This is a genomic window from Aurantimonas sp. 22II-16-19i, from assembly GCF_002088275.1.
In the GTDB taxonomy this organism is placed as follows: Bacteria; Pseudomonadota; Alphaproteobacteria; order Rhizobiales; family Rhizobiaceae; genus Jiella.
Genome location: NZ_AQQS01000004.1, coordinates 1 through 55,683, shown reverse-complemented (window position 1 = coordinate 55,683; position 55,683 = coordinate 1). Strand labels below are relative to the sequence as shown.

Sequence of the window (55,683 nt, the reverse complement as noted above, 5' to 3'; positions counted from 1 at the left end):
CGATTGCACTCGCTTTGAGCCTGTGCGATCCTTGCGCAGCTTCGGTGCCCGAGGTCCGCCATGTCGCAGCTTCTTCGTCGGGTCGGCTTTCGCCATGTCGCCATCGGTCTCGTCGCGCTGGCGCTCGTCCTGTTCGGCGTCGGGCTGCTCACCCGCGAGGACGTCGCCGACAAGCCCTATCTGAAGATCGCCGGCGCCGGCTTCATCTTCAATTACCGGATCGCCGACGCCTATTACGGCTTCACCGCCCTCGTCCAGAAGCCGGTGAGGAACTACTCCCGCATCGAGGCCGATTTCGAGGATCCCGCCGGCGGCCCGCCCCACCGTGTCACCGCCAGGCTGACGCCGCGCTCGAGCCGCTACGGCCTCCGGTCGCCGCCGCTGCATGGCATCCAGGCGAACACGCCCTATCGTGTGTCGGTGCGCCTCGTGCAGAACGGCGACGGCGCCGTGCTGTTTCGCGAGACCTTCACCGTATCCTCGAAGATCTCCGATCGTATCGTGCCGCCGGAACCGCTGACCGTCGGCCCCGGCTACGCCCGTAATCCGAACCTGCCGCACGGGTGGCAGGCCCCGATGTCGGATCGGGGCTTAGATCAACCGGGATGAATTATTTGCGACAAAGTCGTGGCGGGCTGTTGCGCCCGACCGCAGCACGGGGTGATATTGCGCCGGCGCTGCCGTCACCTTGGCGGCATGACCCGGCTTTTCCCGCCATCTTTCGACCATCTATCTCAAGGAGACCCGTATGAAACGGAATCTGAAGGCTCTCGGCCTCGTCGTCGGAGCGTCCTTCATGATGCTGCCGGCCTTCGGGACGGCTGCTTTTGCGGCGGACGCGGAAAGCTGCAAGACGGTTCGGCTCTCCGACGTCGGCTGGACCGACATCACCTCGACGACGGCGGTGATGTCGAAGCTCCTGGACGGCATGGGCTACGATCCCGACGTCAAGATCCTCTCCGTTCCGGTCACCTTCGCCTCGCTGGCCGACGACAATCTCGACGTCTTCCTCGGCAACTGGATGCCGGCCCAGAACGAGCCCATCAAGAAATACATCGACGCGGGCACGATCGAACGGGTCCAGACCAATCTCGAGGGCGCGAAATACACCCTCGCCGTGCCGAAATACCTCTATGACGAGGGGCTGCACGACTTCGCCGACATCCACAAGTTCGCCGATGGGCTGGGCAGCAAGATCTACGGCATCGAGCCCGGCAACGACGGCAACAGCCTCGTCCTCGGCATGATCGAGAAGAACGAGTTCGACCTCAAGGGCTTCGATCTCGTCGCCTCCTCCGAACAGGGCATGCTCTCCCAGGTCGCCCGCGCCACCCGCTCCAATCAGCCGATCGTCTTCCTCGGCTGGGCGCCGCATCCGATGAACACCAACTACGAGATCGAGTATCTGACCGGCGGCGACGCCACCTTCGGCCCGAACTACGGCGGCGCCACGGTCTACACCGTCACCCGCAAGGGCTACTCGGAGGCCTGCCCGAACATCGGCAAGCTCCTGCAGAACCTGACCTTCGATCTGGACCTCGAGAACCAGATCATGGGCAAGATCCTCGACGACGGCGACGAGCCCGAGGCGGCCGCCACCGAGTGGCTGAAGGCCAATCCGGACCGGCTGACCAAGTGGCTCGACGGCGTCGAGACGATGGACGGCAAGCCCGCCCTGCCGGCGGTCAAAGAATCCCTCGGCATCACGTCCTGAGGATTCTCCGCCGAGGATGGCCCGGCCCTTCGGGCCATCCGACCGGCCAACGCGAAGGGGCCGGCCCCGGGCCGGCCCCGGCCACTGCGCAGACCTGCGGCGGCGCCGCAAACTCCCTGAAAATCCGAGAGGAAGTCGAAGCCCGTGGAATGGCTTGAAGCCCACCCCTTGCCGATCGGCGACGTCGCCGAGGATTTCGTCGACTGGCTGACGGCGAACTTCACCCCCGTCTTCGACGGCCTGACCGCGTTTCTCCAGGCAGTGATCGACGCCATCCTGTTCGTCCTCACCTGGCCGCACCCGTTCGTCGTCATCGCCGCCTTCTGCCTGATCGCCTGGCTCGCCCGGCGCTCGATCTTCCCGGTGCTCTTCACGCTCCTCGGCTTCCTCCTCATCATCAATCTCGGCTTCTGGGAGGCGACCACCCAGACGCTGGCCCTCGTCATCGCGGCGACGGTCACCTGCATGGTCATCGGCGTGCCGCTCGGCATCGCGGCGGCGCGCCGGGATTGGGTCTACATGATCCTGCGGCCGATCCTCGACCTGATGCAGACGATCCCGACCTTCGTCTATCTGATCCCGGCGCTGATCCTCTTCGGCCTCGGCATGGTGCCCGGCCTCGTCGCGACGGTGATCTTCTCGCTGCCCGCCTCGATCCGCCTGACCAGGCTGGGCATCGCCTCGACTCCGACGCAGCTGCTCGAAGCCGGCGACGCCTTCGGGGCGACGCCGATGCAGCGGCTGTTCAAGGTCGAGATCCCCTACGCCCTGCCGCAGATCATGGCCGGCCTCACCCAGACGATCATGCTGTCGCTCTCGATGGTGGTCATCGCCGCCCTCGTCGGCGCCCCCGGCCTCGGCGTTCCGGTGCTGCGGGCGCTCAACGCCATCAACGTCGGCAACGGCTTCGAATCCGGCCTTGCCATCGTGCTTCTGGCGATCATCCTCGATCGCTTCTTCCGGGTCGAGGAGAAGGGGCGATGACCAGGACCGTCGTATCGTTCGAGAACGTCTCGATCATCTTCGGCCGCGGCAAGGACAAGGCGCTGGAGCTCGCCGACGCCGGCAGGAACCGCGCCGAGATCCGCGAGGAAACCGGCGCGACCCTCGGCGTCACCAATGCCAGCCTCGACGTCAAGGAGGGCGAGATCGCCGTCCTGATGGGGCTGTCCGGCTCCGGCAAGTCGACCCTCATCCGCGCCGTCAACGGCCTCGCCCCGGTGGCGAGAGGCCGCGTCGTCATCGACACCGGCCGCCAGCCCGTCGACCCCAAGGACTGCGGCGCCGCCCGCCTGCGCGAGCTGCGTCGCCACGAGGTGGCGATGGTGTTCCAGCAGTTCGCGCTCTTGCCCTGGCGCTCGGTGGTCGACAACGTCGCGCTCGGCCTCGAATTTGCCGGCGAATCGAAGGCCGCCCGGCGCAAGCGCGCACTGGAGCAGCTGGAGCTCGTCGGCCTGTCGGACTGGGCGCATTCGCGCGTCTCGGAACTGTCCGGCGGCATGCAGCAGCGCGTCGGCCTTGCCCGCGCCTTCGCCACCGACGCGCCGATCCTCCTGATGGACGAGCCGTTCTCCGCCCTCGACCCGCTGATCCGCACCCGGCTGCAGGACGAGCTGATCGACCTCCAGCAGAAGCTGAAGAAGACCATCATCTTCGTCAGCCACGATCTCGACGAGGCCTTCAAGATCGGCAACCGCATCGCCATCATGGAAGGCGGGCGCATCGTCCAGATCGGCACCGCGCAGGACATCGTGCTGCGCCCCGCCGACGACTACGTCGCCGACTTCGTCGCCCACATGAACCCGCTCAACGTCCTGACCGCCGGCGACGTGATGAAGCCGATCGACCGCGACGACGCGACGCCCGCCAATGTCGCGGCCATGGCCGAGCCGACGACGCCGCTGAAGCGCATCATGGATTCGGTGTGCGGTTCGAAGGGCGCGGTCGTCGTCAGCCACAAGGGCAGGATCCTCGGCCAGATCGGGCCGCAGGAGATCGTCGACGCCCTGCAGAGGCACCAGAGCGCGGGGTGATGCGAGCGGCCTTGGGCGAAGGCGCGTTTTGCGTCGAGCGGCTGACGATTCCGGTGCCGGGCGACGACATCGGTGTCCGCCGGATCGCGACTTTCGTGCATATCCTCAAGCATGTCGCCGCCCCGCAGACGCGGACATTGGTCGATCTCGGCGCCGGGCATTGCAAATTCAGCGTCTGGGCAACGAAGCTCGGCTTCGACGTCACCGCCGTCGACGGCCGGACCGTGCGTCTGCCGGAGGACCTCGGGACCATCCGCTTCGTCGAGGCGGATGTGCGCGACTACGATCCCCGCGGCCATGGCGTCGTGGCGATCCTCGGCCTCCTCTATCATCTGGAACTTGCCGATCAGGAGAGCCTCCTGAAGCGCTGCTGCTACGGCGCGCCGGTGATCGTCGAGACGCAGGTCCACGTCGCCGAGATGGTGGCGGATGCGCCGAAGGACTGGCACCGGCTGGTCGAGCGGGACGGCTACTGCGGCGTGGACTTTCCCGAAGGCGACAATCCGATGGCCTCGATCGGCAACGCCACCTCGTTCTGGCACACCGAGCCCTCGATGCTGCGGCTGTTCGAACGCGCCGGCTATGCGAAGGTGATCGTGATCGATCCGGTCTTTTCGTCCGGTTACGGTGCGAGGCGCTTCTACGTCGCCTGGCCCTGATGCGGCCCGCCGCAGCCTGACACGGCTCCGTGCTTCGACAGGCGCCAGACACCGGACGATGACCCCATGCGCGGGGGCGGTCGCCGCCTTCGAGCAGGGCCCGGCCTTGCCGCTCCCTCGAAAATGATTCCGATTTGCGGCCCGATGCTGTAAACGGCGGGCAAAACCAGCCCCGACCGTCGCCACCGCCGCAGGCCATTCGCCGCCACCGGCGACGATTGGGAAAAGCACCAGAAAGTCGTCCCATGGATCGTCTCGCCGAGGAAGTCGCACCGCGCAGCCAGGCCAACGGAGCAACGCCGGCGGCCAAGGCCGCCCAGCGCCCCTACGAGACGCGTCGCACCTTCGCGATCATCTCCCACCCGGACGCCGGCAAGACGACGCTGACGGAGAAGCTGCTGCTCTCCGGCGGCGCCATCGAGATGGCCGGCGCCGTGCGCTCCAAGGGCAATGGCCGCCGGGCCAAGTCCGACTGGATGGACATCGAGAAGAACCGCGGCATCTCGGTCACCTCCTCGGTGATGACCTTCGAGAAGGAAGGCATCAACTTCAACCTCCTCGACACGCCCGGCCACAGCGACTTCTCCGAGGACACCTATCGCACGCTCACCGCGGTCGACAGCGCCATCATGGTCATCGACGCCGCCAAGGGCATCGAGGCGCAGACGCGCAAGCTGTTCGAGATCTGCCGCCTGCGCGACATCCCGATCATCACCTTCGTCAACAAGGTCGACCGCGAGGGGCGCGATCCGTTCGAGCTGCTCGACGAGATCGAGGAGCAGCTCGCCCTCTCCGTCGCGCCGATGATCTGGCCGGTCGGCCAGGGCGGCCTGTTCAAGGGCTGCTACGACCTCGTCAAGAACGACTTCCTCTTCGCCGGCCTCGACAAGACCGAGCATTATGCCGGCGGCCTCGACGACCCGGCGCTGCAGGCGGCCCTCGGCGCCGACGCCTATGCCGGCTTCCGCGATGCGGCCGAACTCGCCTCCGAGGGCTATGCGGACTTCGACCCCGCCGCCTACCGCCAGGGCCACCTCACGCCCGTGGTGTTCGGCTCGGCGCTGCAGAACTTCGCCGTCGACCGGCTGATGGACTTCATCGCCGAACACGCGCCCGGTCCGCGGCCGCAGCCCTCCGACAAGGGTCCCGTCGACCCGTCCAGCGACAAGGTCTCCGGCTTCGTCTTCAAGGTCCAGGCCAATATGGACCCCAAGCACCGCGACCGCGTCGCCTTCGTCCGCTTCTGCTCGGGCCATTTCAAGCGCGGCATGAAGCTCGATCACGTGCGCTCCGGCAAGCCGATCGCCGTCTCCAATCCGATCTACTTCGTCGCCCAGGAGCGGGCGCTGACCGAGGAGGCCTATGCCGGCGACGTCATCGGCATCCCGAACCACGGCACGCTGCAGGTCGGCGACACGCTGACCGAGGGCGAGACCTTCCGCTTCACCGGCCTGCCGGCCTTCGCGCCGGAGGTGCTGCGCCGGGTGCGGCTCGAAGACTCCATGAAGATGAAGCAGATGCGCCGGGGCCTCGAGGATCTCGCCCAGGAGGGCCTCGTCCAGGTCTTCCGCCCGACCATCGGCTCGGACTGGATCGTCGGCGTCGTCGGCCCGCTGCAGCTCGACGTCCTCGCCTCGCGCATCTCCGGCGAATACAAGGCCGACGTCTCCTTCGAGCCGGTGCAGTTCAACGTCGCCCGCTGGATCCGCTCGGACAACGAGCCGGCGATGAAGGAATTCATCCGCCAGAACACCATGAACGTCGTGCGCGACCGCGACGGCTGGCCGGTCTATCTGTGCCGCGACGACTGGGACCTGCGCTACATCATGAGCCGCAACAAGGACATCGTCTTCGACGCGACGCGCGAGATCGTCGGCCAGCAGGCCGCCGGCAAGTAGCATCCGCCGTCCCCGCATCCGCCCTTCAGGCAGGATCGCGGACACAGGGGCGCAAGAACTGGACGTCCAGACATACCGACGCGCCCGGCCTGCCCCTAGTCTCTGCCGCGATCGATCGAAATCCGCGCCTTCACAGCGCTTCCGGCCCTGGCCGGATGCGCCGATGCGTGCGCCGGGTCGGTCGGCGCTCGTCGCTCCGCCTCCGGTCCCGGCCCGGATAAGCCCCTTTCGGAGACGGGCCGGAGGGGGAGGATGAGCTTTTCAGGGTGCGAACGAAAGAGCGTGACGATGAGACTGATACTGGGTGCCGCGTTGCTCGCGGCCGGCCTGTCGCTTGCCTCTCCCGCCGCCGCGCAAGGGGTCGTCGACGAATATTGCGCGCAGATCAGCGCCCACGACAAGGTCGCGTCCGACGGCTTCGAGCTGACCGACGCCGCCTCCATCCTGCGCCAGGACCGCGCCAACTACCACAAGTTCCAGGATGCGGACCGTGCCGACCAGGGCGACCGCACCTTCGGATCGTCCGGCGCACGGGCGAGGATCCCGGCGCTTCTCGACAACGGCCAGACCGAGCAGAGCACCTTGCGGCAGATCGTCCGCGGCAACCCCTCTGTCTGCGTCGAGATCTATCCCAGCTACCTCTACGTCTATGTGAACTGAGACCAGCTTCTGGGGTGCCGAGCGGCAGATCGTCCGGTCGGCACTCCTGGGTTTCTCGCCGCGCTCTCAGTCGGCGGGAACGAAGCCCAACACGAAGGCCACGACCTTCTCCTCCGGCATCTCGCAGGGCTTCAACAGCACCCGCGCGCCATCGAGCATGAAGACGTTGGCGCTGACGAACTCCGTGCCGCCGAGCTCTTCCGCATAGAGCCAGCGGCGCCGCCCGTCGGCCGAGACCTTCAGGGTCGCGCCGTAGCGGCGGCCGTCATAGAGCCCTTCGCGATAGCCGGGACGCATTGCGGCGAGCTGCGCTGCGAATGTTGCCTCGTCCGGCGCGGCATCGGCTGCGGGATCCTCGATGGGTCGGTGCATGGGGCTCTCGCCGGATCGACCGGGATTTCACTGATTGCGGCAGCCCGGCTCCCTGCCGCCTTGCTCGTCGCTCCACTCCCGGACCGAGCGGCGAGGGGCAGCCCTCGAGGGCCCCCTTCATATAAGCGCCGAGCCGGCAGACGTCATCCGTCCCCGGCTCGGTGTAGGCTGTCTCTCGTGCCGCGTCGCGGCTGGACCGTTACTGGGCCGGCTGCGTCGACTGCGTGTCGTCGCTGTCCGCATCGGACGCCGTCCCGCTCGCCGCGCCGGTGCCGGCACCGCTCGCATCCGAGGCTCCGTCCGGCGAGGACATCGCGGGCTGCGTCGCGGAGGTTTCCTCCTGGATCGCCGACTGCGCCTCGGCCAGCACGGCGTCGACGTCGACGCCGACATCCCGTGCCGCCCCGGCGACGGCCTGGCTTGCCTCGCGGATGTTTTCGCGCAGCGGATCGAGCGAGACGCCTTGGTAGCCCTCTGCGGTCAGGGCTGCGGAAAACTGGTTCAGCTGCTGCTCGGTCTCGCCGAGGGCGGTGAAGGCGGTCGTCAGCGGTTCGCGCAGCGTCGCGGGATCGAGCTGGCCCGACGCCGGCTGCTGGGCGGCCTCGAGTTCAGTGACCTGTCCCCGCAATGTCTCGTTCTCCGTCTGCGCGGTTTCCAGCTGCCCCTGCAGCTCGGTGAGCTGGGCCTCGTTGTTGTCGCCGCAGGCTGCGAGCGTGAGAACCATGGCAGCAGAGGCGGCTAGGTAAAGATGCTTCATGATGGCGCGTCCTTCTATCGATCACTGAATAGCGCGCCGCTCCGATCGTGCCGGACAGCGCACTGCTTAGTAGACCCAAGAACGTCAGCGCGATTTCGTTCCGAAGAAACTCGGTGCGTGGCGAAGAAGCGAGGTCCAGCTTCAACCGTTGCATGAGCATCAGCCGCGCCCCGGCGCGTCTTCGGAGCGATCCACGCAAGACACTGGTGCTGATCAGGCCGCCGCCATCTCGATCCGCCCCTCCTCCACCGCAAAGCACGCCACCCGCGTCGGCCCGTGCGGCGTCAGTTCCGGCCGCTCATTGCGGCAGCGCTCGTTCGCATAGGGGCAGCGCGGGTTGAACGAGCAGCCGGGCGGCGGGCTGATCGGCGAGGGCAGTTCGCCCGTCAGCCGGATGCGCTGGCCCTTCGATTTCGGATCGGTCGCCGGCGTCGCCGACAGGAGGGCTCTGGTGTAGGGATGCAAGGGATTGGCGTAGAGCGCCTCCACCGGCGCGATCTCCACCGGCCGGCCGAGATACATCACCATCACCCGGTCGGCGACGTGTTTGACCACCGAGAGATCGTGGCTGATGAAGATGTAGGTGAGGCCGAGCCGCTCCTGCAGGTCGGCGAGGAGGTTGAGGATCTGCGCCTGGATCGACACGTCGAGCGCCGACACCGGCTCGTCGAGGACGAGGATCTTCGGCTCGAGGATGATCGCCCGGGCGATCGCGATGCGCTGGCGCTGGCCGCCGGAGAACATGTGCGGATAGCGGCCGTAATGCTCGGGCCGCAGCCCGACTTCGGCCAGCGCCCGCTCGGCCTTCTGCCGGCGCTCGGCGGAGGAGAGCTTCGTGTTGATCTTCAGCGGCTCCTCGAGGATGGAGCCGACCTTCTGGCGCGGGTTGAGCGCGCCATAGGGGTTCTGGAAGACGATCTGCACCGTCGAGCGCAGCTTCTTCACGTCGCCGGGATGGTCGCCGGTGATGGTGATGCCGTCGATGGTGAGCGAGCCTTCCGACGGCGTCTCGATCATCGTCAGCATGCGGGCAAGCGTCGACTTGCCACAGCCGCTCTCGCCGACGATCGCCAGCGTCTCGCCCTCCTCGACGGAAAAGCTCGCATCCTTGACGGCCTTGAGGCCGAGGGGCTTGGCGAACATGCCGCGGCGCACCTCGTAGACCTGGCTCACGTCCTTGGCGGTGACGATGGCGTTCATCAGGCGGCACTCACTTGGGCGAGATGATGGAGAGGATAGTGGCAGAGCGCCTCGCCGAGGGCGGCGGGCTGGCGTGGCGGCACGATCGTGCGGCAGCGGTCGTCCGCCTTCGGGCAGCGCGGGTTGAACAGGCAGCCGTCCGGCCGGTCCCCCTGCCCCGGCACGACGCCGGGGATCGTCGGCAGCCGGGCGCCCGACGAGCGCTCGGGAATCGCGGCGAGCAGCGCCGAGGTATAGGGATGATGCGGCTGGTCGAACAGCGTCGCCACCGGCTGGCGCTCCACCTGCTGGCCGGCATATTGCACCACGACCCGCTCGGCCGTCTCGGCGATCACCCCCATGTCATGGGTGATCAGGATCATCGCCATGCCCCGCTGCTTCTGGAGATCCAGCAGGAGGTCGAGGATCTGCGCCTGGATCGTCACGTCGAGGGCCGTCGTCGGCTCGTCGGCGATCAGCAGCTTGGGGCGGCAGGCGGTCGCCATGGCGATCATCACCCGCTGGCTCATCCCGCCGGACAGCTGGTGCGGAAAGGCCGACAGCCGTCGCTCGGGCTCGGGAATGCCGACGGCGTTCATCAGCTCGATCGCCCTCGCCTGCCGCGCCTTGCGGTCGAGATCGGTGTGCGCCTTCAGCGCCTCCTTGATCTGGAAGCCGACGGTGAAGCACGGATTGAGGCTCGACATCGGCTCCTGGAAGATCATCGCGACCTCGTTGCCGATGATCGTGCGCCGCTCGCGGCCGGACATCTGCCGCATGTCGCGGCCCTCGAAGGCGATCTCGTCGGCGGTCACCGTGGCGGACGGAGGCAGAAGCCCCATCAGGCCGAGCATCGCCACCGACTTGCCGGAGCCGGATTCCCCGACGATGCCGAGGACTTCGCCCGGCTCGACGGTGATGTCGACGCCGTCGACGGCCTTGAACGGGCCGGAGGCGGTGTCGAAGGTGACGGAGAGGTTGCGAAGGGAGAGAAGGGGCATGATCTTACTTCAGCCGGTAAATGAGGCTATATGGGTCATGTTGGAACATGAGATGGCGTGTGATGATTGGACCGATCAGACCGTTCGTTTGACGCAAGTCTGTAGGCGGGCCGTCGGGCCCGGCGATTGCTCGCATCGCAGGAAGGCGAAGATGGCTAAACTCTACGTGCGCTTTCTCGATTGGATCCTGGACCGCATCATTGGCCCGCAGGAGAAGGGGCCGCTGCCGCCTCCCCAGCCGATCGACGGCCCTACGGGCCCGCGCCCCTTCTACTGAAGCGCCCTCTATAGTTAGTCCGTCCGGCTCAGGATTGCGACGACGTCCTCCGCCAGTGATTTCAAACCTTTGCGAAGCTTCAAGTAGTCGTCGAACAGGCTCTGGATCCGCACCTGCGATGCCTCGCCGGCCGCCAGCCGCCTCAGATCCTCGCCCAGCCCCTCCAGGATATCTCGCTGCCGCGCATAGCGAACCAGCGGCTCGATGACGGGCTCCGGCAGGATGTAGATTTCCCCGACGACCGCCTCGAAGATCCGGTTCCTGCTGCCGGTCGGAATGAACGGTACTGGCTGAGCGCCTGCGGACGCCTCGGCTGCCGGTTGATCGAGGGAGATCCGATCGTAGGCTTCCAGATTGGCGAGTTCGCTCATGATCTCGGCGCGAAGCGCGATACGAAAGTCCCTCGCCTTCTCCCGGCGTCGCCGTTGCTCCGCCCGCAATGCCAGGCTCGCCGTCACGAACCAACCCGCGACGGTGAAGATGCCGACGATGACCGCTGCGACGATCGCCGGGCCGATCCAGCTTCCCATCCATCTCAGCTCCGCTTCATCTTCGGGTCGAGCGCATCCCTCAGGCCGTCGCCGACGAGGTTGATGGCGAGCACCGTGACGAGGATGGCAAGACCCGGGAAGGTCACCACCCACCAGGCTCTGAGGATGAACTCCCGCGCCTCGGCGAGCATCGTGCCCCATTCCGGCGTCGGCGGCTGGGCGCCCATGCCGAGGAAGCCGAGCGCCGCGGCATCGAGGATGGCGTTGGAGAAGGACAGGGTCGCCTGGACGATCAGCGGCCCGAGGCAGTTCGGCAGGATCGTCACCACCATCAGCCGGAACGGGCCCGCGCCGACGACCTTGGCCGCCGTCACGTATTCCCGTCGCTTCTCGGCCATCACCGAGGCCCGCGTCAGCCGGACGAAATGCGGCTGCAGAACCAGCGCGATGGCGATCATCGCATTGGTGAGGCCGGGACCGAGGACGGCGACGAGGACGAGGGCAAGCAGCAGCGAGGGGAAGGCGAGGATGACGTCCATCACCCGCATGATGACGGTATCCAGCCAGCCGCCGTAATAGCCGGCGACGAGACCGACCGAGATGCCGACCGTCACCGCCACGAAGACGACGACGACGCCGATGAACAGCGAATATTGCGCCCCGAACAGGAGCCGCGAGAGCATGTCGCGGCCGATCGCGTCGGTGCCGAGGAGGTAGGTCCAGCTGCCCCCCTCCGCCCAGACCGGCGGCACCAGCTGGGCCTGGCTGTTGGTGGCGATCGGCGAATGCGGCGCGATCAGCGGCGCGGCGATGGCGGTCGCGACGATCAGGGCGAAGACCACGAGGCCGAGGACCGCGCCCTTGTTTTCGGAGAAGTAGTACCAGAACTCCTGCAGCATCTGCCGCCGGACGCTTTTCTTCGGACGGCGGTCCGGGATGTCGGTGCCGACGCCCTCTTCGGCTTCCTGGGCTGAAATATGGCTCATGACGGTCTCCTCACCCGGCCCTGACGCGCGGATTGATGACCCCGTAGAGGAGGTCGACCGCCAGATTGACGAACATGATGATCATCGCGATCAACAGCAGCCCACCCTGGACCACCGGGTAGTCCCGGCGAAACACGCTGTCGACCATCCACTTGCCGATGCCCGGCCAGGAGAAGATCGACTCGGTCAGGATCGCGCCGGCCATCAGCACGCCGACCTGCAGGCCGATGGTGGTGACGACGGGGATCAGCGCGTTCCTGAGGGCGTGAACGCCGACGACGCGGGATTTCGCCAGCCCCTTGGCCTTGGCGGTGCGCACATAGTCTTCGCCGAGGACCTCGAGCATCGCCGAGCGGGTCTGCCGGGCGATGACGGCGAGCGGGATGGTCGCCAGCACGATCGACGGCAGGATCAGATGCGACACCGCCGATGAAAACGCCCCCTTCTGGCCGGAGAGCAGCGAGTCGATCAGCATGAAGCCGGTGACCTGGGGAAAATAGAACAGCAGCGAGATGCGCCCGGAGACCGGCGTCCACTGCAGGATGCCGGAAAAGAAGATGATCAGGAGCAGGCCCCACCAGAAGATCGGCATCGAGTAGCCGACGAGGGCCGCGCCCATCACCGACTGGTCGAACCACGAGCCGCGCTGCACCGCGGCGAAGACGCCGGCCGGCACGCCCAGGAAGACGGCGATGAAGATCGCGCAGAGCGACAGTTCCAGCGTCGCCGGAAACAGGGTGAAGAACTCGCCCGCGACGCCCCGCTTGGTGACGATCGAGGTGCCGAAATCGCCCTGCAGCAACCCCCAGAGATAGGAGAGATACTGCATCACCAGCGGCCGGTCGAAGCCCAGCTGCTGCATGAGCGCGGCGTGGCGCTCGGGCGAGACGACCCGCTCGCCGGCGAGCATCTGGACGGGATCGCCGGGCAGGAGCCGGATGAAGGCGAAGGCCACGATCGAGACGCCGATGAAGGTCGGAATCAGGACCGCGATGCGCGAGAGGAGGAAGCGCTGCATGGTGCCCCTATGGTCAGGTCGTTCTTGTCTTTTTCTGCAAGGCCGGTCTTCGCCGACCTCTGGATGGGGTCTTACCGTCGGCTCCGGTCTTCGACCGGTGCCGAGGATAACGCTTGAGCCCTCGCGGGCTCGACGCCAGCGCCCCGGGAACCACCGTCTCTCGGGCCTCCGGCATCAGATGCCCGACAGCCCCTGGGATCGTCGCCGAGAGCGTCCGCCGCCTCGGCGACGATCGCAAGGGCGGCAACACCGTCCGCCGCGCCGGGCGCCGCCGGTCAGTCCGGCTGCCGCGATAGCAACATTCTGTTCCCGTTGCAAAATGCCCGCGCCACGGGCGGCCACGATCACCTCTCCCAGCCCCGTCCGGCTGGCGGCGCTGGCGCCTTTGCGCCGCCGTCTCGCCATCGCTGCGGCGTCGCCGGGTCCTGCCGTCGTCCGATCCGCGACAACGACCCGCGTCATCGTGCCAGCGCCCGGCATCGCCGGAAATTCGTCCGCGTTCACCGCATCGCGGCCCCGTCACCCGGTCCCATCGCCGCGACCGGCTTTGGCAGGCCCGTCCGCCCGGTCCGGCAACCATCATCACCGGAGCAGATCGAAGCCGAAGGGCTGGCCGGCCCCGTCGGCACACGCCCCAGCAAACTGGAAAAGGGCGGCCGAGGCCGCCCCTTCCCCTCGATCAGAGACCGGAGCCCGAGATCACTCGGCGATGTCGACGTCGTCGAAGCGGTGATAGCCGAGCGGATCCTGGTAGAAGTTCTTCACCGACTTCTGCATCGGCATGAACACCGTCGAATGGTCGATGGTCAGCCAGGGCGCCTCGCGCTTGAAGACGACCTGCGCCTCTTCGTAGAGCTTGGTGCGCTCGGCCTGGTCCGAAGTCGTCTTGGCCTTCTTGACCAGGGCGTCGAACTCCTCGTTGCACCACTGGGCGCGGTTGTTGCCGCCGACGGCTTCACAGCCGAGCAGCGTGTCGAGGAAGTTGTCCGGATCGCCGTTGTCGCCGGTCCAGCCGAGCATCGCCGCGCCGTCGCGGTCCTTGGCCTTCGACTTCTCCAGATACTCGCCCCACTCGTAGGAGACGATTTCGGCGGAGACGCCGACCTTCTCGAGATCCGCCTGCATCAGCTCCGCCGCCCGTCGGGCGTTGAGCATGTAGGGCCGCGAGACCGGCATCGCCCAGATCTTCATGGAGAGGTTCTCGACGCCGGCGTCCTTCAGCATCTGCTGGGACTTCTCCGGATCGTACGGATCGTCTTCAACCGCATCGTTGTAGGACCACATCGTCGGCGGGATCGGGTTCTTGGCCGGCACGGCCGCGCCCTGGAACACCGCGTCGATGATCGCCTGCTTGTTGATCGCCATGTTGAGGGCCTTGCGGACCTCGACCTTGTCGAAGGGGGCCTGGGTGGTGTTGTAGGCCATGTAGGCGACGTTCAGCCCTTCCTGGCTCGGCACTTCGAGGTTCGGATCGCTCTTCAGCGATTCGACGTCGGCCGCGTTCGGATAGGGGAAGATCTGGCACTCGTTGGCCTTGAGCTTCTGCGCCCGCACCGAGGCATCGGTGGTGATCGCGAAGATCAGGTCGTCGATCGGCTGCTGGCCCTTGAAGTAGTCCGGATTGGCCTTGTAGCGGATGACCGCGTCCGGCTGGTAGGCGACGAACTGGAAGGGGCCGGTGCCGAGCGGCTGCTGGTTCAGCGTCGCCTCGTTGCCCGCCTCGGCGAGGCTGTCGGCATATTCCTTCGACATGATCGAGGCGAAGTCCATCGCCAGATCGGCGAGGAACGGCGCCTCCGGCCGGTTCAGCGTGAACTTGACGGTCAGGTCGTCGACTTTCTCGATCGACTTGATCAGGTCCGGAAAGCCCATGCCGCTGGCATATTCCCAGCTGGCGCCGGGGACATACTGGTTCCAGGGATTGTCGCTCTTCAGCTGGCGCTCGAACGAATAGATCACGTCGTCGGCGTTCAGCGTGCGGGTCGGCGTGAAGAAGTCCGTGGTCTGGAACTTCACGTCGGGCCGGAGCTTGAAGGTGTAGACCGTGCCGTCCTCGGAGATCTCCCAGGATTCGGCGAGACCCGGCTCGGTCTCGGTGGAGCCGTGCTTGAACTCGACGAGACGGTTATAGACCGTGCGCGAGGACGCATCGAAGGTGGTGCCGGCAGTGTAGAGGGCCGGGTCGAAGCCTTCCGGCGAAGCCTCGGAGCAATAGACGAGCGTCTTGGCCGACGCCGCCGAACCGAGGGCCAGGGTCAGGGCCGTCGCGGCGAGAAGCCGGGTCAGGGAATTCATTCAGCATGCCTCCTGTCAGGATGGGGCGGATCTTTTCGTCCGCTCACTGAGTCACCATCCGACAGCTTTTGGCTGCCGATGGCAAGCCCCGTTCTTTGACCATTCAATCAAAAACGATGCTCGGCGCCCGCGACTTTGGTCGCGCATTCTCGAGCTCGGCGAGAACTTTCGCGGCGATGTCGCGATAGGCCGCCGCATGCGGCCCATCCGGATCGGCGGCGACCACGGGACGTCCCGCGTCGGAGCTCTCGCGGATCGCCATCTCGAGCGGCACCTCGCCGAGGAACGGCACGCCGAGACGCGTCGCCTCCGTCCGCGCCCCGCCATGGCCGAAGATGTCGTAGCGGTTGCCGGTGTCGGGAGCGACGAAGTAGCTCATGTTCTCGACGATGCCGAGGAGCGGCACCTCGACCTTCTGGAACATGGCGAGGCCCTTGCGCGCATCGATCAGCGCCAGATCCTGGGGCGTCGAGACGATCACCGCGCCGGCGAGCGGCACCTGCTGGGCCATGGTCAGCTGGGCGTCGCCGGTGCCGGGGGGCATGTCGACGACGAGGATGTCGAGCTCGCCCCATTCGACCTCCCGCAGCATCTGCGTCAGCGCCGACATCACCATCGGCCCGCGCCAGATCATCGGCGTTTCCTCGTCGACCATCAGCCCCATCGACATCGCCTTCAGCCCGAAGGCCTCCGGCGGCACGATGGTGCGCCCGCCGCTGGTCTTCGGCTTGTCCTTGAGGCCGAGGAGCCGCGGGATCGAGGGGCCGTAGACATCGGCATCGAGGATGCCGACCCTGAGGCCGAAGGTGGCGAGGCCGAGGGCAAGATTGACGGCCGTCGTCGACTTGCCGACGCCGCCCTTGCCGGAGGCAACCGCGATGATCCGGTCGATGCCGGGAATGCCGGGTTTGGCGGCGCCGGGCCGTCGCCCGGCGGCAGGCGCCGGTGCCTGTGCCGGCGCCTGCCGCGGCTGCGGCGGGGCGGATGCCCGAGCGCCGGCGCTGCCTGCCGTCTTTTCCGCCGTCAGCGCGACCATCGCCTTCGAGATGCCGTCGAGCCTGGCCACCTCGGCCTCGATCGCCCGGCAGAACGGCTCGAAGCGCTGGGCGTCGGCCGCCGGCACGGTCAAGGAGAAGAACGCCTTGCCGTCGGCGATGAAGATGTCCGACACGAGCGACCGCGTCACCACGTCCGCCCCGCCGTCCGGCGGCGTCATCTGCCGCAGGATGTCGAGGATGCGGGCCTTGAGTTCGTCAGCCAAATCGAGAATCTCCCAGGAAAACCTGACCATTGGCATCGCAGATATCGCGGCGCCCCCCGAACGTCCAAGAAAAACCCGTCGGCGGACCGGCGGCGGCGGCTCCAGAAGTCGGTTTCCCCTCCGCCGATCGCCGCCGGAGCCGTCTTGCCGGAACCGACCGAGGATGGCATCCACGGCAGGTCCAGATTTCCTTCGCGACCTGCCGGATCCCGCCATGACCTCAGACGAAACGCCTTCCCCGACCGGCACCGATCCGCAGCCGGAGCCTCGCCCCGCCGCGACCAGCCCCAGCGCCGGGACCGCCTCCGGCGAAAGCGGCGGGACGCCGTTGCTGCAGCCGGTGGACGAGGCGGCGCGGCATCTGGCGCGGATGCTGCTGCGCTCCGCCCGCGAGGGCGCGCTCGGCGTCTTGCGGCCGGGCGACGGCTTTCCCGCCGTCAGCCGCACGCTTCTCGCCACCGACTTTTCCGGTCGTCCGATCATTCTCGTCTCCGCCCTGTCGCTGCACGCCAGGGCCCTTGCCGCCGACCCCCGCTGCTCGCTCCTCGTCGCACGCAGCGGCAAGGGCGATCCCCTCGCCCATCCGCGCATGACGATCTTCGCCGAGGCCGTTCCGATTGCGCCCGGCGGCGATGCCGCCCTGGCTGATCCGGGCAGCGATGCCGCCCTGGCTGATCCCGGCGGCGGCGATGCCGCCGCAGTGCGCGAGCGTTTCCTGTCGCGCCATCCGAAGGCGAAGCTCTACGTCGACTTCCCCGATTTCCGCTTCCTGCGGCTTATGCCCCTTGGTGCTTCGCTGAACGGCGGTTTCGCCCGCGCCTTCGAACTCGGCGCCACAGACATCGTCGACGCGCCCGCGGGCGACCTCGCCGCCGGGGCGATCCGGGCCCGCGACCACATGAACGAGGACCACGGCGATGCGATCGACACGCTGGCGGCGATGCATGGAGAGGACGGCACGGGCTGGCAGATCGTCACGGTGGACGTCCGCGGCTTCGAGATCGCGCGGGGCGACAGGCTGGCGCGGATCGAGTTCGGCACCAGCCCGACCGGCGAAGGCGGCTACCGCAAGGCCTTCGTCCATCTCCTGCGCCCGCCGCAGCCGGATGTCGGCGCGGCCGGATGACCAGCCTCGCAAGGCGAAGTCTCGATACGAACACACGCTACGGACAGGCGACCGCGATCAGGCGTCGCAGCCAAAGCGGCCGTGCGTCAGACGTCGTAGCCCTCGGGGCAGTTGGCGATGAACCGCTGCCTGCCATTGGCGCGCAGATAGATGCATTGTCCGGGGGCGTTGGCCGCAAGGCCGAGGACCCGGTCGCCGGGCTGCGGCGCGGGCTCGGGAACCTGGCCGGAGCGGAACGGGATGGTCTCGGCATTCTCCAGGCCGAACACCGCCCCGAAGACGGGCGAGCGCGGGCCGCTGGAGCAGGCGGAGAGGAGCAGGCAGATCGCCCCGAGGGCCGCGATGGTGCGACGCGTCCGGTGCGAGGCTCCGGACCTCGGGCATCCCGCCGCCACGACTCCGCCCCTGCTGCATGGCCGCAGCCGATCGCTTCCGGCCATCACCGGCATTCTCCAGTCTTCCACCGGGTCTGTTCGCATGAAATCCCGCCACGAGGGCGGGATCTCGTCATGTCCGCGACAGCGCGCCTCGGCAGATGCTGCCGGGCGCCCCGCCGCCTTTGCGGTGCGCGGGATCAGTAGCCGTCCGGGCAGCGATAGACGTTGCCGTCGGAATAGCGGCAATAGCCCGGGTTTTCCCTGGACCGGCCGATGACGTTGCCGGCCACGGCACCGACGCCGGCACCGATCGCCGCGCCCGCCAGGGTCGAGCCGGTATCGCGCCCGATGGCCTGGCCAGCGAGAGCGCCGACGGCACCACCGGCGAGCGCGCCGCCCGACGTGTAACGGTCCTCGGTGGTGCAGCCTGCCGTCAGCATGGCGGCAACCGCGAGCGTCGCGAAAGAAATCTTGCGAAACATGTCTCGTCTCTCACTCTTCACTGTGATGTCCCCAGTCGTCACTGTTATAGCGGGATCGGCGGCGACGTCACCTCCCCCCGCTCAATTGGCAGCGTGGATGTCTCCCGACGCTCCCGGCGGAAATCGCGCCGAGATCCGAACGGCTCGGCCGCCGCGTGGGTGGAGTGAGGGTCCTGGCCTGTCGGATGAACGGCCGCCGCTTGCGCAGTCGACATTCCGAACTCAGCCGGAATCCTCGGGGAATGGCGGTTGATGGCGGGCAGACCGGGTATGGGAAGCTCACGTCGATCAGGCGGCCCGAAGACCAGCCGCGGTAATCCGGGACAATTCGCCGCGCAAGCAGAACTCAGGGTGGCTGACGAATTCAGGAAATCTCTGGCCCTGTGCCGGACCTCGCCGCGATCTGCAGCAAACGTTCGGCCGTAGCTGAAACACGCCCTCAGGCCCCCGGACCGGCGAAATGGGAAACGCCGGCGACTTCTGTCCCGGGAAACCCGGGCCCGATGCCGTCAGCGCGAGGCGACGAGGCTCGGCTCGGCGTCGAAGGTGATCGACAACTGGCCGTCACGGGACACGGACCAGTCGATGGTCGCCGACTGCTGGAAAACATCCTCGGACACTTCCTTGCACGCGCCATAGACGCGCTTGTCGGTCGTTCCGCTCAGGCGGATCTGCAGCGGCAGTTCCTGGCGACATTCGGCGACGGTCTCGTATGCGGGCACGGGAACGGGAATTTCCTTGCAGACCGAAAGATCCCCCGAGCAACCCACCAGAAGCATGAATGCAGCGACGTGTTCCATCTCCAGCTCTCCTTTGGGAAGAATAATACACGGGCTGTGGCCTCGGTTCCGCACGCAAGCGGAATGTGGTCTCACGATGGCGTGAAACAGGCTGGTCCAACGCCGGCAAGCGTCCCGTCATGGCTCCCGCTGCAGCCCTCGTTTCACACAGGAATGGAAGGATCAGAGCCGCTTGCGCCCGTCGGCATCGCAGACGTCGAGAATTTACCATAAGTCAGGAAAGTCGGCGGGCGACCGCCATCCGGGGGGCGGCTCGGCCGGGCGGCCACGGGAAACCGGGTCGTTCCGGCTCCATCGGCAGGTGTGGGCGGACGCGCCGCGGCCTGCCTCAAGGCCTGCATCAGGCACACCCGTGGCCCATGTGGATCACAAGCGGGAAGGGCTCTGGCTCACTCGCCTGCGCCGCCCTGCATCACCTCGTATTGCGCTTCCGGAACCGTCAGGGTGTAGCGGATCCCCTCCGCCAGATAGTCCAGACGGGCCGAACCGCCGACGGCGTTCGGTACGATGCGTTCGAGGGTGGAGGTGCCGAAGCGGGCGTCGCGTTCCGGCCTGACGCGGGGGCCGCCGCGCTCCTGCCACACGATCACCAGCCCCGTCTCTTCCCCGTAATCCTCGATCCGGGCATCGATCGACACCTTGCCGCCCGGCACCGACAGGGAGCCATACGACGCCGCATTGACCGCCAGTTCGTGCAGGGCGAGGCCCACATGCAGGGATGCGGTGGGGGACAGATAGACGTCGACGGGGCTGAACTCGATCTGGTCCATTCCGTCGGGCGCATAGCGCTCGACCTGCGTGGTGACGAGGCTTTGCAGATCGGCGCCCCGCCAGTCGGCGTCGGTGACGATGTCCTGGGAGTAGGAGAGCGACTGGATCCGCCCGCGAAACCGGACGAGGAATTCCGGCACCGTCAGCGAATGCCGCGCCGTCTGGCTGGCAAGGCTCTGGATGATGGCGAGGAGGTTCTTCGAGCGATGCGAAAGCTCGCGAAGGAGGGTCTTCAGCGTCTCTTCGCGGCGTTTTTGGTCGGTGATGTCGAAGGAGGTGCCGATGATGCCGCAGGCGACACCCGCCTCGTCGCGGTCGATATCGACGCAGATGTCGTACCATCGGGCCTGGTTGCCCTGGTTGATCGACATCTCGTAGCGCAGCGGCTGGCCGGTGGTCAGAACCTCGCGCTTCATCTCGGTGGAACGCCGGGCCGCAACCTCGCCGAGGATGTCGGCGTCGCTGGTGCCTTCCATCGCCCCGGCGAGCCAGGAGCGTCCAGCGTTCGAAACCCACGAGTAACGCAAATCCAAATCTTGGGCGAATACGGACATCTCCGTATTCTCGATCGCTCTCAAGATTTTCTTTGCCAACATTAATCGACGCTCACAACGATCCGGCGCAACACCGTGTCCCCGCCTGTGAAACCTGCGAATGCGACACACGGTTCCACGGCATTTCCCTTCCAGTCCCACACGGTGAAGATCCCGTTGCGCCGCGCAGACGACGTTCGATAGCCACGACTACACAGGGCCCGGTGAGGCCGAGGTCAACCCCGGCGATGCGATTGCGTTCCTTCCGGCCGAAGATTTCCGGGTGCGAACGGATCGTCAAGACGAACCGCACCCGCCGTAGCGGCACCCGCCCCCGGAAGAGGAACGCCTGACCGCCAAAGGCAGCCTTGCGACGATCCATCGCCGGGAAACGCATCCCTGCCTTCCCCGGCAACCCCGACGTCGCGACCCGCCGCCTGCGGGCCGCATCCGGTGACGACGCAACGCCAGACGCCGCCGGCCCATCTCCCGCGGCCACCGGCCCCTCGGATCCGCCGCCCGATCGCATCGGAAGGCGGATTGATCCCGCTCGACCCGGCGCCGCGCGAGCGTGCTCGAAGCCCCGGACCCCGCAGGGATCCGAGGCTATGCATCAGGCGGCGGCGCGATCGCCGCTGTCGAAGAACAGCGCCTGGCTGATCAGGGCCTTCACCATGTCCGGATTGAAGGGCTTGGTCACGAGGAAGGTCGGCTCCGGCCGCTCGCCGGTCAGGAGCCGCTCCGGGAACGCGGTGATGAAGATCACCGGCACCGAAACCTTGGCCAGGATGTCGTTGACGGCGTCGATGCCCGAGCTGCCGTCGGCGAGCTGGATGTCGGCGAGCACCATGCCCGGATTGTGGCTCTCGAAGAGCGTCATCGCCTCCTTGTGGGTGCGGGCGATGCCCGTCACCTTGTGGCCGAGGCTCTCGACCATCTGCTCGATGTCCATCGCGATCAGCGGTTCGTCCTCGATGATCATGATCTTGGTCGATACCTGCCGACCGATGTCGGATCCCGCCTGATCGATCATCTCGGAGAAGCGCGGCTGGTCGACGCCGAGGATCAGCCCCGCCTCCTCGCTGGTGAAGCCTTCGACGGCGACGAGCAGGAAGGCCTGGCGCGGCAGCGGCGCGATCGCCTTCAGGTTCTTCGCCGCGCGCTCCTCCCAGGCCGAGGTCGGCGCATCCTCACGAATATTCACCTCCAGCGACTGCCAGAGCGACGAGAACAGCTTGTAGAGCGAGATGCGGGGAGACTGGTCTTCCGGAAACAGCGAGGGATCGGCGATCAGCGCCTCGAGAACCGCAGCGACATACGCATCGCCGCTGGCCTGCGAACCGGTAAGGGCCCGGGAATAGCGGCGCAGATAAGGAATGTGCGGCGCTATGCGGGATGACATCGACATTTAGACTCCCCTCGTGTCCCTTGGACAAGACGTTCAAATATTGGCGAATTCGGCACGGGCCGTGTCTTCGAGGCCGGGAACAAGGCCGCATGCCGTGAGTTCTCGCCTAAATGGGACAGTGGGCGCGCGGTGTGAAGAGCTGGCCGAAAATTGCATCCATATCCATCTGATGGCTTGAGGGATGCGGTTGCCGATTTATCTCTCGGCGGAGGAATTGGAAGCGCGCAGGAACCAGATGAGACGTTTGAAAATCAATTGCCGTCGAACGAACGGCCGGTGCCAGTATCGAGATGGTCGATGAGCGATCGCGAGAATGAGGATGACAAGTTGCAGACGGGACAGACTCCAAAAGCCCAGCCACCTGCCGAGTTCGGCATCAACACGGCGATCGGCAAGCAGTTGAAGGCCTATTACGACGACGTCGCGAGCGAGCCGGTCCCGGACCGTTTCCTCAGCCTTCTCGATGCGCTGGATCAGGCGGAGTCGGCAACGAAGAAGAAAAATCGGGAGTGAGGGCACCCATGAGCGTAGAGTTCGATTTCCGTAAGGAACTCATCACGATCATCCCGAATCTGCGTGCCTTCGCAACGTCGCTGACGGGGTCTTTCGATCGTGCCGACGATCTCGTTCAGGAGACGCTTGTCAAGGCGTGGGACAAGCAGCACACCTTCCAGCCCGGCACCAATCTCAAGGCCTGGCTGTTCACGATCCTGCGCAACGAGTTCTACACCCAGATGCGCAAGAAGGGCCGCGAGGTTCAGGACGTCGACGGCATTCACGCCATGCAGCTCGCCGGTCACCCGGAACAGCAGGGCCATCTCGACCTGCAGGACTTCCGCAAGGCGCTCGAACTTCTGCCCGACGACCAGCGCGAGGCCCTCATCCTCATCGGCGCATCCGGCTTCTCCTACGAGGAAGCGGCCGAAATCTGCAAATGCGCCGTCGGCACGATCAAGAGCCGGGTGTCGCGGGCGCGCACGCGGATCGCCGAGATTCTCGGCGTCGAGGGCGACGGCGACTACGGGCCGGATTCGATCTCCAGCCAGATCATCGGCGTCGCGCCGGCCGCCTGACCGGCGGGGAGCCCGGACGCCAGCGGGAGCCCCCGCGGGAACCGGAGCGCCCTCGCCTTGTTATTCACGAAGATGCGACCCGGTCGGCGCGGTGCGTCCCGGTTCTCCGCATTCCCGGCTTTCCAGCAACGCCTTCTCCAGCAACGCACAGACGACGAACGGACCGATCAATGAGCGACAACATGGCCAACGACCCCAACCTGTCCGGCGGCGGCGCCCACACCCCGGGCTCCGATCCGAAGACCCAGGCCGATCGGGCCAATGTCGAGGAGCAGCTGGGACGGCTGCGCGAGGACGTCGCGGCGCTGTCCGACGCGGTGCGGTCGATGGCGAGCCATGGCGCCGACGACGTCCGGCGTCAGGCTTCCGCCCTGCGCGAGGACGTGCGCCAGCGCGGCGAGCAGTATCTGCGCCAGGCCCAGGACGCGGCGTCCGATCTCGAGGAAGAAGTGACCGAGCGGATCCGCGCCGAGCCGATCAAGGCGGTGCTGATCGCGGCCGGCATCGGCTATCTCTACGCTCGCCTGTTCCGGTAAGGCCCGATGATCTGGCAACTCGTCGCCAAGCTGGTGACCGGCGAGGCGGGCGTCTATGTCGCCCGCATGCGCAGGCTGGCGGTGCTCTATGCGGCGATGGCGCTGTTTGCCATCCTCATGCTCGCCTATCTGATAAGCGCCCTCTATGTCTGGATCGCCTGGCTCTACGGGCCGCTGGCGGCGTCTCTCGGCTTTGCCGCGGGCTTCTTCGTGCTGATCGTCGCGACCTGGATCGCGACGATCATCGTCAGGCGTCCGCCCCGCAAGCGGGCCGACGACAGGCTGCAGCGCGACATCGCCTCGATCGCCGGGGTCGCGGCGCTGTCCAACGCGCCGTTGCTCTTCCAGTCGGCCAAGCGGAACAAGAAGCTTCTGCTGGTGCCGGTCGTGGGCGCCGTCGGCTGGGCCGTCTGGCGGGCAATCACCTCCTATCGCAGGGGCGGCGACGTCTGAGCCTCTTCGGATAGACCCGCGCGGGTCTCGTCCTCTCTGCGAGGACGATGCCGCCTTTGCGCGTGTCCGGCGCCGGCCGGGGCTGGAGCCCAGGCGGCCCGGTGTGTGCCGGCGCGACCCGGCGGCTGCCCGGAACGGCTTTGCGCCGAGGGCGTTTTCATCTCGAGACGATTGTCGGCGCGCCCGGGCAGGGCAGCCGGACCACGGTGCCGAAGTCGGCCGTCGGAGAACCCGATGCCGCTGGGGCCGAAATCCATGAAATCCAACAGAGGGACTATTCGGTGACCAAGTTCGACGACGAAAAGACCAGGCAGGGCCGACGCGGAACGCCCGTGCTGATGATCCTCATCGCCGCACTGGCCCTGTGCGTGGTGGTGTTCATCGGGGTGCAGATCTATGGCGCCAGCCAGCCGGACTCCTCGATCGAGGCCGGACCCGAGACCACCGGCGAGCCGCCGGTCGCCGGCACTGCAGGCGGCGCGGCCGAGGACGACGATGCCACCGTCGTCGCACCGAGCGACGGCGACGGGCCGGCTGCCGGCACCGGGTCCAACTGAGCCGCCAGGCTCGACCGGACAGGAACCCGGCACGGCCCCGCGGCGGCACCCGTCCCGCGGCCGAACGCCGATGGAAACGTCAGACGGGCGTCGTCGTCCCTAACTCTCAGGGTCGGCGCCCTTCAACCAGGGAGACATGTCATGGCCAAGTCATCCTCCGCAAGCAGCGGCAACCCTGCGCTGAAGGACCCGGATCTCTACGAGACCCTGCGCGAGGAAGGAAATTCCAAGGAAAAGGCCGCGCGGATCTCCAACGCCAAGGCGAACCCGCACATGCACCCGTCCAAGAAGGGCGGCAAGACGCCGGCCTATGAGGACTGGACGAAGGACGACCTCTACGGCCGGGCCCAGGAAATCGGGATCGAGGGCCGCTCGGACATGTCCAAGGCGGAGCTCATCGAGGCCCTGCGCAACCACTGACGCCGGGGTTTGACGCGAGAGATCGACGCGAGGACCGGCTGATGCGAGGCGATGCGAGGCGCGCCGCCGCTGGCCCGCCTCCCCGGCGAGCCGCTGCCAGCCGCGCCCCGGTCAGCGTGCCGCCGCTTCGACCCGCGGCGCGCGTCCGGCTTCCACTTCCTGCTCGAGATAGGTCGCCTCCGCCGGCACCAGCACGGTGAGCGCCAGCGGATGGATCTCCACCCGCGACAGGTCGTCGAGCACTTCCAATTCGCCATCGCGCACCGCCCGGTTCGACCGCGGCTTGCCGCGATGGGCGAGATCCACCCGCGTCGCCGACTTCACCACCAGATCCGGATTCTTGCGCCACTGGCCGGCAAAGATGTCGGCCGTCAGCTTGGCGACGCGCGCCAGGCGGCGCTCGGTGCAGATGTAGACGCCGAGTTGGCCGCCCTTCGGATTGTCGGCGAAGGGCAGGTGGCGGTCGCCGTAGAGATTGTTCGAGATCGCCAGCGCCGAGCATTTCAGCCGCTCGCTGCGACCGTCGACGTCGATCACCAGCTCCACCTTGGGCAGTCTGCGGAACGCCAGCCCGATCGCCCGCGTCGTCGCCCACATCTTGCCGAGCCGCGAGCGATAGGTGATCCGCTCGCGGAACCGCACCATCCGGGCATGCAGCCCGGTGGCGAACTGATGCACGAAGGGCTTGCCGTTGACGGTGGCGACGTCGACCTTCGTGGTCCGGCCGCCGGCGAGCGCCTTCACCGCCTCTTCGAGACCGAGCGGGATCTGCAGCGTGCGGGCGAACAGGTTCATCGTCCCCGCGGGCAGGATGGCAAGCGCCGTATCGCTCTCGTACAAGGCTCCCACGGCCGCCGACACCGTGCCGTCGCCGCCCCCGACCAGGAGGACGTCGAGGGCGTCGGTCGCGGCCGCCTTCTCGATCGCCGGAACGATGTCCGACCCGGCACAGAGTTCCACGGTGACCTCGTGGCCGTGGACGGCGAACTCGTCGCGGATCAGCGCCGACAGCCAGTCGAGATCCGTGGTCTTCAACGTGCCGCCGTCGCGGTTGAGGAGCGCCAGTATTCGCATCGGGTCAAACCATTCGAAATGAAAGTCCGCCCGCTTCGGGCGGGCCGAACCGCATCAGCTAGGGAGTCGCCGCGGCTTGTCGACGGGCGAGCGCCCGCCCTCGCCCTATTCCCTGCGGCCGGCGCGTCCCTCCATCCAACTTTCGCGCGCGCACCCTAGATGCCCCGTGCGGGAACGGCCGGACGGCCGCTCCGCCAAGCACCGGGTCGAAGGAGTTCAGCATGCTCGAATGGATCATCATTCTCTTGATTGTTGCGGCGATTGCCAGCCTGCTGGGCTTTCGCGGCATTGCCGGGGTGTCTGCGGGCATCGCCAAGATCCTTATCTTCATTGTGCTTGCCGGACTGCTCTTGCTGATCCTCTTCGGCGTTCTGGTCCTCGGTTAGAACGTCGCGCCCCGCGCCGCGCGGTTTCACGCTAAGGCGCGGTTTTATCGGGAACCGAAAGGCCCGGACGATGGTTGTCCAGGCATCCAATGTCGCGTGCTCCGGCCCGCCAAGGCCGGACACGTGACTGGTCTATCAATAATATAGACAAAGGTTTCCATCATGATCCGCAAGCTACTCGCAACGACGGCGATCGCCGCTCTTCTCACCGCGCCGGCCATGGCCCAGGACGCGGCCACGTCCGGCCAGCAGATGCAGCAGCCGGCAGCAACCCAGTCCGACAGCACGATGTCTGGTAGCGCGATGTCGGGTGATGCCACCCGGGCGGCTGCTTCGGGCAACTACCTGACCAACCTGTCGAGCGACCAGTATCTGGCCTCCAACCTCACCGGCAAGTCGCTCTATGACGGCGAAGGCGAGGACGCACAGTCGGTCGGCGACATCCAGAACTTCCTCGTCGGCAGCGACGGCAAGGTCGTCGCGGCGGTGGTCAACGCGACCGTCAACGACGAGTCCAAGGTCGTCGCCATCCCCTTCCAGCAGATCGGCTGGACGATGGGCGAGAACCGGGAGCCGCGCGCCGTGCTGAAGGCCAGCATGGACGAATTGTCCAGCGCGCCGACCTTCCAGACGATGGAAGAGCAGCAGGCGGCCCAGCAGCAGGCCTCGACCGACGCCTCTTCGGCTGGCGGCACCACCGCACCGGCCGGTAACGAGATGGCGGCGTCCCAGCCGGCCACCGGCACCGACCAGTCGATGGCCTCGAGCGACGCCGGCAACATGGCGGCCGGCAAGACCGATCGCGAAGCCTCGACCGGTACGGCCGGCGCAGGCTCCTATCCGGCCACCGTCGGCTCGGACCAGTACCTGACCGAAAACCTCATCGGCACCAACGTCTATTCGGGCGCGGGTGACGACGCCAGCGACCTCGGCGGCATAAACGATCTCGTCCTCGCCTCCTCCGGCCAGATCGACGCGGCCGTCGTCGGCGTCGGTGGCTTCCTCGGTATCGGCGAGAAGGACGTCGCCGTCCCGTTCGGCGAGCTGCAGATGACCCGCGACGACGATGCCGAGCCGCGCATCACCGCCGCCCTCGACAAGGACACCCTCGAGCAGGCGCCGTCCTTCGATGCCGACGGCGACAGCGACCAGATGGCGGCGAACACCGCGCAGTCGGCCGACCAGCAGACTGCGAACCAGCAGTCGGGCGACCAGTCGGCCTCCGCCATTCCCGGCGTCGCGGCCGGTGGTGCGGCCGCGGGTGGTGCGGCGGCAGGCTCTGCCATGAGCGGCACCGCCAGCGACACGGAGCAGGCCGCCAATTCGGCTGGCCAGGCCATGGACAATGCCGGCGATCAGGTCGAGCAGACCGCCGAGAACACCGGCCAGGCCATCGGCAACGCGGCTGACCGGACGCAGCAGGCCGCCCAGAACACCATGGACACAGAGGGCGACGCCACGACCACGGCTTCGACCGGCGGCGACCAGCGCCAGGGCATGACCCGGGTCAGCGACGACGAGCAGCTGACGGCGGACGACCTGATGGGCACGACGGTCTACGGGCCGAACGACCAGAGCGTCGGCGACATCGGCGACATCGCCCTCAACGCCGACGGCCAGGTCGATGCGGTCATCGTCGACGTCGGCGGCTTCCTCGGCATCGGCGAGAAGCCGGTTGCGGTCGGCATGGACAACCTGACCTTCATGCGGGACCAGAGCGGCACGATGTATCTCTACACGCAGTTCACCGAGGACCAGCTGGACAACGCGCCGGAATACAACAAGGACACCTACGCCGAGAACCGCGACACCATGCGGCTCCAGGGTGGGGCGACCACCGGCTCGAACATGTCGGGCCAGACCGGCCAGACCGGCACCCAGCCGGCCAACTGACGCGGCCATCGCGTGAAAATGATCGGGGGCCCGCCGCAAGGCGGGCCCTTTTTCGTGCGCGAACCGCTAATGTCGCGGCGCCGGGGTCGCGGCCGGGACGCCGCGGACCGATGGCCGCGCGGCGACCCGTCGCGGCAGGCCTCGCGCTTTCGCTCATGCTTCGGACCAATTACAATTCGTTACAGAATGAGAGTAAAAGGGCCCGATTGTCGAATATGCTGGTGAGCCTGTGAGAGAGAACGGCCACGGGCGGTCCGGTGTCGCTCCGCCCGATGTCATCGTTTCAGCATGGAGCTTCGGAGAGGCCGCTCGCGGTTTTCCGGGCCATGCGCCAAGAGTATTGGAGAATCGCGCCGTATGGCCATGCTTCGGCAGATCCTCGTCACCCTGATCCTCCTGATCGTGGTCGGTGCCGTCTACGTGAAGATCGAGCCCGCCGCCGGGCGCGCGCTGCTGTCGGCCGGGCTGCCGCTGCCGGGGCCGGTGCGCGAGGCGATCGCCTGGCTCGCGCCGCCCGAAGGCGAGGCTCCGGTGGCCGGGACGCCCGAGGGCCGCTCGCGCGGCGGCCGCTCCGGCGGAGCCCAGCTCGTCGTCGCCAACCCGGTCGAGGTCGGCCGCACCCAGACCGAGATGCGGGCCATCGGCACCGGCGAGGCGGCCCGCTCGGTCACCGTCTATCCCGACAACACCACCGGCATCATCGAGACCGTCGCGGTGAAGTCCGGCGACGCCGTCGAGGCCGGGGCGCCGCTGATCGTCCTCGAACACTCCTCGGAGGAGCTCGCGGTCAGCCGCGCCCGCATCGCGGTCGACGCGGCGGAGGAGAAGCTCACCCGCTACGCCCGGCTGTCCCAGTCGCGCACGATCTCCAGCGTCGAGGTCAACGACGTCGTTCGCGAACGCGACAACGCCAAGCTCGACCTGCGCGCCGCCCAGATCGCCCTCGACAAGCGCACCGTGAAGGCCCCGATCGCCGGACGGGTCGGCATCATCGCCGTCGACGAGGGCGACCTCGTCGGCGCGACGACGGCGATCGCCAAGGTCGACGACCGCCGGGAGATCAAGGTGGTGTTCTACACCCCCGAGAGCTTCGTCGCCGATCTCACGATCGACGCGCCCGTCGAAGCCGTCCCCACCGCCCAGCCGGACAGGGTGTTCAAGGGCCACATCAGCGCCATCGACAGCCGCCTCGACGAGGCGAGCCGGACGCTGAGGACCGAGGCGCTCATCGACAACGAGGGCGACACGCTGCGCCCGGGCATGTCCTTCACCGTCTCGCTCTCCCTCGACGGCCAGGAATATCTCTCGGTCGATCCGCTCTCGGTGGTCTGGGAACGCACCGGGCCGATCGTCTGGAAGGTCGTCGGCGACGAGGCGGTCAAGGCGCCGGTCTCGATCGTCGAGCGCAACATCGACCGCGTCCTCGTCTCCTCGGCCGATCTGAAGGCCGGCGACCGCGTGGTGATCGAGGGGCTGCAGTCGATGCGGCCGGGCATCAAGGTGCGCCTCGAAGGCGAGGAGCCGCGCTCGCCGGTCGCCGGGGCCTCGGCCTCCGGCAGAGGCGACGGCGCGGCCGCCGCCGATGGCCGCCGCTCGTCCTCGGCTGCCGCGAGCAACACCTCGGCCAGTTTCGTCCCCGCCGCCGTCGCCGCCGAGCTGCCGGCTCCGCCGCCGGCAGGTCTCTCCGGCACGCCGGCGCTTGCGGCCCGCGCCGCGCCCTCTTCCGCCACCGCCACGGACCAGCGCCCGTGAAGCCGGAGCAGCAGATCGACGGCCTGACGGCCTTCACCAGCCTGTTCATCCGCAGGCCGGTCCTCACCATCGTCCTCAACCTCCTCATCGTCGTCGCCGGCCTCGCCGCGCTCAACGCCGTCGAGATCCGCGAATTACCGAATGTCGACCGGCCGGTGATCACCGTCTCGGTGGATTTCGAGGGCGCCAGCCCGGAGACCATCGACCGCCAGATCACCAGCCAGATCGAGAGCGCCGTCGCCCGCGTCACCGGCATCGAGTCGATGTCCTCGCAGTCGGAATTCGGCGATGCGCGGGTGACGATCGAATTCTCCGACGCGACCGATCTCAACGTCGCGGCGAGCGACGTGCGCGACGCCGTCAGCCGCATCTCCAACCAGCTTCCCGAGGGCGCCGACGAGCCGCGCATCGTCAAGGCCGACGCCGACGCCCAGGCGATCATGCGCCTCGCGGTGACGTCGACGTCGATGAAGATCGAGGACCTGACGACCCTCGTCGAGGACCGGGTCGCCGACCAGCTCGCCGCCGTCGAAGGCGTCGCCGACCTGCAGATCTATGGCGAGCGCGAGAAGCTCATCTATGTCGACATCGATCCCGACAAGCTCGCGACCCGGGGCCTCACCCTCGGCAACGTCGCGACGTCGCTGCAGAACGCCGCGATGGACGTGCCCGCCGGCTCGCTCGCCTCGCCGAGCCAGCAGCTGATCGTCCGGGCCGACGCGAACGTCAATTCGCCGGAAGCCTTCGAGGCGATCTATCTCGACGATCGCACCCGGCTCGGCGACGTCGCCTCCGTGCGCTTCGGCCCGGACGAAGCCGCCTCGCAGCTGCGGCGCAACGGCGAGACCGGCATCGGCCTCGGTGTCGTGCGCCAGGCCGGCTCCTCCACCCTCGACATCTCCGACGGCGTGCGCCGCGAGGTGGCGAATCTCAACCGCACCCTGCCCGGGGGCGTCCATGTCGAGGTGACCAGCGACGACGCCACCTTCATCAACGGCGCGCTGCACGAGGTCGAGCTCGCCATCGTCCTCGCCGTCGTCATCGTCATCGCCGTCATCTTCCTGTTCCTGCTCAATCTGCGCGCGACCTTCATTCCGGCCGTCACCATGCCGATCGCGCTGATCGGCGTCGTCTCGTTCATCTATCTCACCGGCTTCTCGATCAACATCCTGACGCTCCTCGCCCTCGTGCTCGCGACGGGCATGGTGGTCGACGACGCCATCATCGTTCTGGAAAACATCGTGCGCTGGCGCGACATGGGCGCCAAGCCCCGCGCCGCGGCCGTGATCGGGGCGCGCGAGATGTTCTTCGCGGTGATCTCGACGACCGCGACGCTCGCCGCCGTCTTCGTGCCGATCTCCTTCCTGCCCGGCCAGGCGGGCGGTCTGTTCAAGGAATTCGGCTACGTCCTCGCCGCCGCCGTCGTCATCTCGTCCTTCATCGCGCTCACCCTGTGCCCGATGCTCGCCGCGACCTTCCTGAAGGCCCGCGAGGACGAGCGCAAACCCGGCCTCTTCGCCCGCGCCGTCGGCTGGATCGGCGCCCGCCTCGCCGGTTTCTACGCGGTGACGCTGCGGCTCTGCCTCGCCTTTCCGCTGATCGTCGTCGTCGCGGCGGGGCTGTTCTCCTTCAGCGCCTACACCGTCTTCAAGACCATGCCCCAGGAACTCACCCCGTCGGAGGACCGCGCCGTCGTCCTGATGCGGGTCAGCGGTCCGCAGGGGGCGAGCCTCGACTACACCAACGCCCAGACGCGCCGGGTCGAGGACATCCTGATGCCCTATGTCGGCAGCGGCGAGGCCCGGAACGTCTTCGCCATCACCGGCCGCGGCGGCGCCAACCAGGCCTTCATGGTGGTCAGCCTCGCCGACTGGGCCGACCGGGCCCGCAGCCAGCAGGAGATCGTCGCCGAGATCAACGGCAAGCTCAGGAACATCGCCGGCGTCAGGGCCTTCGCCATCCAGCCGAACTCCCTCGGCATCCGCGGCGGCGGGCAGGGCCTGCAATTTGCCATCGCCGGACAGAACTTCGACGAGCTCGCGACGAGCGCCGACAAGCTGGTCCAGGCGATGCAGGCCGACGGGCGCTGGGGCACCGTGCGGCTCTCCAACGACGCCACCCAGCCGCAGCTCTCGGTGGTGATCGACCGCGCCCGCGCCTCCGATCTCGGCATCGACATCGACGGCCTCGCCACCGCCATGCAGGCGCTGCTCGACGGGCGCGAGATCGGCCAGACCTATATCGGCGACAAGGAAGTGCCGATCCGGCTGATCACCACCAGCGATCCGGTCAACGATCCGGGCGATCTGCGCAACGTCTTCCTCAAGGCCTCCGACGGGCGCATCGTGCCGATGTCGACGGTGGCGACCATCGAGGAAAAGCCGATCGCGCCGAGCCTCGAGCGGGAAAACCGCAGCCGCGCCGTCGCGGTCACCGCGCAGCTGCCGGACGACTACGCGATCCAGGACGCCTGGAACGACGTGCAGGCCTTTTCCCGGGATCTCCTGCCCCAGACCCAGCGCCTCATTCCCCTGGCGGAAGCCGCGACGCTGAGCGAGACCAACAACGGCCTCGCCCTCGTCTTCGGCTTCGCCATCGTCATCATCCTGCTCGTGCTCGCCGCCCAGTTCGAGAGCTTCGTCTCGGCGCTGATCATCATCGCCACGGTGCCGATGGGCGTCGCCTGCGCGATCTTCGCCCTCGCCTTCTTCGGCATGAGCCTCAATCTCTACAGCCAGATCGGCCTCGTCCTCCTCGTCGGCATCATGGCGAAGAACGGCATCCTCATCGTCGAATTCGCCAACCAGCTGCGCGAGCGCGGCGTGCCGCTCCGCCAGGCGGTGGAGGATGCCTGCCTGATCCGCCTGAGGCCGGTGATGATGACCATGGTCGCCACCGTCGTCGGCGGCCTGCCGCTGGTCTTCGCCTCCGGCGCCGGCGCCGAGGCCCGCGTCGCCCTCGGCTACGTCATCGTCGGCGGCCTCGGCCTCGCCACCTTCTCGACCCTCTACATCACCCCGGTCGCCTATCTGATTCTCGGCCGCTTCTCGACGCCGATCTCCGAGCGCACCGCCGAACTCCACCGCGACGTCGCGGCGGCGGAGCGTCGCCATGCGCTGGAGGAGGACGAAGAGGCGGACCACGGCAAGGGGCAGGGCAAGGGTCACGGCGGCCACCCGGCACCGGCGGAGTAGCAAGGCTCCCTCCGATGGTGGCGTGCGGTTCATTGGATTGAATTGTGCGTCACCGTGACGTACAGTTCCCGTCGCACTCCAAGCGAGAGGCGGCGACCATGCGTTCGGTGAGAGGCACAAAGCCAGAGACTGGCGAAGATCGGGCCAGCGAGCGGATGAACTTCCGCACGAAGCCGCGGATCAAGCAGACGATCCAGCGCGCGGCCGCACTGAACGGTGTCGACGACTCCGTCTTCACCATGACGGCTGCCTACGAGGCCGCCTTGCGGACGATCGCCGCCCACGAGCGGACGACGCTGATGCCGGCCGATCACGCCGCATTCTTCTCGGCGCTCGACAATCCGCCCGAGCCGACCGATGCGTTGCGTGCGGCCTTCTCTCGATATCGAGCGACCGTCGATTCTGGAAAGTGACGCGGTCGCGGACGATCATTGAAACGTTCGATCCCGCCAGACACGATCGGACGGCCTTTTCCTGCGGCATCGCGCAGGTCGACAACTTTTTCAGGAAGACGGCGAACAAGCTTCAGAAGGCCGACAATATCCGGGTCCGGGTGATGTCGACAGAGGGCGGAGATCTTGTCGGCTTTTATGCCGTCAATGCCCACGCGGTCGCATATGACGAACTGCCGGGCCGCTTTGCCCGAAATCGACCCGGCCATGGCCTCATCCCGGCCGCCTATATCTCGATGATCGGTGTCGACCGGCGCTTCCAGGGCTCGGGATATGGCGGGGATCTGCTCGTCGATTGCCTCGTCCGGCTGACCCATGTGGCAGAGACGCTGGGAACCGCCGTCGTCATGCTGGACATCCTCGACTGCGGCAACCCGGAACTGGTCGAGAGGCAGCGCCTGCTCTACCGGCGTTACGGCTTCGAGCCGCTGCCCTCGGCCCCGATGAGGATGGCTCTTCCGATGGCGACGATCCGGGAGCTGTTCAGGAGCTAAACGTTGGACACGCTTCCCGGCAGGGGATCGCTCCTGCCGCGCGGCGCTCTTCAAGCCGCTTGCCGACCCATCGGCAAGCAGGTCCGTCGATCCCCCTTCCCGCGTCGCCCGGCAATCGTTAGAAGCGCGCCATGGCACTTCCTCCCCTTCTGCGCCTCGATGGCGTCGCGCTCACCTTCGGCGGCACGCCGCTCCTGTCCGGCGTCGAGCTGAACGTCCTGCCGGGCGATCGCATCGCGCTGGTCGGCCGCAACGGCTCCGGCAAGTCCACCCTCCTGAAGATCGCCGCCCGGCAGGTCGAGCCGGACCGCGGCGAGGTCTTCCTGAAGCCCGGCACGACCCTGCGCTATCTCGCCCAGGAGCCGGACTTCGGCGACTTCCGGACGGTGGGCGAGTACGTCGCCGACGGCCTCGGGCCGGCCGACGATCCCTACCGCGTCACCTTCCTGATCGAATCGCTCGGCCTGACGGAGACGATGTCGCCGGCCCATCTCTCCGGCGGCGAGGCGCGCCGCGCGGCGCTCGCCAAGACGCTCGCCCCCGAGCCGGACATCATCCTCCTCGACGAGCCGACCAACCATCTCGATCTTCCGACCATCGAATGGCTGGAGGGCGAGATCCGCCAGATCAAGAGCGCCCTCGTCGTCATCAGCCATGACCGGCGCTTCCTGCAGACCGTCACCCGGGCGACGGTGTGGCTCGACCGCGGCGGGGTGAAGCGCATCGACGAAGGCTTCGGCGCCTTCGAGGCCTGGCGCGACAAGGTGCTGGAGGAGGAAGAGCGCGACCTCCAGAAGCTCGACCGCAAGATCGTCCGCGAGGAGCACTGGCTGCGCTACGGCGTCACCGCACGCCGCACCCGCAACATGCGCCGCCTCGGTGAGCTCCACTCGATGCGCCAGCAGCGCCGCGACACGCGGCGTGCCGTCGGCCAGGCGGTGATGCAGGCCGGCGAGACCCGCGAGAGCGGCAAGCTGGTGATCGAGGCGGAAGGCATCTCGAAGGCCTATGACGGCCGCACGCTGGTCAGGGACTTCTCCACCCGCATCGCGCGGGGCGACCGCATCGGCCTCGTCGGGCCGAACGGCGCCGGCAAGACGACGCTGTTGAAGATGCTCATCGGCGAGTTGAAGCCGGATTCCGGCAAGATCCGCCTCGGCACCAATCTCGACCTCGCCTTCCTCGACCAGAAGCGCGCCAGCCTGAAGGACGACGTCGGCGTCGCCGAGGCGCTGACCGACGGGCGCGGCGACCAGGTGATGGTCAATGGCGAGCCGCGCCACGTCGCCGGTTACCTGAAGGACTTCCTGTTCTCGCCCGAGCAGATCCGCACCCCCGTCGGCCAGCTCTCCGGCGGCGAGCGGGCCAGGCTGCTGCTCGCCAAGACGCTGGCAACGCCCGCCAATCTCCTCGTCCTCGACGAGCCCACCAACGATCTCGACATGGAGACGCTGGATCTCCTTGAAGAGCTGATCGCCGGCTATCCGGGCACCGTCCTCTTGGTCAGCCACGACCGCGACTTTCTCGACCGCACGGTGACCGGGGTGATCTCGCCCCAGGACGACGGCGTCTGGCTGGAATATGCCGGCGGCTATTCCGACATGCTCGCCCAGAAGCGCGACACCGCCGCCGCCGCGAAGAAGCCGGCGAAACCCGCCTCGCCCGCCCGCCCGAACGCCGGCAAGACGCCGGCCGCGTCGGGGTCGGGGAGCGGCGGTGGATCGTCGGCCACCGGCTCCGCCAGCTCGGCGAAGCTCTCCTACAAGCAGAAATTCGCCCTCGAGACGCTGCCGAAGACCATCGCCGAACTGGAAGCGGCGATCGCCACGGCCGAGACCGAAATGGCCGACCCGCAGCTCTTCTCGAAGAAGCCCGACCGCTTCCAGCAGCTGGCCAAGACGGTCGAGGACAAGCGCGCGGCGCTCGCCAAGGCCGAAGACGAATGGCTGGAGCTGGAAATGCTGAAGGCCGAGATGGAAGGGTGACGCGGGTCCTGTTCGTCTGCGGCAAGGCGCGGCGGCGCAGCCCAACGGCAGCCGCCCTTGCCGCCGAGATGCCCGGCGTCGAGCCGGACTATGCCGGCCTCAGCGCCGATGCCGACGAGCGCGTCACCGCCGAGCATCTGGAATGGGCGGATACGATCGTCTTGATGGAAAAGCGCCAGCAGGCGCGGCTGACCCGGCTTCTCGGCCCCACCCCGCCCGGCAAGCGGGTGGTCTGCCTGAATATTCCCGACCGCTACGACTTCATGGAGCCGGCGCTGATCGAGCGGCTTCGCCCTGCTCTGAAACGCATGTTCGGTTGATGCCAGGGCGGGTTGCCACCGCCCTTCCGTCGTGAGCAACCGTCGATCCTCGGAACGGGCCGAGGGCGGCGAAGCTGCAAGGGCATCGCCGCTTTCTGCCGCTGCGGACGAGCGCGGCGACAGCGCACGGCTGTGGCCGTGACGCCTCAGCCCCCCCGGCGAGCCCCCCGCCCTACTTCATCTGCATCGCGCCGTGCCCCGCATGGTCCTCGCCGGCAGACCCCGCGCCTTCCGGTCCCCGGGCATTCGGCTTGTCGACGACGAGCTCGACCTCGACCGTCCCCGCCGTCTCGAAGCGCAGCGTCAGCGGCACCCGGTCGCCCTCGATCAGGCGCCTGACCGGCTTCGTCAGCATCAGGTGATAGCCGCCGGGCGCCAGCGTCACCGTCTCGCCGGCGGGGATCTCCAGGCCACCCTCGATCTGGCGCATCTTCATCACGTCGCCATCCATCGTCATCTCGTGGACTTGCACCTCCGCCGCCGCCGCCGGCGTCGCGCCGCCGGTCAGCCGGTCGGCGGCCGTGCCGGTATTGGTGATGGTCAGGTAGCCGCCGGCGACCGGCGCGTTCGGCAGGGTCGCCCGGCTCCAGGGGTGGCCGATCTCGAGATCGCCGACCGCGTAGTCGTGGGCGTTCGCCGCAACGACGGCAGACAGCAGCGCTGCGGCCGCAACGGCCGTGGTGATCAGACGCATGAATATTCTCCGGAAAAGTCTGGAATGGGCCGCGCGCCGTCCTGCGGCCGCGCGTTCGGGGATGAGGATGTCAGGCGGCGAAGGCCGGCGGGCCGCGCAGTCTTACCCGCCCGGACGGCGGCAGGCGCGCGATCGCGGCATCGGCGTGGATCGGCCGGCCCGGCTCCGCGGCGGGAGCGGCGAAAGCCTCTCCGGCATCGGCGAACGGCACGGCGAGCGGCGCCGATCCCCCGCAGGCCGTGGCGCAGGGGCAATCGGCGCAATGGGATCCAGCGCCGGTCCGGTCGGCACCCGACGCCGCCTCTTTTGCGGACAGGGGCTCGCCGGAGCACAGGATCTGCGGGTCGCCGCCGGACATTGCGGCGAGGCAGCCCTGCGCGCCGACCAGCGCCTGCAGCAGCATGAGCTGCGCCAGGACCACGGCGAAGGCCGCAGCCGAAACCCTGTCGCGAAGGAAACGCCGGAATCCGCCCATGCCGGGTTTCTGGCAGAGAACACCGCGCTTGTCATGCCCGATCGCCTCGCGATCCGCCCGGCGATCCGGAAGGCCACAGGATCCCTGCCGGGGGACCATCTCCGGCTGCCGCCCTCCGGATGCCTCGCGCGCGGCGTGTCCCGCGCCAAACTTTCGTGAAGCGCTTGAAGCCCTCCCGACTGGCGGCTACGCAAGGACCATGTGGACCCCTCGCGCTCTTTCCCGTCGCCTTTTCCCCCGTCGCGGCGTCGCCGGTTTTGTCCGGCTTGCCCGGCTTGCCGGCTTCCTCTTCCTCGCGGTGGTCGTCGCCGGCCCGGCGGTCGCCTTCGAGACCAGGGCGCCGACGGCGATCCTCGTCGACGTCGGCACGGGGCGCGTCCTCTACGAGAAGAATGCCGACGATCCGATCCCGCCGGCGAGCCTCGCCAAGCTGATGACCGCCACCGTCGTCTTCGACATGCTGAAGACCGGCGAGACGACCCGGGACGCGACCTTCGAGGTCTCTGAAAAGGCCTGGCGCGAGGGCGGCGCCAATTCCGGCGGCTCGACGATGTTCCTGCCGGTCAACGAGGCTGTCAGTCTCGACGATCTGATCAAGGGCCTGATCATCCAGTCCGGCAACGACGCGGCCATCGTCATCGCCGAGGGCCTGGCCGGCAGCGTCGAGACATTCGCCGACCGGATGAACGCCGAGGCGACGGCCCTCGGCCTGTCGCGCTCGCATTTCGTCAATCCGCATGGCCTGCCCGCCCCCGGCCAGAAGGTGACGATGCGCGATCTCGCGGTGCTCGCGGAGCATATGATCAAGTCGTTTCCCGAGGATTATGCGCTGTTCTCGCAGGAGAAATTCACCTTCAACGGCATCACCCAGAGAAACCGCAACCCGCTCCTGGCGCTCGGCGCCGACGGGCTGAAGACCGGCCACACCAGCGCCTCGGGCTACGGCCTCGTCGCCTCGGCGACCCGCGACGGGCGGCGCATCGTCCTTGCCATGTCCGGCATGCAGTCCTCGGAGGAACGCGCCCGCGAGGCCCGCCGCCTGATGGATTTCGGCCTGCAGGACTTCGAGGAGGTGACGCTGGTCGAGGCCGGCCAGCCGGTCGGCGAGGCGGCGGTTTCGGCGGGAGCGGCGGCGAGCGTGCCGCTGGTTCCCGCACAGACGCTGACGGTGCTGGTCCCGCGCGGCAGCCTCGCCGACGTGACCCGCCGCATCGAGAGCAACGGCCCCCTCCCCGCCCCGGTGCAGAAAGGCCAGCGCGCCGGCTGGGCGATCTTCACCCGCGGCGGCGAGACGCTGCGCCAGGTGCCGCTCTACGCCGCAGGCGACGTTGCCCGCGCCGGCGTCCTGTCGCGCATCGCCGCGACGGTGGCAGCCCAGTTCCGGCCGGACCAGCCCTGATCGCCAGGGCCGGGCCGCCCCGGGCCGCTCGGACCATCCATGGCCCTCGGGCCGCCCGTGCCGACCGGGCCGCCGCGAACTGGCCCGAGACTGGCGGAGCCCGCCGGCCTGTCGATTGCACCTTGACGCGGCGCAGCAAAAGAACGATATGAGCCCCATCATGCCGTGCTCGCGCGATCGTCGACCTTTCAAGCTTCGTCCCTGAAATTTGGAAATTCTCCGGCGAATTCGGATCGGCCCAGCGGCCTTGCCGCCAGCCCGCCCGACACGGCCCGTCGAAACGTCCGCCCGCGCGAAGACGATCGACATCTCCTGCGGCGCCCGAGCGGCCCGCACGCAGCCATAGGCATCCTTTGACCTCTCAGAATTTCCAGGCGTTCGGCCTTGCCGAGACGCTCCTTTCCGCGCTTGCGCGTCTTTCCATCACCGAGCCGACGCCGATCCAGGCCAAGGCCATCCCCGTCGTCATGGAGGGCCGCGACGTCCTCGGCATCGCCCAGACCGGCACCGGCAAGACCGCGGCCTTCGCGCTGCCCGTCATCCATGCGCTCCTGAAGAAGGGCGGCCGCCCGGCTCCCCGCCAGGTGAAGGCGCTCGTCCTCACCCCGACCCGCGAGCTCGCCTCCCAGATCGCCGACAACGTCAAGTCCTACACCGTCGGCACCAAGATCACCCACACCGTCGTCTTCGGCGGCGTCTCGATCCGCCCGCAGATCGCCACCCTCGCCAAGGGCACCGACATCGTCATCGCGACGCCCGGCCGGCTCCTCGACCTGATGAACCAGCGCGCCGTCGATCTGTCGGCCGTCGAGCACGTCGTTCTCGACGAGGCCGACCGGATGCTCGACATGGGCTTCGTGCGCGACGTCATGAAGATCGTCGCCAAGCTGCCGAACGAGCGCCAGTCGCTGCTGTTCTCGGCGACCATGCCGAAGTCGATCGAGGAACTCGCCGCCAAGATCCTGAAGAAGCCCGTGCGCGTCGAGGTGACGCCCGAGGTGATCACGGTCGAGAAGATCGACCAGAGCGTCTTCCTGGTGCCCCAGAAGGCCAAGAAGCACTGGCTGATCGACCGGCTGGCCGACGCCGCTTTGTCCAAGGTGGTGATCTTCACCCGCACCAAGCACGGCGCCAACCGGCTCGCCGGCGATCTCGAGAAGGCCGGCATCCCGGCCCTCGCGATCCACGGCAACAAGAGCCAGGCCGCCCGCCAGAAGGCGCTCGCCTCGTTCCAGAAGGGCTCGGCCCGGGTACTGGTCGCGACCGACATCGTCGCCCGCGGCATCCATGTCGACGGCATCACCCATGTCGTCAATTTCGAGCTGCCGGAAGAGCCGGAGAGCTACGTCCACCGCATCGGCCGGACCGCCCGTGCCGGCCAGTCGGGCAGCGCCATCGCGCTGGTCGATCCGTCCGAGCGCTCGAAGCTGAAGGCCATCGCCCGGCTGACCCGCCAGACGCTGGAGCCGCAGAAGACCGACTTCGTCATTCCCGAGGGCGCGGCCCAGGACAGCGACGAGCGGCCCGCCCGCGGCCCGCGCCCGGCCCGCGGTCGCCCCGGCCAGCAGCCGCGCCGCGGCAATGGCGCCCAGGGTGCGCCCCGCAACGCCGGTGGCGGCGAGAACCGCCGCCAGGACGCTCCCGGCGGTGCCCGTCAGGGCAACCGTCGCCGCGGCAACGGCGCCCAGCGTCCGGCCTTCGCCGGCGCCTGAGCCGAACCAGAGCATCGAGATCGAAGGGCGCGGGAGCAATCCCGCGCCCTTTCCCGTTCCATAGCTGGGGAGGTCGAAGACCGGGCGACGTTGCAGCCGGCCGGCTCGGTCGCCATATCAGCGGTCAGTGACAATTCAGGAGAACCCGATGGCCGAGACGGTGAAGGTCGACATTCCCCACAAGCTGACCCGCGAGGCCGCGAGGGGGCGCATCGAAAGTGGCTTTGCCAGCCTTCGCCAGGACATGCTCGGCGGTATGGTGAAGTTCGAGGACACCTGGGACGGCGATCATCTCGACTTCCGGGCGCGGGTGATGGGCCAGTCCGTGACCGGCCGCCTCGACGTCCTCGACGACAACGTCCATGTGGAGATCGACCTGCCGGGCTTCCTCGCGGCCATCGCCGGCAAGCTGAAGGGCAAGCTGCAGAAGGAAGGCACGCTGCTTCTCTCGAAGAAGTAGTCGCGGCAGCGCCGGCCTGCTGCGGCCGGGCGAGCCTCGGACGGGCCTCGCCGCGGGCGGGTCGGCGGTCGGTGGCCCCGCGCCCGCGCCGCGCCCGCGCGGGGCTGGCGAAGCGCCGGCTCCGGTGTCGTCTGGGATGCCGCCGCCTATTGCTGCGGCATGCCCTTCAGGGTCGCCTTCTCCGCCTTGACGAGGCCGCCATCCTTGCTGGACTCGATGGCGAGGATCTTGCCGAGGCCGGGAACGGTCGAGCCGACCTGGATGTGCCAGAGTTCGCCCGGCGAGGCGAGATGGGCCTCGTGGCCATAGACCATGACGATGGAGAAGTCCTGCGGCCGCAGCACCCAGGGGCGCACCAGCTCCGGCACGGGCAGCGCCGCGACCTCGGCCGCGGCCTCGCCGTCGCCCGCCTTGGCCGTCGAGCCGACGGCGATCGGGTCGATTTCGATCTCGGCCATGCGCGCCATCAGGAGCCGGTCGAAATAGCCCGGATCCATGTAGGAGATCGCGGTCACGGCGGTGAAGAAGCCGGTCGACAGCACGAACAGGCAGAGCGACAAGAGCTTCACCATGCGGTCGGACTGGGTGGCGGCGCGCAGCCTCTGCGCCGTGGAACCCGCCTCATTCGCGGACATGGTGGTCGCGCTTGCACTCATGACGAACGGCCTCGATCGGTGGGGGAACGGGTCGAAGCGGCCTCATGCGGCTTCGATACCCCGACCATCGCAGGCGCGGGTTAATCTTTCCTCGCCGGCACGCCATCAAGGCCTGCAATCAGTGATGCTGAGTGTCGGGGCCATCGCCGATCTGGCGCCGGTCTGGCGCCGAAGCATCGATCGTCGAGGCCCTCCTCCTCGAGGGGACGGGCAGGCGGAGGGCAGCCTCGGATGCGGACGGCGCATTCGCCTGACGAGCTTCAGACTTTGTTTGCGCCCCCGCCCTATCCTTTCGCCATGCAGCAGCTCGGCGACCCCCATCCAGCCAGCGACGGCCGCCACTTCTCGCGGCGCCGCACGCGGCTGCGCCCGGTCAAGCTCGCCGATCTTTCCCGCCGATTCCTCGACGAAGGCACGCTGTTCGACGAGTCGAAGGGCGGCGCTCGCATCCGGCGCTGCACCGAGCGCCCGTTGCCGCCGCGCTTCCTGGTGCTCGACGAGACCGAGCTGAAGCTCCTGCCCGTCGCGGTCGTCTGGATCAACGGTTACGAGATCGGCGTGCGCTTCGTCGGCGCCGGGATCCTGCCGAACCGGACCGAGATCCGGCGCCTGACCGGGCGCTACTACGCCCTGCCGGAGTGATGCCAGCCCACGTGGCGCCTGGACGGTCCACCCCTTCGCGCCGGTCGGCGGCCGGGACCGGCGGCATGAGCCGACGAGCCGGGCGAGCGGCGTCGCGGCGTTTCGCCTCCGTCCCGTCCCTTTGAATCAGTGGTCCATGGACTTGCCGATATGGACCGCCTCTTCGGTCTGTCCCTCGGCGGGATTGACCGCCCGGGCGTCCTTCTTGGCGATGTAGTCGAACTGTTCGACCAGCAGCTCGTGGATCAGCTTCTGCCCGAAGCGGTCGTTGATCGCGTCCCGGATCGAGGTGGTCAGCGCGGTGAGATCGAACTTTTCCGGCCGGTCGAAGTCGAAGTTGTCGGTCGAATAGAGCCGCCGGAAGACCTCGTCGAGAATGAACGGATCCGGCGGCACCTTCAGCGTGTTCCCGACGGTGCCGTCGATGGTGTAGACGAAACGCGCCAGGATGTAGCCCTTGATCGTCTCGTTGGAGATCATCGGGATCGTCACGCTGTCGGTCGACTTGTAGTCGAGCCCCTCGAAATAGGTGGGCGCCTTCTCCTCCCCGGCTTCGGGGGTCGGAGCGAAGACCGAGGCCATCACGTAGCTCGAGCCGAGCGCGACGATCGCTGCCCAGACGCCGATGCCGATGAGCTTGATCACGCTCTCAGCCCCGACGGACGGAGGCGGTGGTGTAGGTGCCGTCGGAATCGGCCGCCGCGATGGTCGCCGCGATCACGCCGCCGATCTCGTGGCTCGCCTTGACGTGCAGGCCGAGCACCCGCTGGTTCTCCTTCAGCGCCTTCTGCAGGAGGCGCAGCCGGTCCTCGATGCGCGGGTCGCGGTCGCCGAGGCTGGCGACGGAGCGCGACAGGCGCGACAGCTCCAGCAGGCAGTGGTTCTTGCGCGTCGTCAGCTCCGCCAGCGGCTCGCTGGCCCGGCCGCGCAGCGTGTCGATTTCCAGGGAGAGGATGGATTCCAGGCGCTCCGCCGCCTTTTCGATGACCTGATACATGCCAGCCGTCCTTTCGTGTTCATGAGCGCGGCTCGTGCGAGCGGCGCCAGTCGTTCCTGCTCGACGCCTGGTCGGCGCGCTTGTTCATGCGGCCCGGCTCAGCGCCGGGCTCAAAGGCCCGGCTTGCGGGCCCCGAGGGTCGCCATCGCGTCGGCGCCGTCCTCTGCGCGCAGCTGGGAGATGCCGTCCTTGATTTCTGCCGCCACCTCGGCCCTGACATCGGCCCGGGCCCGGTCGCCCACCGACGGGTCGTCCTTGCGGGCGATGGTGTCGGCGATCCCGATGCCGCCGGCCTTGGCGATCTCGTTGCCGATCTCCTCGGCCATCATCGAGCGCCAGATCGAGCCGGCGGTGCCCTCGCCGAAGAACGCCGAGTTCTCGCTCGGCAGCATGGATTCGATGAAGGTCCTGAGGACGAAGCCCTCGAACTGCTCCAGCGGCGGCGCCTTGCGGGCCTCGTGCTTGACCAGCGGGCGGATCGTCGTCTCCGCCTGCGGCGCATCGGGCGAAGCCCCGGCCGATGCCGAACCCGCTCCTGCCCCCGGCGCGGCGCTGCCGCGGGCCGTCGCCATCGCCGCCGAAAAGCTCTCGCCCGTCGCCTCCGCGGCCGCCGGGCGCGCCATCCGAGTGTCCGCCTGCAGCTTTGCGGGCGCGAGCGGGTTGATGGAGAAGTCGGTGGAAACCGTCATGAAGGAACGTCGTACCGCGTTGGAGTGCCGATCGGTTGTTCCCGTTCTATTGCGCCCGGCTTATTCGAGGCTTGATCGGGACGGCGGCCCGGCGGTTTTGCGGGACCCGCCGTCGCGCCCTGCCCCGGGAGGCAGCGACCGTCAGACCCAGCGGGCGAGGAAGGCGTCGATGCTGGCGTCGCGCTGGTCCGCCTCGGCCTCCGAATCGGCGCGCCGGCCGGACTTGTCGCGTTCCTTCTCGAGGCTCTTCTCCACCCGGCGCACCTGCCGCAGCCGCTCCTGCGCGACCACCTCCTCGCCGGCCAGCTTCTGGCGCTCGACCTCGTTGCGCCGCAGATTGGCGACCTTCGCGCCGATGAACAGGCCGTGCAGCGCGTTCTCGACGCCGAGGCTGCCGAGGATCTCGGCGTCGGCGCGTTCGAGGGCGACGCTCTTCTCGCGCAGCTGGCCGATCCGCCATTCCTCGAGCAGCCGCTTCTGCGCCTGGACCTTGAGGATGCGGTTCAGGCGCTTGACCCGGTCCGTCGTCTCGCTCATCCGCGCAGCACCCAGTTCTGGAATTCCTGCATGAAGATCGTCAGGAAGTCGCCGATCGTGTAGCCGAACAGGACGACGCCGCCAGCCAGGACGAAGGGCATGGAGATGAAGTAGATCGGAATGGTCGGCGTCATCTTGTTGGCGAGGCCGATCGCCAGGTTGACGATCACTGCGTAGAAGATGAACGGGCTGGAGATCCGCAGGCACAGGAGGAACGCCTCCGACAGGTTGTCGGTGATGGCGACGAGGCTCGTCCTGGCGGTGAAGCCGAGCGTCGGCGTGATCGTCGAATAGGAGGCGACCAGCGCCCTCGCGATCTCGGCATGCAGGTTGAGCACGAAGATCAGCGTCGTCGCGGTCATGGTGACCAGCGAGGTCACCGCCGAGGACTGTTCCTGCTCCTCGATCGCCGGTCCGAGCGACTGGCCCATGCCGATGCAGTTGGCGATGACGTGGCCGGCGAAGCTGAGCGCCAGCATGAAGCTGCGGCCGAGCATGCCGATGAAGAAGCCGACCATCGCCTCCGAGAAGATCAGGTAGAGGTGCTGGCTGTCGTCGGCGGCCTTGACCAGCGGCTCGACCACCGGCAGCAGCGCCGGCGCCAAAGCGAGCGAGACGGCGAAGGAGAGGAACAGGCGCACCTGGGCGGGAATGCGCGCCGACGAGATGCCCGGCATCACCAGGAGGCAGGTCCCGACCCGGCAGAAGATCAGGAACAGCGACAGGACGACGTCGGGCAGATCGCCGATCACGAAATCGAACCGATGGGGCGGATGTCGACGCCGCGTGCGATCTCGACATGGCTGAGCACCGGCAGGGTGACGAAGATCCGCTCGATCATCATCCGCACGTAGGGCCGCGCGTCCGGCGCCGAGACGAGGACGAAGGACTCGCCCTGGTCCATCTTGGCGCGGATCACCTTGGTCGCCTCGGTGGCGAACTGCTCGACCAGCCGAGGATCGATGTCGAACTCGACGACGTCGCCCTTGCCGTCGCGCTTCAGCGCCTGGTGGAAGGCGAGGTCCCACTGGTTGCCGAGACGCAGCACCGAGAGCTTGCCGTTGTGCAGCAGGTCGCCGCAGATCTGCTGGGCCATGCGCATGCGCACATGCTCGACGATCTGCTCGGAGCGGCGCACATGCGGCGCGATCTCGGCGATGGCTTCGAGGATGAGGTTGAGGTTGCGGATCGACACCCGCTCCGCGAGCAGCAGCTTCATCACCGCCTGCAGGCCCGAATAGGACATGTGCGTCGGGATGATCTCGTCGATCAGCCTCTTGTACTCGCTCTCCAGCCGCTCGAGCAGCACCCGCATGTCCTTGTAGGAAAGCAGCTGCGCGAGATTGTTGCGGATCACCTCGGACAGGTGGGTCAGGACGATCGACAGGGTGTCGATCGGCTCGAAGCCCTGGCGCTTCAGTTCGGTGGTGAAGCTCTCCGAAACCCAGGCGGCGCGCATGCCGAAGGCCGGCTCCTTGGTGATGTCGTGGGGCACGTCCGGCCCCGGCGCGTCGCCGAGGACGATCATCATCTCGCCGAGGCGCAGCGGCTGGGCGGCGATCGTCGTGCCGTGGATCTTGATCTGGTAGGATTTCGGCTCGATCGTCAGGTCGTCGGAGAGCTTGATCTCGGGGACGACGAAGCCGTAGCGCGAGGCGAAGCGCTTGCGCATCTTCTGGACACGCCGGGCGAGTTCCTCGCGCTTGGCCATCATGTGGGCGGAGGTCTGCTTGCCGAGCACCAGCTCGATCTCGACCATCTTCAGGGATTCCTTGACGGAATCCTTCTCCGCCTCGGCCGCCAGCTTGTCCTGCGCGACCTTCTGCGCCGCGACGGCGTCCTCCTCCTGGCGGCGTTTCTTCGGCACCGTCCAGGCAACGAACGCCATCGCCGCGGCGGTCAGGATGAAGGGGATGAAGGGCAGGCCCGGCAGGATCGCCAGAATGGCCATCAGGCCGGCGGCGAGCGACAGCGCGCGCGGATAGAAGCCGAGCTGGCCGAGGACCGCCGTCTGGGCGGCGCCCTGGGTGCCGCCCTTGGAGACCAGCAGGCCGGCGGCGAGCGAGACGATCAGCGCCGGGATCTGCGAGACGAGGCCGTCGCCGACCGACAGCTTGGTGAAGACGTCCGCCGCCGCGCCCGCATCCATGTCGTGGCGGGTGATGCCGATGATGATGCCGCCGAAGACGTTGACGGCGGTGATGATCAGGCCGGCGATGGCGTCGCCGCGCACGAATTTCGAGGCACCGTCCATCGAACCGAAGAACGAGCTCTCCTCCTCCAGCTCCTTGCGGCGACGCTGGGATTCCTTCTCGTCGATGAGGCCCGCCGACAGATCGGCGTCGATCGCCATCTGCTTGCCGGGGATGGCGTCGAGGGTGAAACGCGCGCCGACCTCGGCGATGCGCGTCGCGCCCTTGGTGATGACGAGGAAGTTCACCGTGATCAGGATGAGGAAGACGATGATGCCGATCAGGAAGTCGCCGCCCATGACGAACTGCGAGAAGCCGCCGATGACGTGACCGGCGGCGTTCACGCCCTCGTGGCCGTGGGACAGGATCACGCGGGTCGTGGCGATGTTGAGCGACAGCCGCAGCATGGTGGCGAGCAGCAGGATCGTCGGAAAGGCCGAGAACTCCAGCGGCTTCTTGATCCACAGCGCGACCATCAGGATCAGGATCGACAGGGCGACGGAAAACGCCAGCCCGATGTCGATCAGGAAGGGCGGGATCGGGATGAAGAGGACCGTCAGGATCAGGATGACGACGAGGGCGAAGCCGATCTCGCGGTTGCCTGCGGTCTTCAGGTCCCTGGCCTGCTGCGCCGCGGACGCGCTCGGCTTCAGAATGTCGACGGCCATCGTGCCACCCAATGATCTTAGCGAAAGATGTCGGTGCGCGCGCACCGCCCACCATCGTCCTCGTCGCAGATCAAGGTTGCTTCAGGCTGGTCCGGCCCGCCCCGTCGGGAGCGCAAACGAAAGCCCGCCTCCCGGACGTCCGGGAGGCGGGCTTCGAAGGCGGGCTTTCGAGACGGGCGCGGATCGTCTTCGGCGTCAGTTGGTGAAGCCGGTCTCGATGCGCGAATAGGATTCCTGGGTGAAGGCGTAGACCTGGGCGCCGGTGAAGGAGGCGGTCATGGCGATGACGACGAAAATCGCCAGGATCTTCGGGACGAAGGTGAGCGTCACCTCCTGGATCTGCGTCAGCGCCTGGAACAGGGCGATGACGACGCCGACGATCATCGCCGCGGCGACGGCCGGCCCGCAGGCTGCGACGATGGTCCAGACGGCGTTCTGGACGATCTCGATGGCTTCGGCCTGGTTCATGGCTACTCGACCTTCGATCCGGTCTCGAGGGTGACGGTGCCGCCCGATTCCAGTACCGCCTCGATCCCGTCCCTGCCCGCCCGGACGGCAGCGACGACGCCGGTGGTGGATCCGTCGGCCGAGGTGATGGTCCGCCCGATCAGGGAGTTCGCCTGGGTCAGCGCGGAGACCGCCATCATCGAATCGAGCTTGGCATTCGTCGCGATCGACTGCTCGACACTCGAGAAGGTCGCGAACTGGGCGACATATTCGGTGGAATCCGTCGGGTTGAGCGGATCCTGGTTGTTCATCTCGGCGACGAGAAGCTTCAGGAAGGAATCGTAGTCCATCCCGGTCTTCGACGCCGAGCCGGTGACCGAGCTCGTCGTGCTGGTGGTCGTGCTGGTCGACGAGGCGCCATTGACGTTCATGTCAGGCTCCTGCGGCCAGGCGCATCGGCGGCTCGAACTTGGCGACCGTGGTCCCGGCATCCACCGGCGTCTCGCCGAGGACGTTGTCCTCGAGCGGGATCATCGAGCGGACCCGCTTCAGCGCCTCGAAGCTGCGGCCGCGGCCGATCAGCTCCTCGACCTCGAGCAGCCCGTCGATGATGTCGCGGTTGCTGTAGGTCTTCAGCATCGCCGGATGGGCCTTGGCGAACAGACCCGCCGCCGCCTCGACGCTGTTGGGATCCATCAGCATCATCTGGACGATGAAGTAGAGCTGGCGCATCGGCGTCTTCGCCTGCTCGGCCTGCATCACGTGGCTCTCCAGGAGGAAGGTCACGTCGTTGAGAAACTCGAGGGTCGTCTTGCGATCGACCTTGAGGACGGCGCCGTTGACGAAGATGCGTTCGCCGGCGCGGAGGGAAATGCGGAGAGTTGCCATGGTCAGTTCAATCCATCGCGGATCAGAGTGGTGATTTCGATGATGCCTGCAAAGTTGTTCGACCGCCCCAGCCGGATCGCCTCGGCCTCCCGCATGATCCAGAGACCGATCGAGATCAGTTCGGCCCGCAGGTTCTCAGGCAAACCGTTCTCGGAGCTGGACAGATCCTCGACGAGGATCGCCCACAGGCTGCGCGTCATGTAGATGGCCTCGATCGCATCGCGCGAGCGCGGGCCGTTCTTCTCCGCCCGCTCCAAAAGGTCGATCGAATGGTCGAGCGCCTGGCGCTCGCGATCGCGTGCGTTGATCTCCACGTCCTCGGAGATTTCCGCATAGGAGAACTGGTACATTCCTACCCCTTGATCCAACCCGTTGATCGGCCGGCGGCCGGTGTCGGGCTTCATGAAGCTACTGATCGGCGCCGGGACGCCGCCGTCCGATCGCTGATTGGCGGAGCGCCTAGAAGAGCGCCCCGACGAATGTCTTGGCCTGGCCGGGTCCTAGGACCGACCGGCGGACCGAAGGCAGTCCGGCCGTCCAGCCGTCCTCCCCTGCCCGGCCGATCCTGGCTGCGGGCCGGTCGGCTCCGCTGAGGCCATCGATCCGCGCGGAGCGCGGTGGCGGGAGGGATGGGAGGTCGCCCTCCGCGAGCCGGCGCCGGTGGCACGGAGCGCGATCGGCGAGGTGCTGCGTGCTGTGCATCGTTATCGCTCCACCCCGGCTCAGAGGTAGTTCAACAGGCTCAGTCGCGAGATCCGGACCGTGAGCGCATAGGACGTCTCGAGCAGCGTCTCGAGGCCGGTGACCCGGGTGCTCGCCTCGTACTGGTCGACGCCTTCGAGGTCGGAGATCGAAATGGTCAACACGCTCTTGCGCGCCTCCAGGCTCTCGTTGGCAAGCTTGATGCGGTTCTGGCTGCCGCCGATCTCGGCCTGCATCTGGGTGAGCTGGCTGAGACCGAGACTGACAGTTTCGACCGCCCGGCTTGTGAGAAGCTGGCGCGTCTCGTCAGTCATGTTCGCCACCCCGAGGTCGGACAGCATCACGTAAGCCTTGGCGATGTTGCGGAAGGCCTCCTCGTTGGACGAATAGGAGGTCTTGATCGTCTCGCTGCCGTTGATCCGGTTCTCCACCGTGCCGTCGTCGGCATTCGACCAGTTGTCCGTCCAACCGCCGCCGGGGCCCACCGCGAACAGGTCGTCGAACGGCCCGTCGAGGAAGGCCTCGAGTTCGGCCGGCGTCATGCCGGAGACGGCGGCGTCGTTTTGGGCGTAGCCGAAGGTTGCGGCAAAGGCGGTGGCCGTCGCGTCCTCGGCGAGCGAGCCGTCGAAATAGGTGTCGGCCGTGCCGCCGCCCGACGTCGGGAAGCTGATCGCCGCCTGGTCGGTCGCCGCACCCGAAAACAGGAAGCGCGAGCCGGAGGAGGAGTTGAGCGCCCCCATGAGCCCCTGCAGGCTCGCCATCGCCTGCTGTGTGTCGGCCGCGATGCCGGCTTCGCCCGTGCCGTTGGCGATCAGCGACTTCTGGAACGCCTCGCCGGTGTCGGCGATCGACTGCAGCGCGTTCTGCATGACCGAGAAGCGCTGGGCGAGGATGGCGTTGGTGTCGAGCTGCCGGTCGACGCCCTCGCTCTCGGAGCGCAGCGAGATCGACTGGTTGGTGCGCAGGCCGAGCGACAGCCCGACATCGGCGAGCCTTCCGGTCGCCGCCTGCTTCTGCATGATCGTCAGCTCCTGCTGGAGCTTCGACACGGCACTGCGCGGCGAGGACAGGAGCGAATAGTTGGAGACGAGAAAGTTGGTCATGGCGCTACTCAGACGATGGCGAGAAGGGCGTCGAGCATGTCGCCGACCGTGGAAATCAGCTTGCTCGAGGCCTGGAACGAGCGCTCGAGTTCGAGAAGATGCGACATCTCCTCGTCGAGATTGATGCCGGTGACGTTGGACAGGGATTCCTGCGCCCGCGACAGCACGGTCGACTGGTAGTCGACCTCGTCGCTGGCGGTCGAACGCTTGTCCTCCAGCCAGCTGATCGAGGAGGCGATGTAGTCGGAGATCGTTCCCGTCGTCCCGGCGCCGAAGCTGCCGTCGAAGCTGCGCTGCTCCTTGAGGCCGGAGAGCAGGTCGTTGAGGCGATCGGCGAAGCCGGCGGTGCCGTTCGTGTTGTAGACGACGCCCTTCCCGGAAATGTCGCCGTCGCGCAGAAGGGTCGGGGTGGCGATGACGTTCGCCGAGACCGCGAGGAGCCCGGCAAAGCCGGTCTTGGAGGTGATCGTCGACAGGTCCGTCGACGAGCCGTCGGTAGAGATCGTGAACAGGCCGGACCAGTTGGTGCCGCCCGCGTCGGTCTCGGAAAAGGCGTTGACCAGCGAGACCGCGATCTCGTCGAGCTGGCCCTGATAGGCCACGGCGGTCTCGTCGCGCATGGTCAGGAGGCCGTAGACGCTGCCGCTCTTGATCGGCATGCCGGCCGACGAGCCGGAGACCGAGACGCCGTCGATCCTGAACGGATTGCCGGTGGTCTTGGCGTCGTAGCTCGACTGCGGCATGAACTCGACGGTCCGTGCCGTGGTCTCGAACAGCGTGATGCCCGAGTCCGTGTAGAGCGTCATGTCGTTGCCGGAGCGGACCTGGACGTTGAGGCCGACATAGCCGGAGAGTTCGGTGACGATCTGGTCGCGCCGGTCCACCTCGTCGGTGACGTCCTGGCCGGTCGCCGTTCCGGCCATGATCCTGCCGTTCAGCTTCTCGAATTCCTTCAGGAGGCTGTTCATCGTGCCGGCGGCATCGGCGAGCTGCCGGTCGGCGTCGGTGCGGGCCGCCTGCACGGCCTTGGTCGTCGCGTTCAGGCTCGCGGCGAGATCGGAGGCGGCGGTGACGGCGGCGCGCGCCGTCTGCGGGTCCTCCGGCGTCACCGCATATTGGGCCAGGGCGGCATCCAGGACCGTCAGGCGCGAGGCCGGCGAGGTGATGGAGTCGGTATCGCCGATGACCGCCCGGATCGAATCGAGTGCGCCGTACGACACTTCGGCGGCGGCGACGGTGGAGTTCGCCGCCGTCATCGAGCGGAACAGCGCCTGGTTGCTCGACTGGGATACCGAGAGGATCGAGACGCCGCCGAAGACCGAGGCGGACTGGCTGGCATATTTGCGAGTCGCAGATGGATTCTCGGCATTCGCGACGTTGCGCGAAACGAGGTTCGATTGCTGCGACACGGCAGCCAGCGACGACCGGGCACTCGTGAATGCGGATAGCAGAGACATCTCGGTTTATTCCCTCTCGAGGGGGTGCTGCGCGCCGGTCAGCGCTTCAGGTTGATGAGGACGTCGAGAATTTCCGAGCCCGTCTGGAAGACCTTCGAGTTGGCGCTGTAGGAACGCTGGGACTCGATCATGCTGGTCAGCTCGCTGGCGAGGTCGACGTTGGAGGTCTCGACCGCATTCGAGACGATGTCGCCGAAGCCGTTGGTGCTGGGCAGGCCGTATTCGACGGTGCCCGACTGCAGCGTCGCCGAATAGACGTTCCCGGTGCCGGCCTGCAGCTTGTCGGGGGCGGTGAAGCGGGCGAGGTTGAGCTGGTAGAGCGAGACCAGCGAGCCGTCGGCCATGACGCCCATGACGCCGGCGACGCCGCCCATCTCGTTGATCGTGAATTCCTGGAAGTATCCGGCCGGGTTGCCGTTCTTCGAGACCTTGGCCGAGAAGTCGGTGTCGTATTCGGTCAAGGAGCCGAAATCGACGTCGACGGTGTTGCCGGTGCCGAGCGTGATGCTCATCGTGCCGGGCGCGCCCGTCGTCGAGGGGACGCCGGTGGTGGGGTCGAAGGTCACGGTGCTGGACGTCGTCGTGGTGCCGTCCGACAGGTTGAGCGACCACGCGTTGGCCGCCGTCTTGGTCATCGTCATGGTCAGGGTGGTGGCCGAGCCGACGTTGTCATAGGCGACGAAGGAGGTCGTCTTGCTGTCGCCGATGCCGGCGGTCAGCGGAAACTGCAGGTCGAGTTCGGCCGCGGTCGTCGCGGTCGGGGCGACGATCTGGCCGACCGGCAGCTCGATGGCACCCGTCGTGCCGGTATTGAGATCCGTGCCGGTCAGGCGATAGCCGCCGGAATTGACGAGATAGGTGGTCTCGCCGGCAGGGGTCGTCTCGGTGCGCCGCACGAAGGAGCCCGAGCGGGTATAGAATTCGCGGCCGGTCTGGTCCTGGACGACGAAGAAGCCGTCGCCGGAAATCGCGACGTCGGTGGCCGAGGAGGTCGATGCGATCGAGCCCTGCTCGCTGATCATTTGCCGCACGTCGGTCTTGATCGAGCCGGAATTGTACTGGCCTGCGCCGGACTGGGCGATCACCAGGGAGGAGAATTCCGCCTCGCTGCGCTTGTAGCCGTCAGTGCCGGAATTGGAGATGTTGTCCGAGATGACGGACAGGCGATTGGCCTGTGCGTTCATGCCCGAGACACTGGTTCTGAATACGCCGTTGATGCTCATGGGGCTGGTCTCCGTAGCCTTCCGCTGCGTCTGACGGATAGGCCTGGAAGCTTGTCTCTAGCTGTGCCGGAGCCCCGATTTCATGCTTGTTCGCCAAAAGAAAAATGCCCCGCCGAAAGTGCTCGACGGGGCATTCATGGTTAATACTTTGGAAAGAAATCGGTGTTTATTCTACCCCGATGCCGTATCCGAGGTAACGCTTGGAGGAGACCGGATCGTAACCGAGGCGCATCTTCAGCTTCTTGCGCAGCTTGGAGATGTGGCTCTCGATGACGTTCTCTTCGACGTTCTCGTCGAAGATGCCGTAGATGGCGTTGAAGAGCTGCTGCTTGGAGACCCGGCGTCCGCGGTTGGAGACCAGATATTCGAGGATGCGGCGCTCGCGGCGCGGCAGGGCCATCGATTTGCCGGCGACTTCGGCGTCGCGGCCGTCCTGATAGACGCAGATCTCGCCGACGACGGTCCGGGTGGCCTCGGCGTTCTCCCGCCGGCGGATGGCGCCGACGCGGGCCAGGATTTCCTTGACGTGGACCGGCTTGGCGACGACGTCGTCGACACCGGCCGCGAAGAGGTCGAGCGTCCCGTCCAGGTTGCGGCTCTCGGAGAGCGCGATCATCGGTGCCGTCGAACGCGACCGGATCAGCCGCGGGCAGACCGCCCGCTCGTCGAAGTCGCCCAGGAGGAAGGCCTCGACCGCCGACAGGTCGGCTTCCGGAGCCGTCTCGACCCAGTCGCGAAATTCCTCCGAGCCGAAGGTCGCCGTCGAGACGCCCTCGCGGGCAAACAGCGACTGGTATCCGCTCGTCACCAGTTCCCGATTATCAACCACTACGATCATTTTCCCCGCTCCGTCCGCCGCCGCGTTGTTGGTAAAAAAACCGTAACCTGACGCGAGTCTTGCACCAATCCTGAAATTTAGTGATCTGTTAACCATCCGCTCCCGGCTGGCACGTAAGTTGCTGATTTCGCTCTGATATATTTTTGGTTAACGAAAGCCTAACGCCCCGCCGGAGGGTTCCGGCGGGGCGTTTCGGTAAATAAGCCCTTGATATCTTTTGCAGTCCGAAGTTCCGCCTGGACCGATGGGCTCGGAAGAGGCGGATCGGAGCCGGCGATCAGAGATAGACCGAAGGGTCGAGCCCCATGTGCCGCAGCCCGCTCTCCGCGCCCGCCTCGTTCGGGCGCAGGACCGGCTCCGGACGCGCCGGCCGGCCACCGCTCGGGTCACGCTGGCCGGACTGGCCGCCATGGGCGGACTGACCGCCGGCCGATCCCTCGCCGCGCGGCTGCCCGGAGGCCGAAGCGTCACCCGGCATGCTGCTCGCCTGTCCCATGCGCTGGCCGCCACCCTCGCGCGAGCCGAGGGTGATCATCGCGTCGTCGACGTCGAAGCCGGCCGACTTCAGCAGCGCCTTCAGCCCTTCGGCGTCGTCCTTCAGCCGCGAGGCGGTGTCCGGTTCCATAGCCTCGATGTGGACCGACAGGTTGCCCTCGATCAGCTTCAGCGTCACGTTGACCTTGCCGAGCTGCTCCGGCGCAAGCTGGATCTGGATGGTCTTCAGCGCCGCCCCGCCGGCGCGCAGCCGCGTGCGGTCCGCGCCGTTGGCGCCCGCCGATGGCGACATGTCGGTGAGGGCGGAGGCCAGGGCGTTGGCGATCTGGTTCGTCGCCGAGGGCTGCACCTGCGCGTTGGCCGGCATGGCGTCGGCGAAACGGGGGGCCGGAGCCTGCGAGGGCGTCAGCAGGCCCGTCCGGGCAAAGGACGCGGCCCGGTCGTCCTGACGCGGCACGGCCTTCACGTCGCTCGTCGCTGCGACGGTCGTATCGTCCGAAGTCGCGGCAACCGGCATCGAGGCCTCGTTCTCCACCGGCATGGCCGGAGCCTGCCGCGCGGCAGGCGCATCCTTCTGCGGCTGCCCGGCCTCGGCCGACGCCGGAACGGCGGCCGGCCTCTCGACCGGCGCCGCAGCGACGGCCGGCTTCTCGGCTGGCGCCGGAACGGCGGCCGGCTTCTCGACCGGCGGCGCAGCGGCGGCCGGCTTCTCGGCCGTCGCC

The 55,683-nt window shown here is 67.5% G+C and carries 60 protein-coding genes; 28 read left to right on the top strand and 32 right to left on the bottom strand.

Annotation, left to right across the window (positions count from 1 at the left end; all coding sequences use genetic code 11):
• Positions 1-60 precede the first annotated feature (60 nt).
• The 7 genes from ATO4_RS05565 (at position 61) to ATO4_RS05535 (ending at position 6,964) form a co-directional block, all read left to right on the top strand.
• Positions 61-609 carry a hypothetical protein gene (locus tag ATO4_RS05565; RefSeq protein WP_083590442.1) on the top strand — a complete coding sequence of 183 codons (549 nt, stop codon included), beginning with the start codon at positions 61-63 and terminating at the stop codon, positions 607-609.
• 187 nt (positions 610-796) lie between these two features.
• Complete coding sequence (locus tag ATO4_RS05560; protein WP_245308595.1) at positions 797-1,714, top strand: choline ABC transporter substrate-binding protein; 918 nt, start codon at positions 797-799, stop codon at positions 1,712-1,714.
• Positions 1,715-1,858: 144 nt separating this feature from the next.
• Positions 1,859-2,698 carry a choline ABC transporter permease subunit gene (gene choW, locus ATO4_RS05555; protein WP_083590440.1) on the top strand — a complete coding sequence of 280 codons (840 nt, stop codon included), beginning with the start codon at positions 1,859-1,861 and terminating at the stop codon, positions 2,696-2,698.
• A complete protein-coding gene (gene choV, locus ATO4_RS05550) occupies positions 2,695-3,747 on the top strand; it encodes a choline ABC transporter ATP-binding protein (protein WP_083590439.1) in 1,053 nt (350 codons plus the stop codon). Before choW ends, choV begins: the two co-directional genes overlap by 4 nt.
• Positions 3,747-4,406 carry a class I SAM-dependent methyltransferase gene (locus ATO4_RS05545; RefSeq protein WP_083590438.1) on the top strand — a complete coding sequence of 220 codons (660 nt, stop codon included), beginning with the start codon at positions 3,747-3,749 and terminating at the stop codon, positions 4,404-4,406. The genes choV and ATO4_RS05545 overlap by 1 nt, the downstream gene beginning before the upstream one ends.
• 245 nt (positions 4,407-4,651) lie before the next feature.
• Positions 4,652-6,304, top strand: a complete 1,653-nt coding sequence (locus tag ATO4_RS05540; protein ID WP_083590437.1) for a peptide chain release factor 3 — start codon at positions 4,652-4,654, stop codon at positions 6,302-6,304.
• 288 nt (positions 6,305-6,592) lie between these two features.
• Complete coding sequence (locus tag ATO4_RS05535; protein ID WP_139802275.1) at positions 6,593-6,964, top strand: hypothetical protein; 372 nt, start codon at positions 6,593-6,595, stop codon at positions 6,962-6,964.
• 66 nt (positions 6,965-7,030) lie between these two features.
• Here ATO4_RS05535 and ATO4_RS05530 read toward each other — a convergent pair whose 3' ends face one another.
• The 4 genes from ATO4_RS05530 to ATO4_RS05515 all read right to left on the bottom strand — a co-directional run bounded on the left by ATO4_RS05530 (position 7,031) and on the right by ATO4_RS05515 (position 10,273).
• Positions 7,031-7,336, bottom strand: coding sequence for a hypothetical protein (locus ATO4_RS05530; protein WP_083590435.1), 306 nt, complete (start codon positions 7,334-7,336; stop codon positions 7,031-7,033).
• 199 nt (positions 7,337-7,535) lie between these two features.
• Complete coding sequence (locus ATO4_RS05525) at positions 7,536-8,093, bottom strand: hypothetical protein (RefSeq protein WP_139802274.1); 558 nt, start codon at positions 8,091-8,093, stop codon at positions 7,536-7,538.
• A gap of 213 nt (positions 8,094-8,306) precedes the next feature.
• Positions 8,307-9,296: a dipeptide ABC transporter ATP-binding protein gene (locus ATO4_RS05520; protein ID WP_139802273.1), complete on the bottom strand. Its 990-nt coding sequence runs from the start codon at positions 9,294-9,296 to the stop codon at positions 8,307-8,309.
• On the bottom strand, positions 9,293-10,273 hold the full coding sequence (locus tag ATO4_RS05515; RefSeq protein ID WP_083590432.1) for an ABC transporter ATP-binding protein: 981 nt from the start codon (positions 10,271-10,273) through the stop codon (positions 9,293-9,295). Before ATO4_RS05515 ends, ATO4_RS05520 begins: the two co-directional genes overlap by 4 nt.
• 151 nt (positions 10,274-10,424) lie before the next feature.
• On the opposite strand from ATO4_RS05515, the gene ATO4_RS28630 reads away from it, so the two are divergent.
• Positions 10,425-10,550 carry a hypothetical protein gene (locus tag ATO4_RS28630; RefSeq protein WP_280940480.1) on the top strand — a complete coding sequence of 42 codons (126 nt, stop codon included), beginning with the start codon at positions 10,425-10,427 and terminating at the stop codon, positions 10,548-10,550.
• Between the two features lie 14 nt (positions 10,551-10,564).
• Here ATO4_RS28630 and ATO4_RS05505 read toward each other — a convergent pair whose 3' ends face one another.
• From ATO4_RS05505 to ATO4_RS05485, 5 genes are all read right to left on the bottom strand, one after another.
• Complete coding sequence (locus tag ATO4_RS05505; RefSeq protein WP_083590430.1) at positions 10,565-11,080, bottom strand: hypothetical protein; 516 nt, start codon at positions 11,078-11,080, stop codon at positions 10,565-10,567.
• Positions 11,081-11,085: 5 nt separating this feature from the next.
• The gene (locus ATO4_RS05500; RefSeq protein WP_245308594.1) at positions 11,086-11,940 is read right to left on the bottom strand and encodes an ABC transporter permease subunit; all 855 of its coding nucleotides are present in this window, start codon (positions 11,938-11,940) and stop codon (positions 11,086-11,088) included.
• A 97-nt stretch (positions 11,941-12,037) separates the two neighbouring features.
• Positions 12,038-13,045 (bottom strand): ABC transporter permease subunit, encoded by a 1,008-nt coding sequence (locus ATO4_RS05495; protein WP_083590428.1) that lies wholly within the window; start codon positions 13,043-13,045, stop codon positions 12,038-12,040.
• Positions 13,046-13,744: 699 nt separating this feature from the next.
• Complete coding sequence (locus tag ATO4_RS05490; protein ID WP_083590427.1) at positions 13,745-15,340, bottom strand: ABC transporter substrate-binding protein; 1,596 nt, start codon at positions 15,338-15,340, stop codon at positions 13,745-13,747.
• A gap of 103 nt (positions 15,341-15,443) precedes the next feature.
• Entirely contained in the window at positions 15,444-16,601 is a 1,158-nt protein-coding gene (locus ATO4_RS05485; RefSeq protein ID WP_245308585.1) for an Mrp/NBP35 family ATP-binding protein, read from the bottom strand.
• A 370-nt stretch (positions 16,602-16,971) separates the two neighbouring features.
• Here ATO4_RS05485 and ATO4_RS05480 point away from each other — a divergent pair, with 370 nt between their 5' ends.
• Positions 16,972-17,727, top strand: a complete 756-nt coding sequence (locus tag ATO4_RS05480) for a DUF2470 domain-containing protein (RefSeq protein WP_083590566.1) — start codon at positions 16,972-16,974, stop codon at positions 17,725-17,727.
• Positions 17,728-17,813: 86 nt separating this feature from the next.
• Here the strand turns inward: ATO4_RS05480 and ATO4_RS05475 are convergent, their stop codons facing one another.
• The 5 genes from ATO4_RS05475 to ATO4_RS05455 all read right to left on the bottom strand — a co-directional run bounded on the left by ATO4_RS05475 (position 17,814) and on the right by ATO4_RS05455 (position 22,098).
• Positions 17,814-18,122, bottom strand: a complete 309-nt coding sequence (locus ATO4_RS05475; protein WP_139802270.1) for a hypothetical protein — start codon at positions 18,120-18,122, stop codon at positions 17,814-17,816.
• 179 nt (positions 18,123-18,301) lie between these two features.
• A complete protein-coding gene (locus ATO4_RS05470) occupies positions 18,302-18,586 on the bottom strand; it encodes a YMGG-like glycine zipper-containing protein (protein ID WP_083590424.1) in 285 nt (94 codons plus the stop codon).
• A 509-nt stretch (positions 18,587-19,095) separates the two neighbouring features.
• A complete protein-coding gene (locus tag ATO4_RS05465) occupies positions 19,096-19,386 on the bottom strand; it encodes a hypothetical protein (RefSeq protein WP_083590423.1) in 291 nt (96 codons plus the stop codon).
• A 389-nt stretch (positions 19,387-19,775) separates the two neighbouring features.
• Positions 19,776-20,711, bottom strand: a complete 936-nt coding sequence (locus tag ATO4_RS05460; protein WP_245308584.1) for a PAS domain-containing sensor histidine kinase — start codon at positions 20,709-20,711, stop codon at positions 19,776-19,778.
• Between the two features lie 592 nt (positions 20,712-21,303).
• Complete coding sequence (locus ATO4_RS05455; protein ID WP_083590421.1) at positions 21,304-22,098, bottom strand: response regulator; 795 nt, start codon at positions 22,096-22,098, stop codon at positions 21,304-21,306.
• 297 nt (positions 22,099-22,395) lie between these two features.
• On the opposite strand from ATO4_RS05455, the gene ATO4_RS05450 reads away from it, so the two are divergent.
• From ATO4_RS05450 to ATO4_RS05425, 6 genes are all read left to right on the top strand, one after another.
• Positions 22,396-22,611 (top strand): NepR family anti-sigma factor, encoded by a 216-nt coding sequence (locus ATO4_RS05450; protein ID WP_176222870.1) that lies wholly within the window; start codon positions 22,396-22,398, stop codon positions 22,609-22,611.
• A gap of 8 nt (positions 22,612-22,619) precedes the next feature.
• On the top strand, positions 22,620-23,171 hold the full coding sequence (locus tag ATO4_RS05445; RefSeq protein WP_083590420.1) for a sigma-70 family RNA polymerase sigma factor: 552 nt from the start codon (positions 22,620-22,622) through the stop codon (positions 23,169-23,171).
• A gap of 170 nt (positions 23,172-23,341) precedes the next feature.
• Positions 23,342-23,707 carry a DUF883 family protein gene (locus ATO4_RS05440; RefSeq protein ID WP_083590419.1) on the top strand — a complete coding sequence of 122 codons (366 nt, stop codon included), beginning with the start codon at positions 23,342-23,344 and terminating at the stop codon, positions 23,705-23,707.
• A gap of 6 nt (positions 23,708-23,713) precedes the next feature.
• Positions 23,714-24,160, top strand: a complete 447-nt coding sequence (locus ATO4_RS05435; RefSeq protein ID WP_083590418.1) for a hypothetical protein — start codon at positions 23,714-23,716, stop codon at positions 24,158-24,160.
• A gap of 281 nt (positions 24,161-24,441) precedes the next feature.
• Positions 24,442-24,717 carry a hypothetical protein gene (locus ATO4_RS05430; protein ID WP_139802269.1) on the top strand — a complete coding sequence of 92 codons (276 nt, stop codon included), beginning with the start codon at positions 24,442-24,444 and terminating at the stop codon, positions 24,715-24,717.
• 141 nt (positions 24,718-24,858) lie between these two features.
• Complete coding sequence (locus ATO4_RS05425; protein WP_083590416.1) at positions 24,859-25,137, top strand: Rho termination factor; 279 nt, start codon at positions 24,859-24,861, stop codon at positions 25,135-25,137.
• 111 nt (positions 25,138-25,248) lie between these two features.
• Here ATO4_RS05425 and ATO4_RS05420 read toward each other — a convergent pair whose 3' ends face one another.
• The gene (locus ATO4_RS05420) at positions 25,249-26,211 is read right to left on the bottom strand and encodes a diacylglycerol kinase family protein (protein WP_083590415.1); all 963 of its coding nucleotides are present in this window, start codon (positions 26,209-26,211) and stop codon (positions 25,249-25,251) included.
• Between the two features lie 221 nt (positions 26,212-26,432).
• On the opposite strand from ATO4_RS05420, the gene ATO4_RS05415 reads away from it, so the two are divergent.
• The 8 genes from ATO4_RS05415 (at position 26,433) to ATO4_RS05380 (ending at position 36,687) form a co-directional block, all read left to right on the top strand.
• Positions 26,433-26,597: a DUF1328 family protein gene (locus tag ATO4_RS05415; RefSeq protein ID WP_083590414.1), complete on the top strand. Its 165-nt coding sequence runs from the start codon at positions 26,433-26,435 to the stop codon at positions 26,595-26,597.
• Between the two features lie 162 nt (positions 26,598-26,759).
• Complete coding sequence (locus ATO4_RS05410) at positions 26,760-28,490, top strand: PRC-barrel domain-containing protein (protein WP_083590413.1); 1,731 nt, start codon at positions 26,760-26,762, stop codon at positions 28,488-28,490.
• 357 nt (positions 28,491-28,847) lie between these two features.
• Positions 28,848-30,242 (top strand): efflux RND transporter periplasmic adaptor subunit, encoded by a 1,395-nt coding sequence (locus ATO4_RS05405; RefSeq protein WP_083590412.1) that lies wholly within the window; start codon positions 28,848-28,850, stop codon positions 30,240-30,242.
• Positions 30,239-33,436 carry an efflux RND transporter permease subunit gene (locus ATO4_RS05400; RefSeq protein ID WP_083590411.1) on the top strand — a complete coding sequence of 1,066 codons (3,198 nt, stop codon included), beginning with the start codon at positions 30,239-30,241 and terminating at the stop codon, positions 33,434-33,436. The genes ATO4_RS05405 and ATO4_RS05400 overlap by 4 nt, the downstream gene beginning before the upstream one ends.
• Positions 33,437-33,591: 155 nt before the next feature.
• Positions 33,592-33,849: a DUF1778 domain-containing protein gene (locus tag ATO4_RS05395; RefSeq protein WP_245308583.1), complete on the top strand. Its 258-nt coding sequence runs from the start codon at positions 33,592-33,594 to the stop codon at positions 33,847-33,849.
• A complete protein-coding gene (locus tag ATO4_RS05390; protein WP_083590409.1) occupies positions 33,846-34,382 on the top strand; it encodes a GNAT family N-acetyltransferase in 537 nt (178 codons plus the stop codon). The genes ATO4_RS05395 and ATO4_RS05390 overlap by 4 nt, the downstream gene beginning before the upstream one ends.
• A 131-nt stretch (positions 34,383-34,513) precedes the next feature.
• Positions 34,514-36,367, top strand: a complete 1,854-nt coding sequence (locus tag ATO4_RS05385; protein ID WP_083590408.1) for an ATP-binding cassette domain-containing protein — start codon at positions 34,514-34,516, stop codon at positions 36,365-36,367.
• Entirely contained in the window at positions 36,364-36,687 is a 324-nt protein-coding gene (locus ATO4_RS05380; RefSeq protein ID WP_083590407.1) for a phosphotyrosine protein phosphatase, read from the top strand. Before ATO4_RS05385 ends, ATO4_RS05380 begins: the two co-directional genes overlap by 4 nt.
• Before the next feature lie 172 nt (positions 36,688-36,859).
• Here the strand turns inward: ATO4_RS05380 and ATO4_RS05375 are convergent, their stop codons facing one another.
• A complete protein-coding gene (locus ATO4_RS05375) occupies positions 36,860-37,381 on the bottom strand; it encodes a copper chaperone PCu(A)C (RefSeq protein ID WP_083590406.1) in 522 nt (173 codons plus the stop codon).
• Here ATO4_RS05375 and ATO4_RS26915 point away from each other — a divergent pair.
• From ATO4_RS26915 to ATO4_RS05355, 4 genes are all read left to right on the top strand, one after another.
• Complete coding sequence (locus ATO4_RS26915) at positions 37,380-38,015, top strand: hypothetical protein (RefSeq protein WP_139802268.1); 636 nt, start codon at positions 37,380-37,382, stop codon at positions 38,013-38,015. The genes ATO4_RS05375 and ATO4_RS26915 overlap by 2 nt on opposite strands.
• Positions 38,016-38,055: 40 nt before the next feature.
• Positions 38,056-39,255, top strand: coding sequence for a D-alanyl-D-alanine carboxypeptidase family protein (locus ATO4_RS05365; protein ID WP_083590404.1), 1,200 nt, complete (start codon positions 38,056-38,058; stop codon positions 39,253-39,255).
• Positions 39,256-39,608: 353 nt separating this feature from the next.
• On the top strand, positions 39,609-40,967 hold the full coding sequence (locus ATO4_RS05360) for a DEAD/DEAH box helicase (protein WP_083590403.1): 1,359 nt from the start codon (positions 39,609-39,611) through the stop codon (positions 40,965-40,967).
• 148 nt (positions 40,968-41,115) lie between these two features.
• Positions 41,116-41,427 (top strand): polyhydroxyalkanoic acid system family protein, encoded by a 312-nt coding sequence (locus ATO4_RS05355; protein ID WP_083590402.1) that lies wholly within the window; start codon positions 41,116-41,118, stop codon positions 41,425-41,427.
• Between the two features lie 146 nt (positions 41,428-41,573).
• On the opposite strand, the gene ATO4_RS27625 is transcribed toward ATO4_RS05355, so the two are convergent.
• Entirely contained in the window at positions 41,574-42,083 is a 510-nt protein-coding gene (locus tag ATO4_RS27625) for a hypothetical protein (protein WP_083590401.1), read from the bottom strand.
• A 267-nt stretch (positions 42,084-42,350) separates the two neighbouring features.
• Here ATO4_RS27625 and ATO4_RS05345 point away from each other — a divergent pair, with 267 nt between their 5' ends.
• Positions 42,351-42,725 (top strand): hypothetical protein, encoded by a 375-nt coding sequence (locus tag ATO4_RS05345; RefSeq protein WP_083590400.1) that lies wholly within the window; start codon positions 42,351-42,353, stop codon positions 42,723-42,725.
• 126 nt (positions 42,726-42,851) lie between these two features.
• On the opposite strand, the gene ATO4_RS05340 is transcribed toward ATO4_RS05345, so the two are convergent.
• From ATO4_RS05340 to ATO4_RS05270, 15 genes are all read right to left on the bottom strand, one after another.
• Positions 42,852-43,370: a hypothetical protein gene (locus ATO4_RS05340; protein WP_176222869.1), complete on the bottom strand. Its 519-nt coding sequence runs from the start codon at positions 43,368-43,370 to the stop codon at positions 42,852-42,854.
• Between the two features lie 4 nt (positions 43,371-43,374).
• A complete protein-coding gene (locus ATO4_RS05335; protein ID WP_083590399.1) occupies positions 43,375-43,722 on the bottom strand; it encodes a hypothetical protein in 348 nt (115 codons plus the stop codon).
• A 110-nt stretch (positions 43,723-43,832) separates the two neighbouring features.
• Entirely contained in the window at positions 43,833-44,411 is a 579-nt protein-coding gene (locus tag ATO4_RS05330) for a rod-binding protein (RefSeq protein ID WP_245308582.1), read from the bottom strand.
• 141 nt (positions 44,412-44,552) lie between these two features.
• Complete coding sequence (locus ATO4_RS05325) at positions 44,553-44,948, bottom strand: hypothetical protein (RefSeq protein ID WP_083590398.1); 396 nt, start codon at positions 44,946-44,948, stop codon at positions 44,553-44,555.
• Positions 44,945-45,700, bottom strand: a complete 756-nt coding sequence (locus ATO4_RS05320) for a flagellar biosynthetic protein FliR (protein ID WP_083590397.1) — start codon at positions 45,698-45,700, stop codon at positions 44,945-44,947. The genes ATO4_RS05325 and ATO4_RS05320 overlap by 4 nt, the downstream gene beginning before the upstream one ends.
• Positions 45,697-47,808 carry a flagellar biosynthesis protein FlhA gene (flhA, locus tag ATO4_RS05315; protein ID WP_083590396.1) on the bottom strand — a complete coding sequence of 704 codons (2,112 nt, stop codon included), beginning with the start codon at positions 47,806-47,808 and terminating at the stop codon, positions 45,697-45,699. Before flhA ends, ATO4_RS05320 begins: the two co-directional genes overlap by 4 nt.
• A gap of 195 nt (positions 47,809-48,003) precedes the next feature.
• Positions 48,004-48,276 (bottom strand): flagellar biosynthesis protein FliQ, encoded by a 273-nt coding sequence (gene fliQ, locus ATO4_RS05310; RefSeq protein WP_083590395.1) that lies wholly within the window; start codon positions 48,274-48,276, stop codon positions 48,004-48,006.
• Between the two features lie 2 nt (positions 48,277-48,278).
• Positions 48,279-48,686 carry a flagellar hook assembly protein FlgD gene (gene flgD, locus ATO4_RS05305; RefSeq protein ID WP_083590394.1) on the bottom strand — a complete coding sequence of 136 codons (408 nt, stop codon included), beginning with the start codon at positions 48,684-48,686 and terminating at the stop codon, positions 48,279-48,281.
• 1 nt (position 48,687) lies between these two features.
• Positions 48,688-49,143 carry a flagellar biosynthesis repressor FlbT gene (flbT, locus tag ATO4_RS05300; RefSeq protein WP_083590393.1) on the bottom strand — a complete coding sequence of 152 codons (456 nt, stop codon included), beginning with the start codon at positions 49,141-49,143 and terminating at the stop codon, positions 48,688-48,690.
• Positions 49,144-49,145: 2 nt separating this feature from the next.
• Entirely contained in the window at positions 49,146-49,493 is a 348-nt protein-coding gene (gene flaF / locus ATO4_RS05295; RefSeq protein WP_083590392.1) for a flagellar biosynthesis regulator FlaF, read from the bottom strand.
• Positions 49,494-49,865: 372 nt separating this feature from the next.
• Positions 49,866-50,948 (bottom strand): flagellar hook-associated family protein, encoded by a 1,083-nt coding sequence (locus ATO4_RS05290; RefSeq protein WP_083590391.1) that lies wholly within the window; start codon positions 50,946-50,948, stop codon positions 49,866-49,868.
• Between the two features lie 8 nt (positions 50,949-50,956).
• Complete coding sequence (flgK, locus tag ATO4_RS05285; protein ID WP_083590390.1) at positions 50,957-52,405, bottom strand: flagellar hook-associated protein FlgK; 1,449 nt, start codon at positions 52,403-52,405, stop codon at positions 50,957-50,959.
• Between the two features lie 38 nt (positions 52,406-52,443).
• Complete coding sequence (locus ATO4_RS05280) at positions 52,444-53,628, bottom strand: flagellar hook protein FlgE (RefSeq protein WP_083590389.1); 1,185 nt, start codon at positions 53,626-53,628, stop codon at positions 52,444-52,446.
• A 166-nt stretch (positions 53,629-53,794) separates the two neighbouring features.
• Positions 53,795-54,466, bottom strand: coding sequence for a response regulator transcription factor (locus ATO4_RS05275; protein ID WP_083590388.1), 672 nt, complete (start codon positions 54,464-54,466; stop codon positions 53,795-53,797).
• Positions 54,467-54,743: 277 nt separating this feature from the next.
• Positions 54,744-55,683: flagellar hook-length control protein FliK (locus ATO4_RS05270; protein WP_176222868.1), on the bottom strand; the 940-nt coding region annotated here is incomplete at its 5' end.

Coding starts and splice junctions, on each gene's coding strand:
- ATO4_RS05565 (WP_083590442.1), top strand. CDS start 61: ATGTCGCAGCTTCTTCGTCGGGTCGGCTTTCGCCATGTCGCCATCGGT.
- ATO4_RS05560 (WP_245308595.1), top strand. CDS start 797: ATGATGCTGCCGGCCTTCGGGACGGCTGCTTTTGCGGCGGACGCGGAA.
- choV (WP_083590439.1), top strand. CDS start 2,695: ATGACCAGGACCGTCGTATCGTTCGAGAACGTCTCGATCATCTTCGGC.
- ATO4_RS05545 (WP_083590438.1), top strand. CDS start 3,747: ATGCGAGCGGCCTTGGGCGAAGGCGCGTTTTGCGTCGAGCGGCTGACG.
- ATO4_RS05540 (WP_083590437.1), top strand. CDS start 4,652: ATGGATCGTCTCGCCGAGGAAGTCGCACCGCGCAGCCAGGCCAACGGA.
- ATO4_RS05535 (WP_139802275.1), top strand. CDS start 6,593: ATGAGACTGATACTGGGTGCCGCGTTGCTCGCGGCCGGCCTGTCGCTT.
- ATO4_RS05530 (WP_083590435.1), bottom strand. CDS start 7,336: ATGCACCGACCCATCGAGGATCCCGCAGCCGATGCCGCGCCGGACGAG.
- ATO4_RS05525 (WP_139802274.1), bottom strand. CDS start 8,093: ATGAAGCATCTTTACCTAGCCGCCTCTGCTGCCATGGTTCTCACGCTC.
- ATO4_RS05515 (WP_083590432.1), bottom strand. CDS start 10,273: ATGCCCCTTCTCTCCCTTCGCAACCTCTCCGTCACCTTCGACACCGCC.
- ATO4_RS28630 (WP_280940480.1), top strand. CDS start 10,425: ATGGCTAAACTCTACGTGCGCTTTCTCGATTGGATCCTGGACCGCATC.
- ATO4_RS05505 (WP_083590430.1), bottom strand. CDS start 11,080: ATGGGAAGCTGGATCGGCCCGGCGATCGTCGCAGCGGTCATCGTCGGC.
- ATO4_RS05500 (WP_245308594.1), bottom strand. CDS start 11,940: ATGCTGCAGGAGTTCTGGTACTACTTCTCCGAAAACAAGGGCGCGGTC.
- ATO4_RS05495 (WP_083590428.1), bottom strand. CDS start 13,045: ATGCAGCGCTTCCTCCTCTCGCGCATCGCGGTCCTGATTCCGACCTTC.
- ATO4_RS05490 (WP_083590427.1), bottom strand. CDS start 15,340: ATGAATTCCCTGACCCGGCTTCTCGCCGCGACGGCCCTGACCCTGGCC.
- ATO4_RS05480 (WP_083590566.1), top strand. CDS start 16,972: ATGCTGCTGCGCTCCGCCCGCGAGGGCGCGCTCGGCGTCTTGCGGCCG.
- ATO4_RS05470 (WP_083590424.1), bottom strand. CDS start 18,586: ATGTTTCGCAAGATTTCTTTCGCGACGCTCGCGGTTGCCGCCATGCTG.
- ATO4_RS05465 (WP_083590423.1), bottom strand. CDS start 19,386: ATGGAACACGTCGCTGCATTCATGCTTCTGGTGGGTTGCTCGGGGGAT.
- ATO4_RS05460 (WP_245308584.1), bottom strand. CDS start 20,711: ATGTCCGTATTCGCCCAAGATTTGGATTTGCGTTACTCGTGGGTTTCG.
- ATO4_RS05455 (WP_083590421.1), bottom strand. CDS start 22,098: ATGTCGATGTCATCCCGCATAGCGCCGCACATTCCTTATCTGCGCCGC.
- ATO4_RS05450 (WP_176222870.1), top strand. CDS start 22,396: ATGAGCGATCGCGAGAATGAGGATGACAAGTTGCAGACGGGACAGACT.
- ATO4_RS05445 (WP_083590420.1), top strand. CDS start 22,620: ATGAGCGTAGAGTTCGATTTCCGTAAGGAACTCATCACGATCATCCCG.
- ATO4_RS05440 (WP_083590419.1), top strand. CDS start 23,342: ATGAGCGACAACATGGCCAACGACCCCAACCTGTCCGGCGGCGGCGCC.
- ATO4_RS05435 (WP_083590418.1), top strand. CDS start 23,714: ATGATCTGGCAACTCGTCGCCAAGCTGGTGACCGGCGAGGCGGGCGTC.
- ATO4_RS05425 (WP_083590416.1), top strand. CDS start 24,859: ATGGCCAAGTCATCCTCCGCAAGCAGCGGCAACCCTGCGCTGAAGGAC.
- ATO4_RS05420 (WP_083590415.1), bottom strand. CDS start 26,211: ATGCGAATACTGGCGCTCCTCAACCGCGACGGCGGCACGTTGAAGACC.
- ATO4_RS05415 (WP_083590414.1), top strand. CDS start 26,433: ATGCTCGAATGGATCATCATTCTCTTGATTGTTGCGGCGATTGCCAGC.
- ATO4_RS05410 (WP_083590413.1), top strand. CDS start 26,760: ATGATCCGCAAGCTACTCGCAACGACGGCGATCGCCGCTCTTCTCACC.
- ATO4_RS05405 (WP_083590412.1), top strand. CDS start 28,848: ATGGCCATGCTTCGGCAGATCCTCGTCACCCTGATCCTCCTGATCGTG.
- ATO4_RS05395 (WP_245308583.1), top strand. CDS start 33,592: ATGAACTTCCGCACGAAGCCGCGGATCAAGCAGACGATCCAGCGCGCG.
- ATO4_RS05385 (WP_083590408.1), top strand. CDS start 34,514: ATGGCACTTCCTCCCCTTCTGCGCCTCGATGGCGTCGCGCTCACCTTC.
- ATO4_RS26915 (WP_139802268.1), top strand. CDS start 37,380: ATGAATATTCTCCGGAAAAGTCTGGAATGGGCCGCGCGCCGTCCTGCG.
- ATO4_RS05375 (WP_083590406.1), bottom strand. CDS start 37,381: ATGCGTCTGATCACCACGGCCGTTGCGGCCGCAGCGCTGCTGTCTGCC.
- ATO4_RS05365 (WP_083590404.1), top strand. CDS start 38,056: ATGTGGACCCCTCGCGCTCTTTCCCGTCGCCTTTTCCCCCGTCGCGGC.
- ATO4_RS05355 (WP_083590402.1), top strand. CDS start 41,116: ATGGCCGAGACGGTGAAGGTCGACATTCCCCACAAGCTGACCCGCGAG.
- ATO4_RS27625 (WP_083590401.1), bottom strand. CDS start 42,083: ATGAGTGCAAGCGCGACCACCATGTCCGCGAATGAGGCGGGTTCCACG.
- ATO4_RS05335 (WP_083590399.1), bottom strand. CDS start 43,722: ATGTATCAGGTCATCGAAAAGGCGGCGGAGCGCCTGGAATCCATCCTC.
- ATO4_RS05330 (WP_245308582.1), bottom strand. CDS start 44,411: ATGACGGTTTCCACCGACTTCTCCATCAACCCGCTCGCGCCCGCAAAG.
- ATO4_RS05325 (WP_083590398.1), bottom strand. CDS start 44,948: ATGAGCGAGACGACGGACCGGGTCAAGCGCCTGAACCGCATCCTCAAG.
- flhA (WP_083590396.1), bottom strand. CDS start 47,808: ATGGCCGTCGACATTCTGAAGCCGAGCGCGTCCGCGGCGCAGCAGGCC.
- fliQ (WP_083590395.1), bottom strand. CDS start 48,276: ATGAACCAGGCCGAAGCCATCGAGATCGTCCAGAACGCCGTCTGGACC.
- flgD (WP_083590394.1), bottom strand. CDS start 48,686: ATGAACGTCAATGGCGCCTCGTCGACCAGCACGACCACCAGCACGACG.
- flbT (WP_083590393.1), bottom strand. CDS start 49,143: ATGGCAACTCTCCGCATTTCCCTCCGCGCCGGCGAACGCATCTTCGTC.
- flaF (WP_083590392.1), bottom strand. CDS start 49,493: ATGTACCAGTTCTCCTATGCGGAAATCTCCGAGGACGTGGAGATCAAC.
- ATO4_RS05290 (WP_083590391.1), bottom strand. CDS start 50,948: ATGACCAACTTTCTCGTCTCCAACTATTCGCTCCTGTCCTCGCCGCGC.
- flgK (WP_083590390.1), bottom strand. CDS start 52,405: ATGTCTCTGCTATCCGCATTCACGAGTGCCCGGTCGTCGCTGGCTGCC.
- ATO4_RS05280 (WP_083590389.1), bottom strand. CDS start 53,628: ATGAGCATCAACGGCGTATTCAGAACCAGTGTCTCGGGCATGAACGCA.
- ATO4_RS05275 (WP_083590388.1), bottom strand. CDS start 54,466: ATGATCGTAGTGGTTGATAATCGGGAACTGGTGACGAGCGGATACCAG.